This window comes from Bradyrhizobium sp. BR 10289 (assembly GCF_019455385.1).
In the GTDB taxonomy this organism is placed as follows: Bacteria; Pseudomonadota; Alphaproteobacteria; order Rhizobiales; family Xanthobacteraceae; genus Bradyrhizobium.
Genome location: NZ_JACOFR010000003.1, coordinates 1 through 56951, shown reverse-complemented (window position 1 = coordinate 56951; position 56951 = coordinate 1). Strand labels below are relative to the sequence as shown.

General features: G+C 65.1%; 53 protein-coding genes (1 of these 53 running past the window's edge). 44 read left to right on the top strand and 9 right to left on the bottom strand.

Features of this window, described 5'->3' with window-relative positions; all coding sequences use genetic code 11:
- The 3 genes in view from HYH08_RS06910 to HYH08_RS06900 are tightly spaced (at most 22 nt apart) and all read left to right on the top strand, a layout consistent with a single transcriptional unit that may run on beyond the window.
- Positions 1-392: the 3' portion of an aspartate/glutamate racemase family protein gene (locus HYH08_RS06910; protein WP_220009016.1), read on the top strand. The gene continues 265 nt to the left of window position 1, outside the view; only the last 392 of its 657 coding nucleotides appear in the window; its start codon lies off the left edge, out of view; the stop codon is at positions 390-392.
- Between the two features lie 22 nt (positions 393-414).
- Positions 415-1998, top strand: a complete 1584-nt coding sequence (locus HYH08_RS06905) for an ABC transporter substrate-binding protein (protein WP_220009013.1) — start codon at positions 415-417, stop codon at positions 1996-1998.
- The gene (locus HYH08_RS06900; RefSeq protein WP_220009012.1) at positions 1995-3368 is read left to right on the top strand and encodes an amidohydrolase family protein; all 1374 of its coding nucleotides are present in this window, start codon (positions 1995-1997) and stop codon (positions 3366-3368) included. The genes HYH08_RS06905 and HYH08_RS06900 overlap by 4 nt, the downstream gene beginning before the upstream one ends.
- Here the strand turns inward: HYH08_RS06900 and HYH08_RS06895 are convergent.
- On the bottom strand, positions 3358-4281 hold the full coding sequence (locus HYH08_RS06895) for a LysR substrate-binding domain-containing protein (RefSeq protein WP_220009010.1): 924 nt from the start codon (positions 4279-4281) through the stop codon (positions 3358-3360). The genes HYH08_RS06900 and HYH08_RS06895 overlap by 11 nt on opposite strands.
- A gap of 276 nt (positions 4282-4557) precedes the next feature.
- Here HYH08_RS06895 and HYH08_RS06890 point away from each other — a divergent pair, with 276 nt between their 5' ends.
- The 10 genes from HYH08_RS06890 (at position 4558) to HYH08_RS06845 (ending at position 14462) form a co-directional block, all read left to right on the top strand.
- Positions 4558-5589, top strand: coding sequence for an ABC transporter substrate-binding protein (locus HYH08_RS06890; protein WP_220009008.1), 1032 nt, complete (start codon positions 4558-4560; stop codon positions 5587-5589).
- A 25-nt stretch (positions 5590-5614) separates the two neighbouring features.
- A complete protein-coding gene (locus tag HYH08_RS06885) occupies positions 5615-6655 on the top strand; it encodes an ABC transporter ATP-binding protein (protein WP_220009007.1) in 1041 nt (346 codons plus the stop codon).
- A complete protein-coding gene (locus HYH08_RS06880; protein WP_220009006.1) occupies positions 6652-7527 on the top strand; it encodes an ABC transporter permease in 876 nt (291 codons plus the stop codon). The genes HYH08_RS06885 and HYH08_RS06880 overlap by 4 nt, the downstream gene beginning before the upstream one ends.
- Positions 7524-8330, top strand: coding sequence for an ABC transporter permease (locus tag HYH08_RS06875; protein WP_220009005.1), 807 nt, complete (start codon positions 7524-7526; stop codon positions 8328-8330). Before HYH08_RS06880 ends, HYH08_RS06875 begins: the two co-directional genes overlap by 4 nt.
- Before the next feature lie 8 nt (positions 8331-8338).
- Complete coding sequence (locus HYH08_RS06870) at positions 8339-9475, top strand: NAD(P)/FAD-dependent oxidoreductase (RefSeq protein ID WP_220009004.1); 1137 nt, start codon at positions 8339-8341, stop codon at positions 9473-9475.
- A 26-nt stretch (positions 9476-9501) separates the two neighbouring features.
- On the top strand, positions 9502-9798 hold the full coding sequence (locus tag HYH08_RS06865) for a (2Fe-2S)-binding protein (protein WP_220009003.1): 297 nt from the start codon (positions 9502-9504) through the stop codon (positions 9796-9798).
- Positions 9795-11213 (top strand): NAD(P)/FAD-dependent oxidoreductase, encoded by a 1419-nt coding sequence (locus tag HYH08_RS06860; RefSeq protein WP_220009002.1) that lies wholly within the window; start codon positions 9795-9797, stop codon positions 11211-11213. Before HYH08_RS06865 ends, HYH08_RS06860 begins: the two co-directional genes overlap by 4 nt.
- On the top strand, positions 11210-12331 hold the full coding sequence (locus HYH08_RS06855; protein ID WP_220009001.1) for an NAD(P)/FAD-dependent oxidoreductase: 1122 nt from the start codon (positions 11210-11212) through the stop codon (positions 12329-12331). The genes HYH08_RS06860 and HYH08_RS06855 overlap by 4 nt, the downstream gene beginning before the upstream one ends.
- Before the next feature lie 15 nt (positions 12332-12346).
- Complete coding sequence (locus HYH08_RS06850; RefSeq protein WP_220009000.1) at positions 12347-12694, top strand: RidA family protein; 348 nt, start codon at positions 12347-12349, stop codon at positions 12692-12694.
- 172 nt (positions 12695-12866) lie between these two features.
- Entirely contained in the window at positions 12867-14462 is a 1596-nt protein-coding gene (locus tag HYH08_RS06845; RefSeq protein WP_220008999.1) for an ABC-F family ATP-binding cassette domain-containing protein, read from the top strand.
- A 154-nt stretch (positions 14463-14616) separates the two neighbouring features.
- Here the strand turns inward: HYH08_RS06845 and HYH08_RS06840 are convergent, their stop codons facing one another.
- Complete coding sequence (locus tag HYH08_RS06840; RefSeq protein WP_220008998.1) at positions 14617-15945, bottom strand: dicarboxylate/amino acid:cation symporter; 1329 nt, start codon at positions 15943-15945, stop codon at positions 14617-14619.
- Between the two features lie 140 nt (positions 15946-16085).
- Between HYH08_RS06840 and HYH08_RS06835 the strand changes: the two genes are divergently transcribed.
- The 9 genes from HYH08_RS06835 to HYH08_RS06795 all read left to right on the top strand — a co-directional run bounded on the left by HYH08_RS06835 (position 16086) and on the right by HYH08_RS06795 (position 27374).
- Positions 16086-17405 (top strand): solute carrier family 23 protein, encoded by a 1320-nt coding sequence (locus HYH08_RS06835; RefSeq protein ID WP_220008997.1) that lies wholly within the window; start codon positions 16086-16088, stop codon positions 17403-17405.
- Between the two features lie 73 nt (positions 17406-17478).
- Positions 17479-18315 (top strand): SDR family oxidoreductase, encoded by an 837-nt coding sequence (locus HYH08_RS06830; RefSeq protein WP_220008996.1) that lies wholly within the window; start codon positions 17479-17481, stop codon positions 18313-18315.
- A 204-nt stretch (positions 18316-18519) separates the two neighbouring features.
- Positions 18520-19650 carry a helix-turn-helix transcriptional regulator gene (locus HYH08_RS06825; RefSeq protein WP_220008995.1) on the top strand — a complete coding sequence of 377 codons (1131 nt, stop codon included), beginning with the start codon at positions 18520-18522 and terminating at the stop codon, positions 19648-19650.
- A gap of 37 nt (positions 19651-19687) precedes the next feature.
- Complete coding sequence (locus tag HYH08_RS06820) at positions 19688-20509, top strand: NAD-dependent protein deacetylase (RefSeq protein WP_220008994.1); 822 nt, start codon at positions 19688-19690, stop codon at positions 20507-20509.
- A 141-nt stretch (positions 20510-20650) separates the two neighbouring features.
- Positions 20651-22735, top strand: coding sequence for a hydantoinase/oxoprolinase family protein (locus tag HYH08_RS06815; RefSeq protein ID WP_220008993.1), 2085 nt, complete (start codon positions 20651-20653; stop codon positions 22733-22735).
- A gap of 2 nt (positions 22736-22737) precedes the next feature.
- Positions 22738-24396 carry a hydantoinase B/oxoprolinase family protein gene (locus tag HYH08_RS06810; protein ID WP_220008992.1) on the top strand — a complete coding sequence of 553 codons (1659 nt, stop codon included), beginning with the start codon at positions 22738-22740 and terminating at the stop codon, positions 24394-24396.
- 36 nt (positions 24397-24432) lie between these two features.
- A complete protein-coding gene (locus HYH08_RS06805; protein ID WP_220008990.1) occupies positions 24433-25434 on the top strand; it encodes a TRAP transporter substrate-binding protein in 1002 nt (333 codons plus the stop codon).
- A gap of 10 nt (positions 25435-25444) precedes the next feature.
- A complete protein-coding gene (locus HYH08_RS06800) occupies positions 25445-26038 on the top strand; it encodes a TRAP transporter small permease subunit (RefSeq protein WP_220008989.1) in 594 nt (197 codons plus the stop codon).
- Between the two features lie 31 nt (positions 26039-26069).
- A complete protein-coding gene (locus HYH08_RS06795) occupies positions 26070-27374 on the top strand; it encodes a TRAP transporter large permease (protein ID WP_220008988.1) in 1305 nt (434 codons plus the stop codon).
- A 118-nt stretch (positions 27375-27492) separates the two neighbouring features.
- Here HYH08_RS06795 and HYH08_RS06790 read toward each other — a convergent pair whose 3' ends face one another.
- Positions 27493-28137, bottom strand: coding sequence for a glutathione binding-like protein (locus tag HYH08_RS06790; RefSeq protein WP_220008986.1), 645 nt, complete (start codon positions 28135-28137; stop codon positions 27493-27495).
- Positions 28138-28244: 107 nt separating this feature from the next.
- Between HYH08_RS06790 and HYH08_RS06785 the strand changes: the two genes are divergently transcribed.
- Positions 28245-28886, top strand: a complete 642-nt coding sequence (locus HYH08_RS06785; RefSeq protein ID WP_220008985.1) for a TetR/AcrR family transcriptional regulator — start codon at positions 28245-28247, stop codon at positions 28884-28886.
- Between the two features lie 2 nt (positions 28887-28888).
- Here the strand turns inward: HYH08_RS06785 and HYH08_RS06780 are convergent, their stop codons facing one another.
- Together HYH08_RS06780 and HYH08_RS06775 are read right to left on the bottom strand one after the other, a co-directional pair.
- The gene (locus HYH08_RS06780) at positions 28889-30856 is read right to left on the bottom strand and encodes a methyl-accepting chemotaxis protein (RefSeq protein WP_220008984.1); all 1968 of its coding nucleotides are present in this window, start codon (positions 30854-30856) and stop codon (positions 28889-28891) included.
- Positions 30857-30951: 95 nt separating this feature from the next.
- On the bottom strand, positions 30952-31917 hold the full coding sequence (locus HYH08_RS06775; RefSeq protein WP_220008983.1) for a 2-hydroxyacid dehydrogenase: 966 nt from the start codon (positions 31915-31917) through the stop codon (positions 30952-30954).
- A 144-nt stretch (positions 31918-32061) separates the two neighbouring features.
- On the opposite strand from HYH08_RS06775, the gene HYH08_RS06770 reads away from it, so the two are divergent.
- The 4 genes from HYH08_RS06770 to HYH08_RS06755 all read left to right on the top strand — a co-directional run bounded on the left by HYH08_RS06770 (position 32062) and on the right by HYH08_RS06755 (position 34811).
- Complete coding sequence (locus tag HYH08_RS06770; protein WP_220008982.1) at positions 32062-32430, top strand: YciI family protein; 369 nt, start codon at positions 32062-32064, stop codon at positions 32428-32430.
- On the top strand, positions 32427-33722 hold the full coding sequence (locus HYH08_RS06765; protein ID WP_220008981.1) for an RNA polymerase sigma factor: 1296 nt from the start codon (positions 32427-32429) through the stop codon (positions 33720-33722). The genes HYH08_RS06770 and HYH08_RS06765 overlap by 4 nt, the downstream gene beginning before the upstream one ends.
- Before the next feature lie 77 nt (positions 33723-33799).
- The gene (locus HYH08_RS06760) at positions 33800-34336 is read left to right on the top strand and encodes an SRPBCC family protein (RefSeq protein WP_220008980.1); all 537 of its coding nucleotides are present in this window, start codon (positions 33800-33802) and stop codon (positions 34334-34336) included.
- A 61-nt stretch (positions 34337-34397) separates the two neighbouring features.
- On the top strand, positions 34398-34811 hold the full coding sequence (locus HYH08_RS06755) for a VOC family protein (protein WP_220008979.1): 414 nt from the start codon (positions 34398-34400) through the stop codon (positions 34809-34811).
- Between the two features lie 344 nt (positions 34812-35155).
- On the opposite strand, the gene HYH08_RS06750 is transcribed toward HYH08_RS06755, so the two are convergent.
- The 3 genes from HYH08_RS06750 to HYH08_RS06740 form a co-directional block, all read right to left on the bottom strand.
- Positions 35156-35593, bottom strand: coding sequence for a hypothetical protein (locus tag HYH08_RS06750; protein ID WP_220008978.1), 438 nt, complete (start codon positions 35591-35593; stop codon positions 35156-35158).
- 70 nt (positions 35594-35663) lie between these two features.
- Positions 35664-36452, bottom strand: coding sequence for an SDR family NAD(P)-dependent oxidoreductase (locus HYH08_RS06745; protein ID WP_220008977.1), 789 nt, complete (start codon positions 36450-36452; stop codon positions 35664-35666).
- Positions 36453-36726: 274 nt separating this feature from the next.
- On the bottom strand, positions 36727-38391 hold the full coding sequence (locus HYH08_RS06740) for a methyl-accepting chemotaxis protein (protein ID WP_220008976.1): 1665 nt from the start codon (positions 38389-38391) through the stop codon (positions 36727-36729).
- 404 nt (positions 38392-38795) lie between these two features.
- Here HYH08_RS06740 and HYH08_RS06735 point away from each other — a divergent pair, with 404 nt between their 5' ends.
- From HYH08_RS06735 to HYH08_RS06655, 17 genes are all read left to right on the top strand, one after another.
- A complete protein-coding gene (locus HYH08_RS06735; RefSeq protein WP_220008975.1) occupies positions 38796-39200 on the top strand; it encodes a YciI family protein in 405 nt (134 codons plus the stop codon).
- A 41-nt stretch (positions 39201-39241) separates the two neighbouring features.
- On the top strand, positions 39242-39604 hold the full coding sequence (locus HYH08_RS06730) for a hypothetical protein (protein WP_220008974.1): 363 nt from the start codon (positions 39242-39244) through the stop codon (positions 39602-39604).
- Between the two features lie 89 nt (positions 39605-39693).
- Entirely contained in the window at positions 39694-40431 is a 738-nt protein-coding gene (locus HYH08_RS06725) for a TetR/AcrR family transcriptional regulator (RefSeq protein ID WP_220008973.1), read from the top strand.
- 121 nt (positions 40432-40552) lie between these two features.
- The gene (locus HYH08_RS06720; RefSeq protein WP_220008972.1) at positions 40553-41047 is read left to right on the top strand and encodes a DUF2852 domain-containing protein; all 495 of its coding nucleotides are present in this window, start codon (positions 40553-40555) and stop codon (positions 41045-41047) included.
- A gap of 233 nt (positions 41048-41280) precedes the next feature.
- Entirely contained in the window at positions 41281-42048 is a 768-nt protein-coding gene (locus tag HYH08_RS06715) for a serine acetyltransferase domain-containing protein (protein WP_220008971.1), read from the top strand.
- A gap of 28 nt (positions 42049-42076) precedes the next feature.
- Positions 42077-42787: an SDR family NAD(P)-dependent oxidoreductase gene (locus tag HYH08_RS06710; protein WP_220008970.1), complete on the top strand. Its 711-nt coding sequence runs from the start codon at positions 42077-42079 to the stop codon at positions 42785-42787.
- A 525-nt stretch (positions 42788-43312) separates the two neighbouring features.
- Positions 43313-44029: a protein TolQ gene (gene tolQ / locus HYH08_RS06705; RefSeq protein WP_220008969.1), complete on the top strand. Its 717-nt coding sequence runs from the start codon at positions 43313-43315 to the stop codon at positions 44027-44029.
- 46 nt (positions 44030-44075) lie between these two features.
- Positions 44076-44525 (top strand): protein TolR, encoded by a 450-nt coding sequence (tolR, locus tag HYH08_RS06700; protein WP_220008967.1) that lies wholly within the window; start codon positions 44076-44078, stop codon positions 44523-44525.
- A gap of 4 nt (positions 44526-44529) precedes the next feature.
- Positions 44530-45489 (top strand): cell envelope integrity protein TolA, encoded by a 960-nt coding sequence (tolA, locus tag HYH08_RS06695; protein ID WP_220008966.1) that lies wholly within the window; start codon positions 44530-44532, stop codon positions 45487-45489.
- Between the two features lie 89 nt (positions 45490-45578).
- A complete protein-coding gene (gene tolB, locus HYH08_RS06690; RefSeq protein WP_228747638.1) occupies positions 45579-46871 on the top strand; it encodes a Tol-Pal system beta propeller repeat protein TolB in 1293 nt (430 codons plus the stop codon).
- 244 nt (positions 46872-47115) lie between these two features.
- Positions 47116-49458 (top strand): putative bifunctional diguanylate cyclase/phosphodiesterase, encoded by a 2343-nt coding sequence (locus HYH08_RS06685; RefSeq protein WP_220008965.1) that lies wholly within the window; start codon positions 47116-47118, stop codon positions 49456-49458.
- A gap of 144 nt (positions 49459-49602) precedes the next feature.
- Positions 49603-50325, top strand: coding sequence for an N-acyl amino acid synthase FeeM domain-containing protein (locus tag HYH08_RS06680; RefSeq protein ID WP_220008964.1), 723 nt, complete (start codon positions 49603-49605; stop codon positions 50323-50325).
- 243 nt (positions 50326-50568) lie between these two features.
- The gene (gene pal / locus HYH08_RS06675) at positions 50569-51057 is read left to right on the top strand and encodes a peptidoglycan-associated lipoprotein Pal (RefSeq protein WP_220008963.1); all 489 of its coding nucleotides are present in this window, start codon (positions 50569-50571) and stop codon (positions 51055-51057) included.
- Between the two features lie 187 nt (positions 51058-51244).
- Complete coding sequence (gene ybgF / locus HYH08_RS06670; RefSeq protein WP_220008962.1) at positions 51245-52297, top strand: tol-pal system protein YbgF; 1053 nt, start codon at positions 51245-51247, stop codon at positions 52295-52297.
- Between the two features lie 208 nt (positions 52298-52505).
- Positions 52506-53576, top strand: a complete 1071-nt coding sequence (gene tilS / locus HYH08_RS06665) for a tRNA lysidine(34) synthetase TilS (RefSeq protein WP_220008961.1) — start codon at positions 52506-52508, stop codon at positions 53574-53576.
- Positions 53577-53830: 254 nt separating this feature from the next.
- Positions 53831-55756 (top strand): ATP-dependent zinc metalloprotease FtsH, encoded by a 1926-nt coding sequence (ftsH, locus tag HYH08_RS06660; protein WP_220008960.1) that lies wholly within the window; start codon positions 53831-53833, stop codon positions 55754-55756.
- A 13-nt stretch (positions 55757-55769) separates the two neighbouring features.
- On the top strand, positions 55770-56189 hold the full coding sequence (locus tag HYH08_RS06655; protein ID WP_220008959.1) for a DUF3052 domain-containing protein: 420 nt from the start codon (positions 55770-55772) through the stop codon (positions 56187-56189).
- Between the two features lie 358 nt (positions 56190-56547).
- Here the strand turns inward: HYH08_RS06655 and HYH08_RS06650 are convergent.
- Positions 56548-56951, bottom strand: a 404-nt coding sequence (locus HYH08_RS06650) for a transposase (RefSeq protein WP_220008958.1), incomplete at its 5' end; no start/stop codon positions are given.

The window sequence follows — 56951 nt, the reverse complement described above, 5'->3', positions numbered from 1 at the left end:
CGGCAGGCAGCCGCCCGGTGATGGGCATCGCCGAATGCGGCATCTTTCGCGCGATGATGCTGGGCGAACGTTTCGGCATCATCGCGCTGTCGCCGTCGAGCATCCGTCGCCAGCAGCGCATGGTGCGGGTGATGGGGGTCGACAGCCGCTATGCCGGAAGCTGGTCGGTCGGCGCGAGCGCGGCGGAGACGGCGGGCGCCGATATCCGTGGACGGCTGATCGAGGCCGGCCGCGCGCTGGTCACGCAATGCCGCACCGATGTCGTGGTGATGGGCTGCGCCGGCATGGCCTCGCACCGCGCGGCGATTGCGGATGCGATCGGCGTGCCCGTGGTCGAGCCGGCGCAGCAAGCGGTCGCCGCCGCGATCGGCGCAGTGTTGTTGAGTACGTAAGATCCTTCAGGAGCCTCCCGTAATGCCCATCTCCCGTCGCTCGCTGCTCAAGGCCGCCGCTGCTATGCCGGCGCTGTCGATGCCGGGCCTCGTACGCGCCGAATCCCAGTCCACGTTACGCTTCATCCCGGTCATCGATCTCGCCTTCGTCGATCCCATCTATTCGACCGCGCAGGTGTCGCGAAACCATGGCTTCATGGTCTACGACACGCTCTACGGCATGAGCTCCTCACTCCAGATCTCGCCGCAGATGCTGTCGGGCCACGCGATTTCCGGCGATGGGCTGCAATGGGACCTCACGCTTCGCGACGGCCTGTTCTGGCATGACGGCGAGCGCGTGCTGGCGCGCGATTGCGTCGCCAGCATCCGTCGCTGGGCCGCGCGCGACGGCTTTGGCGGCGAGTTGATGGAAGCGACGGCTGAGCTGTCGGCCGCCGACGACCGCACCATCCGCTTCCGTCTCAAGCGTCCATTCCCGCTGCTGCCGCAGGCGCTCGGCAAGGCCGCGATCAACGCCTGCTTCATGATGCCGGAGCGGCTGGCGAGCCAGGATCCGTTCAAGCCGCTGACCGAAGTCGTCGGCAGCGGCCCGTTCCGCTATCTCGCCGACGAGCGCGTGCAGGGTGCCCGCAACGCCTACGCCAAATTCGATCGCTATCAGCCGCGCACCGATGGCAAGCCGGATTGGACCGCGGGCCCGAAGATCGTGCACTACGATCGCGTGGTCTGGACGACCACGCCCGATGCCGGCACCGGCGTCGCCGCGCTCCAGACCGGCGAGCAGGATTGGCAGGAGACCACACCGCACGATCTATTGCCGATCATCAAGGCCGCGGGGGACATCGAGACCCGCATCCTCGATCCCAGAGGCTACGCCTGCATGCTGCGCCTCAATCATCTCCAGCCGCCGTTCGACAATCCGGCCGTGCGCCGTGCGCTGCTCGGCGCGATCGATCAGGCTGCTTTCATGACGGCGGTGGCCGGCACTGATCCGGCCTTCCAGGTCTCGCCGATCGGCTATTTCGCTCCGGGCACGCCGATGGCGAGCGACGTCGGTCTCGACGTGTTCCGCGGTCCCCGCAACTACGACAAGGTGAAGGCTGATCTCAAAGCCGCCGGCTACAATGGCGAGAAGATCGTGGTCCTGGTGCCCACCAACTCGCTGGCGCAGAAGCCGCTCGGCGAGATCGCGGTCGACTCGCTGCGGCGGGCCGGCATGAATGTCGAATATGCCGGGCTTGATTTCGCCGTCGTGCTGCAGCGCCAGCTCAAGAAGGATCCTCTTCCGCAGGGCGGCTGGAGCGCGGCCGTCGGCAATTGGCAGGGCATCGACTGGCTCAATCCGGCCGGCAACACCAATATCCGCGGCGAAGGCAAGGTCGCCGGCTGGTACACGAGCGAGAAGATGGGGCCGTTGCGCAGCCAGTGGCTGGCGGCCTCGGAGCTTGCCGAGCAGCAGCGCATCTGCCGCCAGATCCAGGCGGTCGCGTTCGACGAAATCCCCTATATTCCGATCGGCCTCTACAAGCAGCCGACCGCCTATCGCAAAGCCATCACCGGCATTCTCGACGGCACTGCCGTCTTCTGGAACGTACGCCCCGCATGAGCACCACGGCCATTTTCGGCAGCTATGTGCTGTCACGCAAGGACGGCGCGCAGGACGTGCTGCGCGACCATTGGGTTCTGGTCGAAGGCAAGAAGATCGCCGCGATCACCCGCGACAAGCCCAGCGCGGATCAGGTCTACGACCGGCCCGGCCGCTTCGTGCTGCCGGGCCTTCTGAACCTGCACAATCACTGCTTCTCGGAAGCGGTCGCGCGCAGCCACAGCGAGGATGGCAACGGCCGCAAGAACAACCAGAGCATCGTCTACACGGTGCTGCTGCCGCTGACCAAGCGCGGCGCCGAGATCCTGTCGGCGGAAGAGCGGCTCGCAGTGGCGCGGCTCGGCATCCTTCAGCTGCTCAAGGGCGGCGCCGCCACGGTGATGGAGCCGTTCCGCAACTCGATCCCCGAGATGTTCGATGCGGCGGAAGAGATGGGCATCCGCTTCTACGGCGCGCCCTATTTGTTCTCGACATCCGACGCCAAGGCCGGCGCCGACGGCATCGTCCGCTATTCCGGCGATGACGGCACCGCCGACATGGCGACATGGAATGCGCTCTATCAGCGCTGGAACAATCGCGGCGACGGCCGTATCAACCTCGCGATGAGCCCGCACGCCACCGACACCTGCGGCCCCGATCTGCTGAAAGCCTGCGCGACGCGGGCGCGCGAGCTTGGCGTGCCGATCACGACGCACATGGCGCAGAGCCGTGGTGAGGTCGAGACCATCGGCAAGCGCTATGGCGGCCGCACGCCGGCGGAATATCTCGACTGGCTCGGCCTGCTCGCGCCGGACCTGATGGCGGCGCATTGCATGTTCTCGAGCGACGACGATCTCAAGCTGATGGCCGCACGCGGCATGACCGTGCTGAATTGCCCGCGCGTGTTCGCGCGCGCCGGCATCACGGCCGCCTTCAGCCGGTTTGCGGAGCATGGCGTGCGCACCGTGGTCGGCACCGACGGCTACAACATGGACCTGCTCGGCGAGCTCAATGCGGCCTCGCTGATCTCGAAGGTCACCTCGGCCCGCGCCGATGTCGCGAACTCGCCCGAGCTGATCGAGGCAAACACGGCCGTTGCCGCCGACGTCATCAAGCGGCCGGACCTCGGCCGGATCGAGCCGGGAGCAACCGCCGACCTCACCGTCGTCGATCTCACCCATCCGCATCTGCAGCCGCTGTTCGATCCGCGCCGCGCGCTGATTGCCCTCGCCAACCGCGCCAACATCGACCAGGTCATGGTCGACGGCCGCATGCTGGTCGACGAGGGGCGCTATCTCGGCGCCGACGAGGCGGCGATCACCGCGGCGGGCACCGCTGCGATCGGCAAGATCTGGGACCTGCCGGAAGCGCAGGCCGCATTCAACGGGTGATCGCTGCCTCTGGCAGATCGTCGAACTCCGCCAGCGCCTTGCGCACGGTCTCGACGAAATCCAGTGCCATTGGTGACGCGCTGCGCTGCGCCGGAAACACCGCCGAGAATTCGAAGTCGATGCGCGGCAGGAAGCGGCGCACGACGACGCCGCGGGTGGAAAACTCCTGCGCGGTGAAGGGATCGCAGATTGCAACCCCCACTCCGGATGAGACCATGCCGCACATGATCTCCGACAGCGTGGTCTCGACCCTGAGCACGCGGCGGACATCGTGGCGATGGAAGACCTGGTCGACGAGATGCCGGCTCGACGATCCCGCCGAAAGCGAGATGAAGGTCTCGCCCTCGAAGTCGCGCGGCTCCAGCACCTCCTTGTCCGCGAGGCGATGACCGGTCGGCAGCACCGCGACGCGCGCCGGCGCCGGCAGCCTCTGGCTCGGCAGGCCGGAATGCGCGATCGGCACCTCGGCAAAGCCGACGTCGCATTGATTGTTCAGCACCCAGTCGACCACGATCGGCGAGATCACGCCGAAGAAGGCAAGGTTCAGGTTCGGTCGCTCCTTCAGGAAGTGACCGGTGAGCCGCGGCAGATAGCCGTTCGACAGTGCCGGCAGCGCTGCGATCCGCAGCGAGCCGGTGCGGCGGCTGCGGATTTCTTCCGCTGCTGCGGCGATGCGTTCGAGGCCGACGAAGGAGCGCTCCACTTCCGTATAGAGCGCCATCGCCGCGGCGGTCGGGACGAGGCCGGTGCCGCGCCGCTCGAACAGCTCCATCTTCAACAGCGCCTGGAGGTCGCGCAGCAAGCGGCTGACGGCCGGCTGCGTCACCTTCATCAGCGCCGCGGCCTCGGTCACGCTGCCCGTCAGCATCGTCGCGCGAAAGGCTTCCACCTGCCGCGAATTGATCCGGGCCATGCCAATTCCATTCATAACATTTAGGTATGCAGACCCTGCCATTATTCATTGGACGATGGAAGCTCGGGTTTGCGATCTTTTTCATCAGGACTGGAGACAGCCCGCTTTTTCGGCAGATTGGAGGGGTTCAAACCTCCAGATCGCGCCAAAACCCGCCGAACAGGGGCCGGAGCCCTGATCGCAAGCGGATTGGCGCGGAAGGAAATGCGGCGACGCGCTTCAGCCCGCGAGACTCGTCGGCACGTCACCTCATTCCGGTATTGGAGATCGGTCCATATGAAGACTCTTCGCCTCCTGACAGCGGTCAGCATCGCGGCGCTCGCCGCGGCCACGTCGGCCTCGGCCCAGCAGAAAACGCTCTATGTCGCCGGCTATGGCGGCTCGTTCGAGAAAACCATCCGCGACGAGGTGATCCCGGCCTTCGAGAAGGAGAACGGCGTCAAGGTTGAATACGTCGCCGGCAACTCGACCGACACGCTGGCCAAGCTTCAGGCGCAGAAGGGCAACCAGCAGATCGACGTCGCCATCGTCGACGACGGCCCGATGTACCAGGCGATCCAGCTCGGCTTCTGCGGCAAGCTCGACGGCCTTCCCACCGACCTCTACGACACCGCCCGCTTCAAGGACGATCGCGCCGTTGCGATCGGCATCGTCGCGACGGGCCTGATGTACAACACCAAGGTATTCGCCGAGAAAGGCTGGGCGCCGCCGACCTCGTGGAACGACCTGAAGGACACGAAATACGCAAAGCAGCTCGTGATCCCTCCGATCAACAACACCTATGGTCTCGAAGCGCTGGTGATGCTGTCGAAGATGAACGGCGGCGGCGAGAGCAACGTCGATTCCGGCTTCAAGATCTTCAAGGAACAGATCAATCCGAACGTGCTCGCCTATGAGCCGTCGCCGGGCAAGATGACCGAGCTGTTTCAGTCCGGCCAGGCCGTGATCGCGGTGTGGGGCACCGGCCGCGTGCAGAGCTTCGCCAACACCGGCTTCCCCGTGGACTTCGTCTATCCGAAGGAAGGCGCGGCAACGCTGCTGACCACCGCATGCCCGATCACGAAGCCGAATGCTTCGCCCCTGGCGTCGAGCTTCGTGAAGATGTTGCTTGATCCGAAGATCCAGCTCGTGATGCTCAAGGACTACGGCTATGGCCCGGTGCTGAAATCGCTGGTCATTCCGCCGGAGCTCGGCAAGATGGCTCCAATCGGTGAGCGCGCCGCAAAGCTCTACAATCCGGACTGGACCGTGATCAACGAGAAGCGCGAGGAATGGACCAAGCGCTGGAATCGCGAGGTCGAGCGTTGATCCGATCGTTCGCGGAGACAGCGTGATGGCCTATCTCGAGCTCGATCGAGTGGCAAAGCAGTTCGGCGCCCAGACCGTGGTCGATGACTTCAGCCTGTCGGTCGGGAAGGGAGAGTTCATCTCCTTCCTCGGCCCGTCCGGCTGCGGCAAGACCACGACGCTGCAGATGATCGCGGGCTTCCTTGATCCCACGCGCGGCGCGATCCGCCTCGAGGGCAAGGACCTGACCGCGATCCATCCGGCCAAGCGTGGCCTCGGCATCGTGTTCCAGAGCTACGCGCTGTTTCCGCACATGACCGCGGCGGAGAACGTCGCCTTTGGCCTCGAGATGCGTGGCGTGCCGCGCAGCGAACGGGCCGAGCGCGTCCGCGCCGCGCTTGCGATGGTGGGCCTCGCCGGTTACGAGGAACGCCATCCGCGCCGCATGTCCGGCGGCCAGCAGCAGCGCGTCGCTCTGGCGCGCGCGCTGGTGATCAAGCCGAGCGTGCTGCTGCTCGACGAGCCGCTGTCGAACCTCGACGCAAAACTGCGCGAGGAGATGCAGATCGAGCTGCGCCAGATCCAGCGCACCATCGGCACCACCACGATCCTGGTCACCCACGACCAGAACGAGGCGATGTCGCTGTCCGACCGCATCGTGGTGATGAGCCAGGGCAAGATCGAGCAGATCGGCACGCCGCAGGAGACGTATGAGAAGCCCGCTTCGGCCTTCGTCTCGCAATTTCTCGGCAAGACCAACGATTTTGCCGGCACGATCGACCGAACCGTCTCGCCGACGCTGCTTGTGGCGGGCTCCTGGCGCGCGCCGGCGCCGGCCGGGCTCGGCGGCCCCGTCACAGTCAGCATTCGCCCCGAAAGAATCGGCTTTGGTGACACCGGGCTCAGCGCAAAGATCATCACGCGCATCTTCCAGGGCAATCACTGGCTGTTCCAGTGCGATAGCGAATGCGGCCCGGCGATCGTGATCCGCCAGAATGACGGCCAGGCGCAGCCGGCCGAAGGCGACGCGGTTCGCCTCACTTGGCGTCCCGAGGATATGAGCGTCCGCGCGAGGGCCGACGCATGAGCGCGGCCGCCGAGGAACGCGGCGCGCGTGCACCCTGGGCGCTGACGGCGCCCGCGTTGATGCTGTTCGTCGGCGTGCTGCTGATTCCGCTCGCAATGACGGTCATGCTGTCGTTCCACGACTGGGGCCAGTACAAGGGCATCGAGCCGGTCTTCATCCTCAAGAACTGGCACGAGATCGCGAGCGATCCCTATTACGCCGAAATGTTCTGGCGCACGTTTCGCATCGCGATCCTGACTACGCTGCTCACCGCACTGTTAGGGGCGCCCGAAGCCTACATCCTCAACCGCATGAGCGGCCGCTGGAAGAGCTTTTTCCTGCTGGTCATCCTCGGGCCGCTGCTTATTTCCGTGGTGGCGCGCACGCTCGGCTGGGCGCTGCTGTTCGGCGGCAACAACGGCCTCGTCAACAAGCTGCTGATGTCGGTCGGCGCGATCCGCTCGCCCATCCCCTTCATGTTCACCGAAACCGGCATGGTGGTCGCGCTCGCGCATGTGATGATGCCGTTCATGGTGCTGTCGGTGTGGGCGGCGCTGCAGCGGCTCGATCCGCAGATCGAGAATGCCGCGATGTCGCTCGGCGCCGGCCCCATGACGATCATCCGCCGCATCATCATGCCGCAGATCATGCCGGGCGTGCTGTCGGGCGCGATCATCGTGTTCTCGCTCTCGGCGAGCGCCTTTGCGACGCCCGCGATCATCGGCGGCCGCCGGCTCAAGGTCGCGGCAACGCTCGCCTATGACGAGTTCCTCAACACGCTGAACTGGCCGCTGGGCGCGGCCGTCGCGACGCTGCTGCTGGTTGCGCTGGTACTGATCGTGGTCGGAAGCAACGCGCTGATCGAACGCCGCTACGCCGAGGTGTTCCGATGAGGCAGAACGGCCCGCTCGCGCTGATCTTCCACACCATCTTCGTGATCGTGATGGTGGCGCCGATTCTCGTCGTCTGCCTCGTTGCCTTTACGCCCGAGGGCTTCTTGTCGCTGCCGACCAATGGCTTCTCGCTGCGCTGGTTCAGGGCGATCGGCAATTACCCCGAGTTCATCCACGCCTTCTGGGTCAGCCTTGGATTGGGAGCGCTGTCCTCCTTCGTCGCGCTGCTGTTCGCAGTGCCCGCGGCACTGGCGATCGCTCGCTATCGCTTCCGTGGCCGCGATGCGCTGGCGGCGCTGTTCCTGTCGCCGCTGATGATCCCGCATGTCGTGCTCGGCATCGCGTTCCTGCGTTTCTTCACATCAGTCGGGCTCGGCGGCAGCTTCGCCGCGCTGATCATCGCCCATGTCGTCATCGTGTTTCCGTTCGCGCTGCGGCTGACGCTTGCGGCTGCGACCGGCATGGACCGAACGGTCGAGATGGCGGCAGTCTCGCTCGGTGCCGGCGGCTGGACGCTATTCCGCCGCGTGACACTGCCGCTGATCCTGCCTGGCGTCATCAGCGGCTGGGCGCTCGCCTTCATCCAGTCGTTCGACGATCTCACCATGACCGTCTTCCTTGCCGCACCCGGCACCGAGACATTGCCGGTGCGCATGTTCCTTTATATCCAGGACAACATCGATCCGCTGGTAACGTCGGTCTCGGCCTGCGTGATCGCAATCACCATGACCGCCCTCATTCTGCTCGACCGTTTCTACGGGCTCGACCGCGTGCTCGCCGGCAAGGGCGATACGGGACGATAGGAGAATCTATGCGAACGGATTACGACGTCGCCGTGGTCGGCGGCGGTTTGCTCGGCTCCGCCATTGCCTGGGGCCTCGGCCGCCTTGGCAAGAAGGTCGCGGTGCTCGACGAAGGCGATATCACCAAGCGCGCCTCGCGTGCGAACTTTGCGCTGGTCTGGGTGCAGAGCAAAGGGCTCGGCATGCCCGCTTATACGGTCTGGACCGTGCAGGCCTCGCAGGCGTGGGGCCGGCTTGCCTCCGAGCTGAAGCAGCAGACCGGGCTCGACGTCTCGCTCCAGCAAAACGGCGGTTTTCATCTCACGCTTGGTGAGGACGAGTTCGGCCAACGCACCGAGCTCGTCAAGCGCATGCACAATCAGGTCGGTGCGGCCGACTACAAGATGGAGATGCTCTCGGCCTCCGAGGTGAAGAAGTCGCTGCCGCTGATCGGGCCGGAGGTCTCCGGCGGCAGCTATTGTCCGCTCGACGGGCACGTCAATTCGCTGCGCACGTTCCGCGCCTTCCACACCGGCTTCAAGGCATTCGGCATCGACTATTTCCCTGAGCGGCCGGTCTCGGCGATCAGCAAGAGCGGCGGCGAGTTCCGCCTGACCACGCCGAAGGGCGAGCTGCGTGCCGCCAAGATCGTGCTCGCCGCCGGCAATGCCAACCAGACGCTGGCGCCGATGGTCGGCCTCACTGCGCCGATGGGCCCCACCCGCGGCCAGATCGTGGTGACCGAACGCACCATGCCGTTCCTGCCGCACCCGCTGACCACGCTCCGCCAGACCGACGAGGGCACGGTGATGATCGGCGACAGCAAGGAAGAGGACCTCGACGATCGCACGCTGAAGCATTCGATAAGCGCCGTGATGACCGACCGTGCACAGCGCATGTTCCCGCATCTGTCGCGGCTCAACGTCGTCAGGAGCTGGGCCGGCATCCGCGTCATGCCGCAGGACGGCTTTCCGATCTACGACCAGTCGGAGACGCATCCCGGCGCCTTCGTCGCCTGCTGCCATTCCGGCGTGACGCTGGCGTCCAACCACGCCTTCGAGATCGCGCGCATGGTGGCGCAAGGCGCGCTCGAGCCGGAGCTGGTCGGCGCATTCTCCGCCAGCCGGTTTGGCGGCGCGGGTGCGTCCAACAACAGCGGATATTAGAGAGTTTGAGGAGCCAAGAGGCATCCATGTTTAAACGATCCGAACAGGACAGACGTCCTCAGGTGCAGATCTTCGTCGACGGCGTCGCCGTCACGGCGCGCCAAGGCGACACCGTGTCTGCCGCGTTGCTGGCCTCCGGCCAGGATGCACGGCGCTTAACCGCCGTGAGCGGTGCGCCGCGCCTGCCTTACTGCATGATGGGCGTGTGCTTCGATTGCCTCGTGACCATCGACGGCATCGGCAATCGCCAGGGCTGCCTCGTGCCCGTCGCCGAGGGCATGCAGATCGAAATCCAGAAGGGCAAGCGGGAGATCGGAAAATGACTGTGGCTCCCGAGCGCGAAGACTATGACGTCGTGGTGATCGGTGCCGGCCCTGCCGGTCTTGCCACTGCCGCGACCTCGGCTGAAGCAGGTCTCGCGACGCTGCTGCTGGACGAGAACATCGGCCCCGGCGGCCAGGTATTCCGCGCCATCTCCTCGACGCCCGTCACCGATCGCACCCAGCTCGGCGCGGATTACTGGGTCGGTGCCGATCTCGTGCAATCGCTGCGCGCGAGCAGCGCCGAGGTGATCCATCGCGCCACCGTCTGGAGTCTCGACCGCAATCTCGACATCGCCGTCTCGGTCGGCGGCGCGTCCGCCTTCGTCAAGGCGAAGCGCGTGATCCTTGCCACTGGCGCGCTGGAGCGGCCGTTCCCAATTCCCGGCTGGACACTGCCGGGCGTGATGACCGCGGGCGCGGCGCAGACCATGCTGAAATCTTCGGCGCTGGTGCCGGACGGCCGCACCGTTATCGCGGGGCAGGGGCCGCTGCTCTGGCTGCTCGCCGCGCAGATCCTGCGTCTCGGCGGCCGCATCGACCGTATTCTCGACACCACCGAGCGCGGCAATTATTTCGCGGCGCTCCCGCACGCCTTCGCGTTCCTGACCTCGCCCTATTTCGCCAAGGGCCTGTCGATGATGCGCGAGGTGAAGGCGAAGGTTCAGGTCGTCTCCGGCGTCACCGAGCTCTCGGCATCCGGTGAAGGTCAGCTCGCGAGCGTCAGCTACGTTGCAGGCGGCAAGCGCGAGACAATCGCTACCGATCTGTTGCTGTTGCATCAGGGCGTCGTGCCCAACGTCAACCTTGCCATGTCCGCGGGTGTCGAGCATCGCTGGGACGATCTGCAGCTGTGCTGGTCGCCCGTGCTCGATGCGAGCGGCAATTCTTCCGTTCCCGGCATCGCGATCGCCGGTGACGGCGCGGGCATCGGCGGCGCGAACGCTGCGGTGGTCCGCGGCCGCATCGCCGCGCGCGCGGCGGTGGAGGCGCTGGCGCCCAAGGCCGCTGCGAAGCTCCCCGCGATGGCAACGCTCCGCGCGGACCTTGCCAAGGCCGAGCGTGGCCGCTTGTTCCTCGACACGCTGTTCCGCCCGGCGCCGCAATTTCGCATTCCATCGGGCGAGACTATCGTTTGCCGCTGCGAAGAGGTCACCGTCAAAGACGTTCTCGATTCCGTTGCAATCGGCGCGACCGGACCGAACCAGCTCAAGGCCTATCGCCGCACCGGTATGGGTCCGTGCCAGGGCCGGCTCTGCGGCCTCACCGTCACCGAGCTGATGGCGCAGGCGCGCGGCAAGACCCCGCAGGAGATCGGCTACTACCGGCTGCGCGCGCCGGTGAAGCCGATCACGCTGGCCGAGCTCGCCGCCGTTCCGAAGAGCGAGTCCGACGTCAAGGCCGTGGTACGCGGATGAGCAGGAATGTGGATGCGATCGTCATTGGCGGCGGCATCCACGGATGCTCGACGACGCTGCATCTGTGCCTTGCCGGCCTGAAGCCGGTGCTGATCGAGAAGGACTATGCCGGCCGGCACGCTTCCGGCGTCAATGCCGGCGGCGTGCGCCAGTTGGCGCGGCATATCCCCGAAATCCCGCTTTCGATCCGCTCGATGGGCATCTGGGAGAAGATTTCGGAGCTCGTCGACGACGATTGCAGTTTTGAAAGCTACGGCCAGGTCCTCGTCGCGGAGGACGAGGAGGAGCTTGCGGCCTGCCGCACGCGCGTCGCCGAGCTCAACGGGCTCGGTTTCACCCATGAGGAGCTGATCGACGCGGCCGAGCTGCAACGGCTCGTGCCTGCGGTCGCCGACACCTGTCCCGGCGGCGTGGTCTCGCGCCGCGACGGCGCCGCCAATCCGGCGCAGACGACGACGGCGTTCCGGCGCAAGGCTCAGCAGCTCGGCGCCACGGTGCGCGAAGGCGTCGCCGCCACCAACATCCGTTACATCAACGGCTTGTGGCACGCCGATGTCGGCAGCGAGAGTTTTGCCGCGCCGGTGCTTGTCAACGCCGCCGGCGCCTGGGCCGGCAGGATCGCGGCCGCGCTCGGCGAGCCGGTGCCGGTCGAGACCGTCGCGCCGATGCTGATGATCACCTCGCGCGTGCCGCACTTCATCGACCCCGTCGTGATCCTGCGCGGCCGAAAACTCTCCTTCAAGCAGTTCAAGAACGGCACCGTGCTGATCGGTGGCGGCCATCTCGCAACGCCTTATCAGGATCGCAACGAGACGGTGCTGGACTGGAAAAGCCTTGCGATCAGTGCGCGTACCGTCTTTGAGCTATTTCCGGTGATGCGCAGCGCCACCATCGTCCGCGCCTGGGCCGGCATCGAAGCCAAGATGAAGGACGACATTCCTGTGTTCGGTCCCAGCAGCCGCCACAAGGGTCTCTATCACCAGTTCGGCTTCTCGCTGCACGGTTTTCAGCTCGGACCCGGCGCCGGCGCGGTGATGGCCGAACTGATCGTCAACGGCGGCACCCAGACCCGGATCAGCGATCTCGGCATCGACCGCTTTCATCCCTCCACGCTCTAACATCACGAGGACATCATGAGCATCACCCGAAGCATCCGCACGCCGATTCAGCACCGCGCTGTCGAAGCCAACGGCTTCGTTTTCATCGGCGGCACCATCGCCGACGACACATCCGTGTCCATGGGCGAGCAGACCCGCAACATCCTCGGCAAGATCGCCGGCTATCTCAAGGAAGCCGGCACCGACAAGAGCCGCGTCGTCAGCGCCTCGATCTTCGTGACGGATCTCTCGAAGAAGAAAGACATGGACGCGGCCTGGACCGAGTTCTTCGGCGACAATCTCCCGACGCGCGCCACCGTCGGTGTCGCCGATCTCGGCGGCGGCGCGCTGATCGAGGTGGTCGTCACTGCGCTCAAGGGTTGATTGCGACGCGCGGGAAGGGACGTCGCGCTCCCCGCGCTGCCGTTCCTTCGCGCCGCGTCTTGATCTCGCCAAGTTGCGGGATTAGTAAGAGAGCATCACCAACCAGGATATTCGAAAGCCATGGATCTGACCCCGACCGCAACGCCCATCCGCCTTGCTCACGGGGAATTCCATGCCTGCTTCCATCATCCTGTCAAACCTGTCGCTGTCCACACCTGAGGACCGACCTCTTCTCTCCAATATTGATCTGACATTCGCGGCCGAGCGGACCGGCCTCGTCGGCCGCAACGGCGTCGGGAAAACCACGCTGCTGGCGTCGATTTGCCGGGAACATGTTCCCCAGGCGGGGCGCGTTCTGATCAACGGCACCATAGGCCTGCTGCGCCAGAACGTTCAGTTGCGCGCAGGTGCGACCGTGGCCGATCTGTTCGGCGTGCGGGAAGCGCTGAAGCTGCTTCGTCGCGCGGAACGGGGCGATGCCTCCGCCGAGGACATCGCCGTGATCGACTGGACTCTCGAAGCGCGGCTCGCGTCCGCACTGGCGCGCGTCGGGTTCGATCTTGCGCCTGATACGGAGCTGTCCTGCCTGTCCGGCGGCCAGACGACGCGAGTTCGCCTTGCCGCGCTGGTGTTCGCCGAGCCAGACTTCCTGTTGCTGGATGAGCCCACCAACAATCTCGACCAGGACGGACGTAAAGCCGTGGTCGATCTGCTGGCGGGCTGGCGCGGCGGCGCGGTCGTCGTCAGCCACGACCGTGATCTGCTCGAAACCATGGATGCCATCGTCGAGCTGACGTCGCTCGGGGCAAGGCGCTATGGCGGCAATTGGAGCGCTTATCGCACACAGAAGGCCGTCGAACTCGCCGCCGTCCGGCATGATCTCGCGCGTGCCGAGAAGCAACTGTCCGAGATCGATAGCAAGGCGCAGGAGGCGGCGGAACGGAAGGCGCGCAAGGACAGCGGTGGCCGGAAGAAGAGCGCCAAGGCCGACATGCCGCGCATCCTCGCCGGCGCACGCAGGGATCGCACCGAGGACAGCGGCGGAAAGACCGCGCAGATCGCCGCAAGGCGTCGCTCGGGGGCCATCGACGCGCTCGACACGGCGCGCCGGCGTCTCGAGATTCTTCAGCCGCTGTCCGTGAAATTGCCCTCGACCAACCTGCCGGCGGGGAGGGAGGTGGTCTGGCTCGACAGGGTCAGTGCCGGCTATTCTCCGGAGCGCGCGATCCTGCGCGATCTGTCCTTGGCGATCGTTGGGCCCGAGCGGGTTGCGATCGTCGGGCCGAACGGCTCCGGCAAGACGACCTTGCTGAAACTCATTGCGGGCGAGATGTGTCCCCTCGCAGGCAACGTGAGGGTCAGGCCCGACTTCGCGCTGTTCGATCAGAAAGTCAGCCTGCTCGATCCCGCGATCTCCATCCTGGATAATTTCAGGCGTCTCAATCCAAAGGCGGGCACGAATGAGTGCCATGCGGCGCTCGCACGTTTCATGTTTCGCGCCGACGCCGCCTTGCAGATCGTCGGGACCCTGAGCGGCGGGCAACTGCTTCGTGCCGGTCTTTCCTGCGTGTTTGGCGGGACAACGCCGCCATCCCTGCTGATCCTGGACGAGCCGACCAACCATCTCGACATCGAGTCCATCGAAGCGGTCGAGGCAGGGTTGACGGCCTATGACGGCGCGCTGCTCGTCGTCAGTCACGACGAAGCGTTCCTGAAGGCGGTCGGGATCGCGCGCAGGGTCGAGCTGACCGCCAGCTCGGCCCTCTAGGCTTGGCAGTCAGAAAACAAAAACCCGACGCCCTGCCCCCAGCGCGTCGGGTGGAATGAATGAATATCGATCGGTGATCCCAACGCCCTCGTTGTGACTCGCGCCGCACCAATTGACCACTCCGGGAAACTACCGCGTCGTGGCGGGCGCGGCGTTACGCGCCGCCGCCAGGCTCCAGCGCCTCGCCGATCTCCAGCGGATGCGCCATGGTCTCGTGCAGCGCCTCGCGGTCGAGCTCGCCTTCGGAGATGCTGATGACGACACAGGCGACGCCGTTACCGACCAGGTTGGTCAGCGCGCGGCACTCGCTCATGAATTTGTCGATGCCGACCAGGATCGCGATCGACTGGATCGGAATATCCGGCACGATCGAGAGCGTCGCGGCGAGCGTGATGAAGCCGGCGCCGGTGACGCCGGAGGCCCCCTTCGAGGTGATCATGGCGATGCCGAGAATGCCGAGCTCCTGCCAGATCGTCAGATGGGTGTTGGTCGCCTGCGCCAGGAACAGCGTCGCCAGCGTCATATAGATGTTGGTGCCGTCGAGGTTGAAGCTGTAGCCGGTCGGGACCACGAGGCCGACCACAGAGCGCGAGGCACCGAGATGCTCCATCTTCTGGATCATCTGCGGCAGCACCGTCTCCGAGGACGAAGTGCCGAGCACGATCAGGAGCTCGTCCTTGATGTAGGCGATGAAGCGGATGATCGAGAAGCCGGCAAGCCGCGCGATCGCGCCGAGCACGATCAGGACGAACAGGATGCTGGTCAGATAGAACGTGCCGATCAGGGCCGCGAGGTTGAGCAGCGAGCCGAGGCCGTAGGCGCCGACGGTGAATGCCATCGCGCCGAACGCGCCGATCGGGGCCACGCGCACGATGATGCGGATGATGCCGAAGAACATCTTTGCGGCTTTGTCGATCGCCTCTGCGATCGGCTCGCCGGCCTTGCCGAGAAAGGCGATGGCAAAGCCCGAGAGGATCGAGACCAGCAGCACCTGCAACAGGTCGCCGCGCGCGATCGCGCCGACATAGCTGTCGGGGATGATCGCCATCAGATGAGCGACGATGCCGTCTTCGTGGGCCTTGGTGACGTAGGTTGCGACCGATTTCGGATCGATCGTGGCGGGATCGATGTTGAATCCGTGTCCGGGCTGGAGAATTTCGCCGACCAGGAGGCCGATGGCGAGCGCCACGGTCGAGACCGTCTCGAAATAGATCAGCGACTTCAGCCCGACCCGGCCGACGCGCTTGAGGTCGCCCATCGAGGAGATGCCGTGCACCACGGTGCAGAAGATGACGGGCGCGATCATCATCTTGATCAGCGCGATGAAGCCGTCGCCGAGCGGCTTCAGGGCCTTGCCGAGATCGGGATAGACATAGCCGATCAGGACCCCAAGCACGATTGCGATCAGCACCTGGACATAGAGGATCTTGTACCAGGGTTGGTGCCGGCGATGGATCGCTGGCTGGATCGCAATCTGTGTCATATGATGAGCCCCGGAACGCATTGATTTCGCAAGATTTGAGTCTTGCATGACTCGCATCATGTGATGACTGCCGCGGAAGCGACAATCACATTTTTGTCGGATCGCACGACGATCAATCGCTGCACCGCAACGGGGGAAATATGACGACGACATCAGGCTCGAACGGGCAGGCCGAAGGCTATTTTCCGCGCTGGAAGCTCAAGACCTCGGGCGTGATCATGCCGGAGGAGCGGATGTCATGGGGCCACGCCATCATCTCCGGTCTCCAGCATTGCATCGCCATGTCGGGCTCCACCATCATCGCGCCGCTGCTGATGGGGTTCGATCCCAATGTTGCCGTCCTGTTCTCCGGCATTGGCACGCTGATCTTCTTCGTCATCGTCGCCGGGCGCGTACCGAGCTATCTCGGTTCGAGCTTCGCCTTCATCGCCGTCGTTCTCGCTGCCACCGGCTATGCCGGGCAGGGGCCGAATCCGAATCTCTCCGTCGCACTCGGCGGCATCGTCGGCGCCGGAGTGCTCTACGGCGTGATCGCGCTGATCGTGATGTGGTCCGGCACGCGCTGGGTCGAGCGCCTGATGCCGCCGGCGGTCACCGGCGCCGTGGTCGCCGCAATCGGCCTCAACCTCGCGCCCGTCGCGGTCAAGGCAGTGAGTGCCAATGCTTTCGATACAGGCATCGGGCTCGCAACTGTCTTGATCATCGGCGTGGTCGCCGTGGCAGCGCCAGGTCTGTGGCGCCGCCTGCCGATCATCTTCGGTGCGATCGGCGGATATCTCTTGTACCTGCTGTTTGCGAATGGCCTCGGCTTCGGCAAGCCGATCGATTTCGCACAGCTCTCCGCCGCGCCGTGGCTTGGCCTGCCGAACTTCACCACACCGACCTTCCAGGCCGACGCCATCTTCCTGATTGCACCTGTTGCCGTCATTCTCGTCGCCGAGAATCTCGGTCACATCAAGGCCGTCGGCGCCATGACCGGCCGCAGCCTCGATGCCTATCTCGGCCGCGCGTTGTTCGCCGACAGTCTCGCGACCATCGTGGCGGCCTGCGGCGGCGGCACCGGCGTCACCACCTATGCCGAGAACATCGGCGTGATGGCGGCGACCAAGGTCTATTCGACCTTGCTGTTTGCGTTTGCGGCGAGCGTGTCGGTGCTGCTCGGCTTCTCGCCGAAATTCGGCGCGCTGATCCTGTCGATCCCCGGTCCCGTCATCGGCGGCCTCTCGATCGTGCTGTTCGGATTGATCGCGGCGATGGCGGGCCGGATCTGGGTCGAGAACAAGGTCGACTTCGCCGATCCCGCAAACCTGATCACCGTCGCCGTGGCGCTGACCGCGGGCGCAGGCGATCTCACGTTGAAATTCGGCGCGTTCACGATCGGCGGGATCGGAACGGCCACCTTCGGCGCGATCATCCTCTATCAAATCCTGACGTCGCCGCTCGCCCGCCGCGGGGCGTGAAGCCCAGCGATGCAGCGATGGATGGAACAAAACAGCGGTTCCATCCATGATGAGGCGTCCCCGGAGAAAGTACATGCCACAGACCGATCGCTCGACCTCGTTTCCCTCTCGCCTCGCCGGCCGGTACGCACTGGTGACCGGTGCCTCGCAAGGCATAGGCCGCGCCGTCGCCGTCAGGCTCGCGCAGGAAGGTGCGACCGTCGCCATCAACTATGTCGATCAACCCGAGAAGGCCGAGGAGACGCTCGCGCTGACAAGGACGGGGTCGAGCGACCGTGGCCACGGCAAACTCGACCATGTCATCGTCAAGGCCGACGTCAGCAATGAGCAGGAGGTTACCGCGATGTTCGAGACGATCCTGGCGCGCTGGCAGCGCCTCGATTGTCTCGTCAACAATGCCGGCTTCCAGCGGGAGTCGCCAAGCGAGGCGCTCGATATCGACACCTACCGCCGCATCATCGACGTCAATCTCAACGGCGCCGTGCTCTGCGCGCAGAAGGCGCTGGCGCATTTCGTCGCGCGCGGCGGAGGCGGCAGCATCATCAATTGCTCCAGCGTCCACCAGATCATCCCGAAGCCCGGCTATCTCGCTTATTCGATCAGCAAGGGCGGCATCGTCAATCTGACGCGCACGCTGGCGCTGGAATTCGCCGGCCGCGGCATTCGCGTCAACTCGGTCGGCCCCGGCGCGATCGATACGCCGATCAACGCGGCCTGGACCGGCGATCCCGACAAGCGCGGGGTCGTCACCAGCCACATTCCATTGGGGCGCGTCGGGACGCCGGAAGAGATCGCCGCCGTGTTCGCCTTCCTCGCCTCTGATGATGCGAGCTACATCACCGGGCAGACCATCTATGCCTGCGGGGGCCTCACGCTATTCCCCGAGTTCCGCGAGAACTGGGCGAGCTAGTTCCGTAGGCGCAGCGATGTAATCCCGCAACAGTTCGAAAAAACCGGGCCGCGAATCCCGCTCCGCGCAGGCGAGCTCAACCATATGGTTGATGCCCACCCCCGCCGTCTCCCGCACGATGGCGCCGAGGCCCGCCAATGAACATGGCGTGCGGCTGAAGGCGCGAATGCCAGATTTGCTGTTCGAAATGTCCGAGAGCCGGCCGTGAGGTCTGAAGCCGCCCTGCTGTCAGAGCTGATCGGCCTCGTCTACGACGCCGCGCTCGATCCCGCCTTGTGGCCGCGCGCGCTGGAGCAGGCCTGCCTGTTCGTCGGCGGCTCCTCCGGCGTGCTGTTCTGGCACGATGCAGCCACGGAGAAAACCGCGGTGCTGCATCTGTTCAACGAGGCGCCGGACTACACGAAGCTCTATCTCGAGAAATACCTTCCCTTAAATCCGTGCTTTCCGGCGGCTACGTTCTGCGAGGCTGGTCTCGTCTATGCGTCGACCGATTTCATCCCCTTCGAGGAGATGGCAGAGACGCGCTTCTATGAAGAGTGGATGAAGCCACAAGGCATGGTCGACGCGCTGGGGGCGAATCTGGAGAAGGGGGCAACCAGTTCATCGATCGTCAGCGTGCGGATGCATGAGAAGGATGGCCTCGTCGATCCCGGCGCTCGCCGGCGGTTCGCGTTGACCGTGCCGCACTTCCAGCGCGCGGTCTCGATCGGACGGCTGTTCGACCAGAGCAAGACGGCGCAGGCGGTGTTGACCCAGACACTCGACAGCATTACGGCCGCCGTCTTTTTGGTCGCTCCCAATGGTCGCCTCGTCTTCACCAATGCGCCGGGACGCGCGATGCTCAACGACGGGGCGTTGCTCACCGAAAGGAATGGAGCGTTGATGGCCGGGGAGCCGAATGCGCAGCGCGCGTTGCGCGAAGCACTGATCGCCGCCGAGAACGGCGGCGCCACAGCCGACGGCGCTGGGCCAATTCCGCTCTCCACATCACAAGGCCGATGGTTCGCCGACGTGCTGCCGCTGACCTCGGGCGACCGTCAGCGTACCGGCGCTCTGCATTCAGCCGTCGCCGCGATCTTTGTCCGCAAGTCCTCACCGGCAAGTCCGCCGCCGCTGGAGGCGCTGGCGAAGCTCTACAAGCTCACCGCGAGCGAAATCCGCGTGATCGACGGCGTCATGAAGGTGAGCGGGGTGAAGGCTTTGGCCGACCTGCTCGGACTGACCCAGGCCACCGTCAAGACTCATCTCCATAACGTCTTCCGCAAGACCGGTACCGCGCGGCAGAGCGAACTCGTGAAGCTGATCGCGGGGTTCACGCCGTCCGAACGGCCCTGATCTGGCAAAACCGGCCGGCGCGAACTACATCTGCGCCATGACAAACCCTCCGGTGGCAAGCTCCCCGCTCCAGGATTTCATCGGCCGGCACGAAAGACTGTTCGTGCTGACCGGCGCCGGCTGCAGCACCAATTCGGGCATTCCCGATTACCGCGACAGTCACGGCAATTGGAAGCGGACCCAGCCGGTCAATTTCCAGGCCTTCATGTCGGAAGAGCACACGCGCCAGCGCTATTGGGCGCGCAGTCTGATCGGCTGGCGGCGGTTCGGCCAGGCACGGCCGAACGATGCGCATCGCGCGCTCGCCCGGCTCGAGGCGGGCGGACGCTGCGAGATGCTGCTGACCCAGAATGTCGACCGGCTGCATCAATCCGCCGGCCACCGGCAGGTGATCGATTTGCATGGCCGGCTCGATCTCGTCCGCTGCATGGGCTGCGGGGCGAAGACGCCGCGCAACGAATTCCAGCATGCGCTCGGCCGCGACAACGCGGACTGGCTCGCGCTCGATGCCGCGGATGCGCCCGACGGCGACGCCGATCTCGAGCACGCGGATTTCTCCTCGTTCAAGGTCCCGGCTTGCGAAGCCTGCGGCGGCATCCTCAAGCCCGACGTCGTGTTCTTCGGTGAGAATGTGCCGCGTGAAATCGTCGCCACCGCGCAGGACCATCTGGCGCAGGCCGATGCCATGCTGATCGTCGGCTCCTCGCTGATGGTCTATTCCGGATTCCGCTTCGTGCAGGCGGCCGCGAACCGGGGAATTCCGATCGCAGCAGTCAATCTCGGCCGCACCCGCGCCGACGATCTGCTGACGCTGAAGGTCGAGGAGCGCTGCGAAGCTGCGCTTGCATTCCTGCTCTGATCACGCAGGCGGCGAACACGCCTTGCCTATTGCATGGGTGCCAAGCAGAATAGCCGGGCGCAGCGCCGCGGGCATGCTCGATGGCACGGAAATTGCTGCGTTTTTGGACGAAATCCTGACGATCAGCCGGAGAATTTTGGAATGCTTGAAGGAGCCGAAGTGCGGCTTGCCGTCGATATCGGTGGCACGTTCACCGACATCGTGCTTGACGTGGGCGAGATGCGCAAAACGCGCAAGGTGCTGACCACGCCGCAGCGGCCCGAGCAGGCGGTGCTGGACGGAATGCGTCTCATTCTGACCGATGCGCGCGCCCATATCAGCGACATCGACGTCTTCATTCACGGCACCACGCTTGCGACCAATGCGATCATCGAGCGGCGCGGCGCCAAGACCGCGCTGATCGCGACTGACGGCTTTCGCGACGTGCTCGATATCGGCACCGAGAGCCGTTACGACCAGTATGATCTCAGCATCGACAAGCCGAAGCCGCTGGCGCCGCGCAGCCTTCGCTTCACCGTGCCCGAGCGCATCGACGCGCACGGCGCGGTCCGCCTCCCGCTGGACGAAGCGGCCGTGCGCGCACTCGCGCCGAGATTGCGTGAGCTGGGTGTCGAGAGCGTCGCGATCGCTTTCCTGCACTCCTACGCCAATCCCGACCACGAGCGCCGCGCGGCTGCGATTCTTGCCGAAGAAATGCCCGGCATCTCCGTGACCGTGTCATCGGCCGTGTGCCCGGAGATTCGCGAATATGAGCGCACCTCCACAGCGGTCGCCAATGCCTATGTGCAACCCCTGATCGACGGTTATCTCGCCCGCATGGCCGATGCCTTGCAGGTCGAGCAGTTCCGCGGCGCGATCTACCTGGTCACGTCGGGCGGCGGCGTCACCTCGATCGAGACGGCGCGGCGTTTTCCCGTCCGTCTCGTCGAATCCGGCCCTGCGGGCGGGGCGATCTTCTCGGCGCAGATCGCCGCGCGTCTCGGCGAGAGCAAGGTGCTGTCGTTCGACATGGGCGGCACCACGGCAAAGATCTGCCTGATCGAAAAATACCAGCCCGAGACCTCGCGCGTGTTTGAGGTCGATCGCGCGGCGCGCTTCCTGAAAGGCTCCGGCCTGCCGGTGCGCATTCCCGTGATCGAGATGGTCGAGATCGGCGCCGGCGGCGGCTCGATCGCCCATATCGACGCGATGAAGCGCGTCACGGTCGGCCCTGAAAGCGCTTCGTCGGAGCCGGGCCCCGCCTGCTACGGCCGTGGCGGCCAGCGTCCGGCCGTGACCGATGCGGACGTCGCGCTCGGCATGATCGATCCCGACGCCTTTGCGGGGGGCACGATCAAGCTCGACCCGGAACTGTCGAAGCAGGCGTTGCTGCGCAGCGTCGGCGAGCCGCTGGGCCTGTCGGCGGAAACCGCGGCCTATGCCGTGCACGAAGTCGTCTGCGAGAACATGGCGAGCGCGGCGCGCGTGCATGCGGTCGAGCGCGGCGAGATCGTCGGTCAGCACACGCTGATCGCCTTCGGCGGCGCCGCGCCGTTGCATGCGGCGCGTGTCGCGGAGAAGATCGGCGTCTCCAAGGTGATCGTGCCGTCGAATGCCGGCGTCGGCTCGGCGGTCGGCTTCCTGGCGGCGCCCATCGCCTACGAGCTGGTGCGCAGCCGCCACGTCCGCCTCGACGATTTCGACACCAAGGCCGTTTCCGATCTCCTGCAGGAGATGGTGACCGAGGCGCGCGCGCTGGTCGAGCCCGGCGCGGCCGGCGCACCGGTGCGCGAGCGCCGCGCGGCCTTCATGCGTTATGTCGGTCAGGGCCATGAGATCACCGTGGAGCTGCCGAACCGGCCGCTGACATCGGCCGATCTCGGCGGCCTGCGCCAGAAGTTCGAGGCGGATTATTCCGCGTTGTTCGAGCGCTCGATCCCGGGCGCGGCGATCGAGGTGCTGAGCTGGTCGGTGCTCGCGACGACGGAGCCGCGTAATCCATCCGTTGTCGCAGCCGTCACGCGCAAGCCCGCGGCCAAGGCCTCCGGCAGCCGGAAATTCTTCGACGGAAGGGCGGGCGAGGTGATCGAGATTCCGCTCTATCGCCGCGAGGACATGGCGCCGGGCGCGACCATCGCGGGTCCCGCCGTGATCGCGGAGGACGAGACCTCTACTTTCGTGTCGACCAGCTTCGACGCGCATATCGACGGTGCCGGCAGCATCGTCATGGAACGGAAGGCGGCCTGATCATGAGCAAGGCAAACGGCGCGAGCCTGATCGACCTCCAGATCATGTGGCACCGGCTGATCGCCGTGGTCGAGGAGCAGGCCCAGGTGCTGCTCCGCACCGCCTTCAGCCCGATCGTGCGCGAATGCGGCGATCTCTCGGCGGGCGTGTTCGACCTCAGGGGACGCATGCTGGCACAGGCGGTGACCGGCACGCCCGGTCACGTCAACTCGATGGCGGAATCGGTCAAGCACTTCATCGACCACTTCCCGCTCGAGACGATGAAGGAGGGCGATGCCTACATCACCAACGATCCCTGGATGGGGACGGGGCATCTCAACGACTTCGTCGTGACCACGCCCTGCTTCAAGGACGGCAAGATCGTCGCGCTGTTTTCCTGCACCAGCCATCTCATGGACATCGGCGGCATCGGCTTCGGCCCTGACGCCACCGACGTGTTCATGGAGGGGCTCTACATCCCCATGCTCAAGCTGATCGACCAGGGCGTCGTCAACGAGACGCTGATGGCGATGATCCGCACTAACACGCGGCTGCCGATCGACACCGAGGGCGACACCTATTCGCTCGCCGGCTGCAACGACGTCGGCTGCGAGCGCCTGGTCGAGATGATGACCGAGTTCGGCATCGATACGCTCGACGAGCTCGGCGACTACATCTGCGACCGCTCGCGCGAGGCGGTGCTCGCTGAGATCGCCAAGCTGCCGAAGGGCAGCTGGCGCAACACCATGGTGGTCGACGGCTACGACGCGCCGGTGACGCTGGCCGCGACGCTGACGATCTCGGACACCGGCATCCATGTCGATTTCGACGGCACGTCCGCGGCGTCGAAATTCGGCATCAACGTGCCCTTGTCCTACACCACGGCCTATACCGTGTTCGGCCTCGGCTGTGTCGTCGCCTCGCAGATCCCGAACAATGCCGGCTCGCTGTCGCCGTTGACGGTGTCGGCGCCGGCTGGCGCCATCCTCAACGCTCCGAAGCCGGCGCCGGTTGCCTCGCGCCACATCATCGGGCAGATGCTGCCCGACGTGGTGTTCGGCTGCCTGCGCCAGATCATTCCCGAGCGCGTGCCGGCCGAAGGCACCTCGTGCCTGTGGAATCTCAATGTGCGCGGCCAGACCCGCTCGGGCGTCGGCGGCAATTACGGATTCTCGATGGCGGTGACGTCCAACGGCGGCACCGGCGCGCGCTTCGGCAAGGACGGGTTGTCGGCGACGGCTTACCCGAGCGGCGTGCGCGGCACGCCGGTCGAGATCGCGGAAACGCAGACGCCGCTGATCTTCTGGCGCAAGGAGCTGCGTCCGGATTCCGGCGGAGCAGGGCGCACCCGAGGTGGCCTCGGCCAGATCATCGAGGTCGGCAGTGGCGTCGATGCTCCGTTCGACATCCTCGCCGCGTTCGATCGTATCGATCATCCGCCGCGCGGGCGCGATGGCGGCAAGAATGGCGAAGCCGGCTATGTCGGCCTGAAGTCCGGCAAGAAGCTGCGCGGAAAAGGCTTTCAGCAGGTGCCGCCGGACGATCGGCTGGTGGTGCACACGCCCGGCGGTGCCGGCATCGGCGCGCCGACCGAACGGGATCGAGCGGCCGTCAAGGACGATATCGAAAGCGGCCTCGTGTCCGCCGACAACGCGGTTGCAGTCTATGGGTATGCGCGCTGATGCGTCAGCGCGCCTGGTAACAAACGGAGGGGCTCGATGATCACGCGACGGAACTTCACCGCGGGCGCAGCAACGCTGCTCGCCGCCGGCCATATCTCGACCCGCGCGCGGGCCGCGAATGTCAGCTGGGACATGTCAACGGTCTGGCCCGACGGCAATTTCCACACCCAGAACGCGTTTGCCTTCGCCGATGAGGTGAAGAAGCAGAGCGGCGGCTCCGTCGCGATCACCGTGAAGGCGGGCGGCCAGCTCGGCTTCAAGGGCCCCGAGCATCTGCGCGCCGTGCGCGACGGCCTCGTGCCGCTCGCCGACGTGCTCAACATTCAGCAGGTCGGCGACGAGCCTTTCATGGGCGTCGAGAGCATCCCGTTCCTGTGCGGCTCGATGGATGAGCTCAAGGTGCTGCATAAATATGTGCGGCCCGAATACGAGAAGGTCGCCGCGCGCAACAACCAGAAGATCCTCTATATCGTGCCTTGGCCGACGCAATATCTGCACCTCAAAGTGAAGGTCGCCGACGTCGATGGCCTCAAGAACATCAAGATCCGCGTCCCCGACAAGAACGCGGTCGACATGCTGGCCGTGGTCGGCATGGCGCCGGTGATGATCCCCTGGGGCGAGACCATTCCGGCTTTGGCCTCGGGCGCGGTCTCCGGCGTCTCCACCTCGGCGGTCTCGGGTGTTGACGGCAAGTTCTGGGAATTCTTGAAGTACATCTATCCGACCAACCACGTCTGGTCGTCGCAGATGCTCACCGTCAATCTCGATTCCTGGAAGGCGCTGAGTGCCGATCAGCAGAAGCTCGTGACGGATATCGCGACAAAGATGGAGCCGGGCTTCTGGGCCAACTCGCTCAAGGCCGACGTCGACAGCCTCAACCGCCTCAAGGAAGGCGGCATGGAGGTGGTCCCGGTCTCGGACGCCATGATGACGGATATCCGCAGCAAGACCGCGCCGCAGCTGGATGCGTTCCTCAAGCGCGTGCCGGCCGCCGACAAGCCGGTGCGGGCCTATCTCGCCGAAATGAAACGCGGCTGAGGGGCGGGCGGTGACCAGCGTCTCGCCCGAGGCTGCGCAGAGCCTCAACGCAGCGGCGCCTGCGCCGCTGCGCATCCTGCTCGATGCCATCGATCGCCTCGGCCGGCTCGACGGCTGGATCGGCGGCGGCTGCCTGCTGACGCTGACGCTGTTGATGCTGTGCGAGGTCGCGACCCGCTTCCTCTCGAACTTTTTGTCCTTCTTTCCCCCGACGATCTCGATCGCCTGGGAATACTCATCCTATCTGATGGCGGCCTCGTTCACCTTCGGCGCCGCCATGACCTTGCGCGTCGGGGGCCACATCCGCGTCGTGTTGCTGCTGAAGAACGTGCCGGCGCCGTTTCAGCGCGCGATCGAGATTCTCTCGGCCGCGGCCGGCTTCGCTTTCATGGCATTCCTGACCTCGTCCATGGCGAAGTTCGCGTTCGGCGCCTACACGCGTGGCCAGGTCTCGACCTCGAGCGACACGCCGCTGTGGTTTCCGGAAGCCGTCGTCACCTTCGGCATGCTGCTGCTCACGCTCCAGTTCCTGGCGCGCGCGATCCAGGCGGCGCTCGGTCTGCCGCTGGAGGATCACCGCATGAAGGCCTCGCCCGTCGAATGACCGCCTTCCTCGCCATCGGATTCGAGATCGCATGACCATCGAAGTCGTCGCCCTGTTCGGCATTCTCTTCGCGCTGCTGGCGGGCGGTGTCTGGATCGGCCTCACGCTTGCGCTCACCGCGACGCTCTTGCTCGCGATGTTCCGCTCGATCCCGCTCGACAAACTGCTGCCGCAATACGCCTGGAACATCCTGACCACGCAGGAGCTGCTGGCGCTGCCGCTGTTCATCCTGATGGGCGAATTGCTGTTCCGCACGCGGCTGTCGCGCTCGCTGTTCCAGGGGCTCGCACCCTGGGCCGGCCTGCTGCCGGGCCGGCTGCTGCATGTCAACGTGATCGGCTGCACCATCTTCGCGGCGATCTCGGGCTCGTCGGCCGCGACCACGCAGGTGATCGGCCGCATGTCGCTCAACGAGCTGCTGCGCCGCGGCTATTCCCGCGACATCGCGGTCGGCTCGCTCGCCGGCGCCGGCACGCTCGGCTTCCTGATCCCGCCGTCCAACATCATGATCATCTACGGCGTGCTCGGCGACGTCTCGATCTTGAAGCTCTTCACGGCCGGCGTGCTGCCCGGCCTGCTGCTCGCCGCCACCTTCATGGGCTGGGTGATGCTGCACACGAGCCTCAAGCCTGCGATGGTGCCGGAGACGGAAGCCAAGCTTTCACAGGTGCCGTGGGGCGAGCGCTTTGCCGCGCTGAAGGATCTCGCACCCGCGCTGTTCCTGATCGCGTGCGTGCTCGGCTCGATGTATGGCGGGCTCGCAACGCCCTCGGAGGCCGCCGCCGTCGGCGTGCTCGGCGCCGGGCTGGTCGCCTGGGCGCAGGGCTCGATGTCGACGCAGGTGATGCGCGACGTCTTGATCGGTTCGGTCGTGACCTGCTCGATGATCGCGCTGATCGTGCTCGGGGCCTCGATCCTCGGCAATGCCGCGGCCTTCCTCGGCATCCCTCAGGCGATCGCAGCCTTCGTCAAGGGCCTCGGCCTGTCGCCCTTCATGCTGATCGTGGTGCTGATCATCTTTTATCTGATCCTCGGCTGCTTCCTCGACGGCTTCTCGATGATCGTGATGACGCTGCCGATCGTGCTGCCGATCGTGAAGGGCGCGGGGTTTGACGAGATCTGGTTCGGCATCTTCCTGGTTCTCGCGGTCGAGATGGCGCAGATCACCCCGCCGGTCGGCTTCAACCTGTTCGTGATCCAGGGGCTGACCGAGGACGGCCTCGGCTACATCGCCCGCGTCACGATGCCCTATCTCATCATCATGGTCGGCTTCGTGCTGCTGCTGACGCTGTGGCCCGGCATCGTCACGATATTGCCTCGGGTGCTGTACGGGTAGCCAGGCCGCCCACCATCGAGTGGCGTCATGGCCGGGCTTGTCCCGGCCATCCACGCGTTGTTTGATGGTGCGAACAACGTGGATGCCCGGGACGAGCCCGGGCATGACGACCTCTCGCTCAGGCCGCGGCCTTCTTCCGCGCCATCTCGGCCTTGTACAGCTCGAACTCTTCCGCGATCGCCTTGGCGACCGACGGCCGCTGGCGCAGGCGCTCGTAATAGACCTTCACGTTCGGCCATTTCGCAAGGTCGATCGGCGGCGTCGCCATGGTCCAGTTGATGACCGTGACGAGATAGGCGTCGGCGACGCTGAAATGGTCGAGCAGGAAGTCACGTCCCTTCAGATGATTGTCAAGATAGTCGAGCCGCGACAGGTTCTTCTCCAAGGCATAGGCCTTGGCCTCCTGCGGCGCCTTGCGGTCGAGCAGGGGAATGAACAGGGCCTTGTGCAGCTCGGTGCCGACGAAGCAGAGCCACTGGTGCAACCGCGTGCGATCGATGCCCTGCGCGGCGCCGAGACCGGATTGCGGGAAACGGTCGGCGACATATTGCAGGATCGCCGCGTTCTCGGTCAGCACCACGCCCTCGTCGGTGCGCAGCGTCGGCACGAGACCGATCGGGTTCACGGTGCGGAAATCGCTGCCGTCGCTCAGCACCGTCTTGGTCGGCGGATCGACTTCGAGATAATTCGCCTCGGCGCCGGCTTCATACAACGCGACGCGGGTCGCCATCGAACAGGCGAGCGGTGAGAAATAAAGATCCATCCTGGGCCTCCTTGGGCAATTCGTCTTGTGAATGTCGCTCAACCTGGCCAGATTGATTTTTGTACCATCTTGCATAATATGGGGTCGGTCAAGGATTAATTTGCGAAATGGTACAAAAATCGAAGCCGCCAGTTGCTGCCAGTGAGCCGAAACGCCGCGGCCGCCCTCGCGCCTATGAGCCCGACATCGCCCTGGGCAAGGCGCTCGATCTGTTCCGCACACAGGGCTTTGCGGCGACATCGCTCGACGATCTCAGCGAAGCCACCGGCATGAACCGGCCGAGCCTTTACGGCGCCTTCGGCGACAAGCGCGAGCTCTACATCAAGAGCTACCAACGCTATCGCGAGGAAGCGCGCGCCGCCATGGTCGAGATCTTCCGTCAGGAGATGCCGGTGCGCCAGCGGCTGGAGCGTATTTTCGCCTCCGCGCTGAACATCTACCTCTCCGGCGAGAGCCCGCGCGGCTGCTTCACGGTGGTGACGGCGGCGTCCGAGGCGGTCGGCGATCCCGAGATCCGCGCGATGGTGCTCGACGGTCTCACCGAGCTGGACAAGGCTTTTGCGAGCTGCTTTCGCCGGGCGAAGGAGAAGGGCGAGCTGCCGGCGAGTGCCGATCCCGCCGTGCTGGCGCAGCTTGCATCCGCAACCGTCCACTCCATCGCCATCCGCTCCCGCGCGCGCGTGTCGCGGAAAGATCTTGAGGCGATCGTGAAGGGCGCGATTGATCTGATGGTGGGCGCGAAGGGTTAGCGCTACGCCGCGCGGATCTGCGCGAGGAATCGATCCACCTCGTCCCGCAGCCGCTGCGACTGTTTCGACAGCTCGATCGCCGAGCCCAGCACTTCCTCGGCAGCCGTGCCCGTCGCGGCGATGCCGGCGGTGACGCCTTCGATGTTTTGCGAGACCTCGCCGGTGCGGGCGGCGGCCTGCTGGACGTTCTGTGCGATCTCCTGCGTCGCCGTGCCCTGCTGGCCGACGGCGGCGGCAATCGCCGCGGAGATCTCGTCCACCTGCTGGATCGTCGCGCAGATCGACTGGATGCCGTCGACGGCGCCCGATGTCTCGCCCTGAACGGCGGTGACCTGCGCGCCGATCTCTTCCGTCGCCTTCGCGGTCTGCGTCGCCAGCGCCTTCACTTCGGAGGCGACGACGGCAAAGCCGCGGCCGGCCTCGCCCGCGCGCGCAGCTTCGATCGTCGCGTTCAGCGCGAGCAAATTGGTCTGCCCCGCAATGCCGTTGATGAAGGAGACGACGTCACCGATTTTCTGTGCGGCATCCGCCAGGCTCTGCACCCGCGCATTCGACGCCCGTCCGTCGCTGGCGGCCTTGCCGACCACCTCGGTCGCATGCGCGAGCCGGCGGCTGATCTCGGTCATGGAGGAGGACAATTCTTCCGCGGCCGCTGCGACCGTCTGCACGTTCTCTGAGGCCAGCGCCGACGCGGAGGATACTGCGCGGGTCTGGCTGCGCGATTGCGCGACGATGTCGGACATCGAGCGCGCGGTGTGCTCCATCTCGACCGCAGCGGCCGACACGGTGGTGACGACATCGCGAATCGAGGCCTCGAAATTGTCGGCGAGCGCGGCGAAGGCACGCCGTTTTTCCGCTTCGGACTGCGCCTTGGCTTCGAGCTGCCCGGCCTGGAGCTTTGCAAAATTCACCGCGTTGTCGCGGAACACGGCGACCGCCTTCACCATGGCGCCGACCTCATCATTCGCCTTGCTGACGGGCACCGCGACGTCGAGATGCCCGTCCGCGAGCTCGCGCATGACATTCGTGATCGATAGGATCGGCCGCGAGATGCTGCGCGCGATGAGGTAGCCGACGATCCCCGCCAGCACGAGCCCGAGCGCGGCGATGGCAATGGCCAGCATCCAGGCGCGGTCGGCCGAGGCCTCGTAATCGGCATTGTCCATCACCAGCTCGACGGCGCCGATTGGCTTGCCGGAGAAGTCCTTGATCGGCCCGAGCAGGGCGGCGACCGGCGTGTTGTCGAGCCTGGCCTGCCGCACCGTGAAGTTGCCCTCGGTGGCGCGCCCATATTCGGCGGCGTCGAAGAAGCTCTTGCCCTTCAGCGTGCCGCCGAACAGTTTGAAGCCGGCACCGTCGGCGAGATGGAAGGCGACGTCGACATGGCGGTTGGTCTTGAAGTCGTCGAGGAAGGACTGGCCGAAGGTCAGGCCGAACTCCACCGAGCCGAGTTGCTTGCCGGCCTGCGTGATCGGCACCACGCCGCGGATACCGAGCCCCGCGACGCCGCCTTCGAGGCCGACCACGACCTTGCGATCCTGGTTGGCGACCAGGACCGTCTTGCGGAAGCTGGACAGGTCGTCGCCGAACTTTGCCGGCTGGTGCACGCGCAGGAACGAGGTCGCCGGCGCCACGTGGAACTGGAACTGCTCGACGCCGTACTCCGATTTGGTCGCGGCAAAGACCGGCCCGAACAGGCCGATGAGCGCGTTGCGGTCCTGCTTCGCCATCGCCTCCTGCGTTGCCGGCATCGCGGCGACGACCGCGCTCATCGCCGCGGCGCGTCGCGATTCCTCGGCGATGCGCGATTGCAGGGCGTCGTAATGGCTGCGCAGCTCGCGCTGGTCGGCACGGTCGATGATCCCGGCGATGATCCACATCGCGCCCAGCACGGCAAACAGCGCAGTCGCCGCCGCCGTCACCGCCAGCGCGACCGTAATCCGCATCCTGAGGCCAAGGCCCGCCCGCATGTTCGACTCGTTGTTTCAGCGTTGGTTAACAACGCCTATCAACTTCTCGCTAAGAGAGGGTGAACGAGGTGGCTGCGTACCTTCTTCGGGGGGGCCTAGTACCCTCTGACCCGATCCACCACGTTCTCCAGCGCGCCGCCGGCCTCGAACCGGGCGATCTGCTCGGCGACGTAGGCCGAGATCGCATCCGCGTCGGTGTCGGCGGCGTTGTGCGGGGTCAGCAGCACCTTGGGATGGGTCCAGAAGCGGCTGTCCTTCGGCTGCGGCTCCTGCACGAAGACATCGAGCGAGGCGGCGCCGAGCGTGCCGTCGTCGAGGCAGGCGAGAATATCGGCTTCGTTCTGCAGTCCGCCGCGGCCCGCATTGATCAGCACGGGCGCACCGAACTTGCCCGTGCGGTTGAGCTTGCTGAAAACGTCGCGGTTGAGAATGCCGTGCGTGTCGGGCGTCAGCGGCAGCAGGCTGACGAGGATGTCGGTCTTGCGCAGGAACGCATCCATCCCGGCGCTGCCGTGGAAGCATTCGACGCCTTCGATCGTGCGCGGGCTGCGGCTCCAGCCGACGACACGGAAGCCGAGCCGGCGCAGTACGTCGGCGGCGTCGGCACCGAGCGTACCCAGGCCCATCATGCCGACCGTGACCGCGCTTGCCGGCCACTGATATTTCGGCTCCCAGCGTTTCTCGCGCTGCGACGCCCGCAGGTACAGCTCCTGGCGGTGATGCATCAGCACATGCAGCACGACATATTCTGTCATGCGATTGGTGAGGTCGGGCACGGCGACGCGCACCAGCGGCACGTCGGGCAGGCTCTTGTCGGCCATCAGCGCGTCGACGCCGGCGCCGAGGTTGAAGATGGCACGCAGGTTCGGAAATGCCCTGAGATCGCCGGGCACCGGCTTCCATACCGCCGCATAATGCACCTCGGCCGGATCGAGCGCGGAGTTGGGGAGCAGCACCACGCGGCGGCCGCCGCAGACGGCCTCGAATCGGGCTTTCCATCGCTCAGGCAGCCAGTTCTGCTGCGTGCTGTTGATCAGGACGGCAAGGGTGCCCACGGTCATTCGAAGTGCCTCATAAGGTTCCGCTTTTGGTGGCCCTCCTTGGCACGATCTGCCGGATTTTTCTTGCAATTTTTTTCCGCAGCGCTGTCGGAGCGGGGCATAGTGGATCGTCTTCAAAACAAGCGTTCAGGGAAGGTGCTGCCCATGCTTTATGCGATCCTCTGCTATCACGACGAAGACTTCGTCGGCTCCTGGAGCAAGGACCAGGACGAAGCCGTGATGAAGAAGCTCGCCGTGGTGCAGGAGAAGCTCACCCAGCAGGGCCGGCTCGGGCCGGTGGCGCGGCTGCTGCCGACCACGGCGGCCGCGACGCTGCGCAAGGAAGACCCGCCGCTGGTGCTCGACGGCCCCTATGCCGAAACCAAGGAGCAGCTGCTCGGCTTCTACATCGTGGATTGCAAGAACCTCGACGACGCACTCGACGTTGCGCGCGACCTTGGCGCTGCCAATCCCGGCGGCGCTTACGAGGTGCGTCCCGTCGGCTTGTTCCGGCCCGGAGGGCTTTCGGCGTGAGCGACACCGATACCGCCTGGATCGAGACTGCGCTGACCTCGGCGCGGCCGCAGGCGGTCGGCGCGCTGCTGCGCTATTTCCGCGATCTCGACACCGCCGAGGAGGCCTTCCAGAACGCCTGCCTTCGCGCGCTCAAAACCTGGCCGCAGAACGGACCGCCGCGCGATCCCGCAGCCTGGCTGATCATGGTCGGCCGCAACGTTGCGATCGACGAGGTGCGCCGCACCCGCAAGCAGCAGCCACTTCCGGAGGACGACCATGCCATCTCCGATCTCGACGACGCCGAAGGCGCGCTTGCCGAGCGGCTCGATGGATCGCACTACCGCGACGACATTCTGCGGCTGATGTTCATCTGCTGCCATCCGCAACTGCCGGCGACGCAGCAGATCGCGCTTGCCTTGCGCATCGTCTCAGGTCTGACCGTCAAGCAGATCGCGCGCGCCTTCCTGGTGTCGGAAGCCGCGATGGAGCAGCGCATCACCAGAGCCAAGGCGAAGGTCGCCGAAGCGGGCACGCCGTTCGAGGCGCCCGGTGCGGTCGAGCGCTCGGAGCGGCTCGCCGGCGTTGCCGCGATGATCTACCTGATCTTCAACGAGGGCTATTCGGCGAGCGGCGACACCGCCGAGATCAGGAAGCCGCTGTGCGAGGAGGCGATCCGGCTGGCGCGGCTGCTGCTGCGGCTGTTCCAGAGCGAGCCCGAGATCATGGGCCTGACGGCGCTGATCCTGCTGCAGCATGCCCGTAGCGCCGCACGCTTTGCCGCGGACGGCTCGCTCATTCTGCTCGACGACCAGGATCGCTCGCTGTGGAACCGCACCATGATCGCGGAGGGCCTTGCGCTGATCGACAAGGCGATGCGCCACCGCCGCAGCGGCCCCTATCAGATCCAGGCCGCGATTGCGGCGCTGCATGCGCGCGCCGCGACGCCCGAGGAGACCGACTGGGCCCAGATCGACCTGCTCTACGGCGCGTTGGAGCTGGTGCAGCCGTCGCCGGTGGTGACGCTCAACCGTGCGGTTGCGGTCTCCAAGGTGCGCGGGCCACAGGCCGCGCTCGATCTGATCGAGCCGCTTGCACCGAAGCTTGCCAACTACTTTCATTTCTATGGCGTGCGCGGCGCCTTCCTGATGCAGCTCGGTCGCAACGACGAAGCCCGCGTTGCCTTCGACCGCGCCATCGCGCTCGCCAACACCTCGGCCGAGGCCGCCCACATCCGCATGCATCTGGATCGCCTGATCCGGGACAGCCAGCCGAAAGGCGGCGGCCAGAGGCAAAGCGCGAAGGCTAAGTGACGGCTAAAAAATTGTTCCGTCGCTTGTCGGCTCCGGCCCGCGCCGTTCGTCTTGATCCCGTATCCAGGGAGCGGTTCATGCTGAAAGCCATTGCCATCATCGCCATCGTGATCGCGGTCGGGATTGCGGGCATCCTCGTCTTCGCTTTGACAAAGCCCGACACCTTCCGTGTCGAACGTTCGCTCGCCGTGAAGGCGCCGGCCGCCGCGATCTATCCGCAGGTCGCCGATTTCCGCTTCTGGACCGGATGGTCGCCCTATGAGAACCGCGATCCCGCCATGAAGCGCAGCTACGGCGGAACCGCGTCGGGCAAGGGCGCGACCTATGCCTGGGACGGCAACAACAATGTCGGCGCCGGCCACATGGAGATCCTCGAGGCGAATGCCTCGTCGCAGCTGCGCATCAAGCTCGATTTCGAGCGGCCGTTCGAAGGCCACAACACCGCCGAGTTCACCTTTGTGCCGCAAGGCGATGCCACACTGGTCACATGGGCGATGTATGGTCCGGCGCCGTTCATGTCCAAGGTGATGCAGGTCTTCGTCAACATGGACACCATGATCGGCAAGGATTTCGAGGCCGGCCTCGTCAGCCTGAAGAAGCTCACCGAGAAGTAACGCCTCGGCGGCGCCGGAAAACGAAAGAGGAATCCAGGAAGCGAACCAAAGGAGAGAAGCGATGCTCAATCCCTATCTGTTCTATCAGGACAATTGCGAAGCGGCGTTCAACTATTACGCCAAGGCTCTCGGGGGCAAGATCGACGCGATGATGCGGTCATCGGACGCACCGCCGGAGGTGCCCGCCACGCCCGGCCGCGAGAAGATGATCATGCACGCGCGGATGTCGCTGCCCGACGGCAGCGTGCTGATGGCCTCCGACGCGCCGGCCGAGCATTTCAACAAGCCGCAGGGCTTTGCGGTCTCGATCACGGTCGCGGACCCCGCGGACGGCGAGCGCAAGTTCAACGCGCTTGCTGACGGCGGCACCGTCACCATGCCCTTCAGCAAGACCTTCTGGGCCAAGGGCTTTGGCATGTGCACCGACAAGTTCGGCATTCCCTGGATGGTGAACTGTCCGGCGGAGGGAATGTGACAAGCGCGATTGCCTGATGTGCGTGTCCCGCTTTCCCGTTGATGCGGGACACGCATCGTCACATTGCGGCCGGATCGGCCGGTTGCTGTCCCGTCCGATCGCATCGCACAACAACTGGCGCAAGATTAGGCTGTGAACCGCGAGTCAAAATCGCTAATGACTCTTTCACAAATACGACACATCGGGATGGACGTCACTTGGAAGGGGAGCGGCCGATGGCGACGGCGCTGCAGATCAATTTTGCTCTCTGGGGCATGCTTATTTGCGCAAGCGTGAAGCTCGCGCCGCTGGTCCAATCCCTGTTCTAGCAGACCGGGCCGAGATGGCCCGCGGCCGCCGCAGCCTCATCGGCAGCGCGGATAGATCGCGGCGAGGTCGCGCCCCTTCAGCACCAGCAGCCGCGAGGTGAGACCGCCGCGACGGCTGATCCAGTCGCGCACCGGGCCGGGATAGGCCGCCAGCACCGCTTCGGAGGCTTCCGGCTCGGCATAGAAACGACCGCGCCGGTCGATCGAGCGCGCGGCATGGAAGCCGAGCACGGCACGCTTGGTGACGCAGATGCGCTCGCCCGGCACGATGCTCAGCACCAGCGTGCACGCCGACAGGCAGGGGCCGTCGATCACCACGCGCTCGCCGCTCTCGCGCACCTTCTCGAACAGATCGAGGAACGGCCCGACCTGTCCGCCCGGCGACTGAATGATGCGGATCTCGGCCGCAGCGGGTTCGGCGGCGAGCAGTCCGGATGCGAGCATCAGGATTTTGAGGACGGTGATGCGTCGCATGAGACTCTCCACGAATTCGATTCCGTGGGCACCGCGCTTCGCGCCTTTGCCCACCCTACAAATCCCGTGCCTAGCCGTTCCGCCGTTGCCCGCGCAACGTCGGCAGGCCGATGCCGGCCGCATCGAAGCCGCCATCGACGGCCAAAATTTGGCCGGTGATGTAGCTCGCACTGCCTGAGCACAGGAAATAGATGGCCTCCGCGAGTTCCTCTTCCAGGCCGTAGCGGTTGAGCGGAATGGCGTCGTGATAGTCGGCGCGGATCTCCTTGGTGTGCACCTGCTTGGCCATCGCGGTGTCGACCGGCCCGGGCGCGACCGCGTTGACGCGGATGTTGAGCGAGGCGAGCTCGACCGCGAGCTGTTTCGTCAGGTGCGCAAGGCCCGCTTTGCTGGTGCCGTAGGCCGAGCGCAGCGTCGAGGCGCGCACCGCCGAGATCGAGGTGATGTTGACGATGGCGCCGCCATCGGCCTCGCGCATCAGGGGCACCGCGGCCTTGGTGCAGAGGAACGGGCCGGTGAGGTTGACCTCGAGCACGCGGCGCCAGTCGGCGTCCGAGGTCTCCATCAGCGGCGCGAACACGGCGATGCCGGCATTGTTGACCAGCGCATCGAGCCGGCCGAAGCGCTGCTCGATGGTTTTCATGGCAGCAGCGATCGCGGCCGCGTCCGAGACGTCGCAGGTAAGCGCCAGCGTCGCCTCGCTTGGGCCGAGCCCGGCCACCGTGCGGCCGAGCAGCTCGCCCTCGATGTCGAGCAGCGCCACACGCCAGCCATCGGCCAGAAACTTCTTGGCGGTCGCAAGCCCGATGCCGCGCGCGGCTCCGGTGACAAGGGCGACTTTGTGCGGGGAGGCGGGCATGGGCGACGGGTCCTTGACTCGAAAAGGGGCGTGCATGGGCACGCGCTTCTTTTACTGCGCTTTAGCCCGGAGGAGGAAGGGCCCGACGAGTGCTAATGGAGCGGAGCCCACACGCATCCAAACCGTCACCCTGAGGCGGCCGCTTCTTCAGCGGCCCTCGAAGGGCGACGGCCCGGCTCCATCGGGGGCCAATTCATCCTTCGAGGCTCACACTGCTTTGCAGTGTGAGCACCTCAGGATGACGGGGATGGAGAAGAGGGGATAGACGGGAAACCTACGACAGCTCCGCCGACGCGCGCTGCATGTTGGCGGACATGTCGGCCGTCACCGCGCTCTGCTCCTCGACCGCGGCGGCGGTGGAGGCGATGAACTCGTTGACGCCCGCGATCGCGACCTTGATCGCGGTCAGCGAGCTTGCGACGTCGCCGGAGATAATGTTCAGCGCGTCGATCTCTGACGTGATCGTGTCGGTGGCCTGCTTGGCCTGGTTGGCGAGGTTCTTCACCTCGGAAGCTACCACGGCGAAGCCGCGGCCGGCTTCGCCGGCGCGCGCGGATTCGATGGTGGCGTTCAGCGCCAGAAGATTGATCTGGCTGGTGATGCCGGCGATCATCTCGACGATTCCGCTCATGGCCTGCGCGGCCGCGTTCAGCTTCTGCGCCTGGCCGTCGGCGGCGTCGACCCTGGAGGTCGCGACCTTCGAATTCTCGCGCGACTTCGCCATGGTCTCCGAGATTTCGCGGATCGAGGCGCTCATCTGCTCGATGCCGGCGGCAACCGCCTCGATCAGTCCGCGCGCATTGTCCGCCTTCTTGCGGCCGATCGCCTGCGCGGTGATGTCGGTAGCGTATTTCACCACCTTGTAGGGCTTGCCGTTGAGATCGAAGATCGGGTTGTAGGACGCCTGGATCCAGATCTCGCGGCCGCCCTTTGCGATGCGCTTGTACTCGGCTGCCTGATATTCGCCGCGCCCGAGCGCGTCCCAGAACTGGCGGTAGGCCGCCGAGTTCTTCTCGCTCGGCTCGACGAACATGGAATGATGCTGGCCCTTGATCTCGGCCAGCGAATAGCCCATCGCCCTGAGGAAGTTCTCGTTGGCGGTCCGGATCGTGCCGTCCATGTTGAATTCGATCACCGCCTGCGATTTCTGAATCGCGGCGAGCTGGCCGTCATTGTCGGCCGCCTTCATCTTCTGCGCGGTGACGTCGGTTGCAAATTTCACCACCTTGAACGGCCGGCCCATCTCATCGAGGATCGGGTTGTATGTGGCGAGAATCCAGATCTCCTTGCCGCCCTTGCCGTAACGCTTGTATTCAGCCGCCTCGAACTGGCCGCGGTTGAGCCGCGCCCAGAAATCGGCATAGGCCGTGCCGGCACGATCTTCCGCCGTCACGAACATGCTGTGATGCTTGCCCTTGATCTCGTCGAGCGAGTAGCCCACCGTGTTGAGGAAGTTCTCGTTGGCGGTGATGATTGTGCCGTCCATGTTGAACTCGATCACGGCCTGCGCGCGGCTGATCGCGGCGAGCTTGCCTGCTTCCTCCAGGCTCCTCATCTTGTATTCGGTGATGTCGGTGGCGAACTTGATGAAGGAGACCACCTTGCCGTTCTCGTCGAGCAGCGGGGCGTAGGAGGCGTGGACCCAGAGCTCCTTGCCGTTCTTGCCGTAGCGCCTGTATTGGGTGGTCTGGAATTCACCGCGATTCAAGCTGGCCCAGAAGTCGCGATAGCGCGCGCTCTCGCGCTCGGCCGGGCTGACGAAGATGCTGTGGTGCTTGCCCTTGATCTCGGCGAGCGTGTAGCCGCTCATCTTGAGAAGGTTCTCGTTGGCGTCGAGGATGGTGCCGTCGAGACCGAACTCGATCACCGCCTGCGAGCGGTCGAGCGCCTCGACTTCTGCGACCGCATGCCGGACCTTCTTGCTTTGGAAATTGAACACGTAAGCCCCGCAATGTTCCGGAGGTGAATCGGTCGAATTTCAATACTCTTTGCACTCGGTCGAAAAGTCGCATGAGCGTCTTGACCGACTGTAAATCTCTGCAAAGTCCCGCGCCACGTCCGTGGTTGCACGGGCACGGGCCATGGCTTTCAAGGTGCAAGCGTTTTCGGTTCATATGCACGGAGGCGTTCGCAGTCGGGCCGTATTTGTACGGGTGCTGATGTGCATTATTTTTCGCGTGTTCGCAGTTGCACACGCGGGTCTCCTGCAAAACGACCTCTGAGATAATTCTCAGCCCGCTGTCGGTTCTGTAGAGCCGCATTCGTCTTGCAAGGGATCGCCATAGTCCCCTGCCTGCCCTTCGCGGCACATTCCGGAATGACGGCGAAGAATGAGGAAGACCCATGCGTTTCATGATGCTGATGATCCCGCTCGGCTACGAGACGGCACCGCCGGACGTCCAACTCGATCCCGAACGCGTTGCTGCGATGATGCGCTACAACGAGGCGCTGAAGGATGCCGGCATCCTGATCACTCTCGACGGCCTGCACCCGCCCTCGATGGGCGCGCGCGTCTCGTTTGTATCAGGCACGCCCGTCGTCACCGACGGCCCGTTCGCCGAATCCAAGGAAGTTCTGGGCGGCTACTGGATGATCGAGGTGGATTCGCGCGCGGAAGCAATCGCCTGGGCGAAAAAGTGTCCGGCCTCCGCCAACGAGATCATCGAGATCCGGCAGGTGCAGGAACTGTCCGACTTTCCGCCTGACGTGCAAGCGGCCGCCGCCGGCTTCAGCGACCTCAAGAAGTAGCCACAACAGCCGACGTCCAACGATCAACAAGGAGAGACCCGATGAGCACCGACACCTATCTCGCCATTTTCCTCGGCAGCAAGGACAGCCCGAAATGGGCCGCGTGGAACGCGATGCCCGAGGCCGAGCGCAAGAAGAAGGAGCAGGAGGGCATCGCGGCCTGGAAGGGCTGGGTCGAGACGCACCAAGGCGCGATCCAGGCCATGGGCGGCCCCCTCGGCAAGACCAAGCGGGTCGACGGCAGGGGCATTGCCGACATCGCCAACGAGATGGGCGCCTTCACCGTCGTCCGCGCCGCTTCCCATGACGCGGCCGCGAAGATGTTCGAGAACCATCCGCATTTTGCGATCTTCCCCGGCGAGCGCGTCGAGATCATGCCGGTGCTGCCGATCCCGGGCGGCTAGACTTCGGTCTGGCTGCGGGACATAGGGGATTAATCAAATCCCGCCTGCGCTAGTGACCTTCACGTCCGGCTCATGTAAAAGCCGTTCACATGAGCTGGCGCAAGGAGCAGCGCCGCGCCGAGCGCGGCTATCACCACGGCAATCTGAAGGAAGCGCTTCTGCAGGCCGCCCTCGGGCTGATCGCCGAGAAGGGCGCGGCCGGCTTCACCTTCGCCGATGCCGCGCGCATGGCCGGCGTCAGCGCCGCCGCACCTTACCGGCACTTTCGCGATCGCGACGAATTGCTGTCCTCGATCGCCCAGCGCGGATTCGAGCAGTTCGAATCTCGCCTGACCGCAGCCTGGGACGACGGGCGCCCCGATACCGTCACCGCGTTCGAGCGCGTCGGACGGGCCTATCTCGCTTTCGCCCGGGAGGAGCCGGCGTTCTACAACGCGATGTTCGAATCCGGCCTGCCGGTCGATGCCAATCCGGCGCTGCAGGCTGCAAGCGAGCGCGCTTTCAACGTCATTCGCGCCGCAGCCGAGCGGCTTGCGGCGCTCGCTCCACCCGGCACGCCGCGTCCTCCGGCGATGATGATGGCCCTGCACATCTGGTCGATGGCGCACGGCGTCGCCTCGCTGTTCTCCCGCGGCGATGCCGCGCGGCGAAAGCTGCCGATGTCGCCGGACGAGCTGCTCGAGGCCGAGGTGCTGATCTATCTGCGCGGTCTCGGCTTCCCGACCGACCGCCGTCCGGCGAAAAGCGCCGAGCCGCCGCCGGTCCCGCCGGAGGCATCCTCCGGTTCGGGTGTCCCGCCGGGCGGACCCTGGGGCAAGCCGAAATAAAGTTGCGCAAATAATCCTGCCGGCCTGTCGGGCGGCCAGCTTGACAAAATCGCGGGATGGTCTAGCTATGTAAATGTTATTTACATTCACAACGGCGCTGATGCCGTGATGGAGATGGGAAATGGCCTACACCGCTGACGTCAATCGCTGGCGCGGCCCCTCGGACCAGCAGCAACAGTACGAGCGGCCCCACATGCTCGATACGCCCTGGCATCCGGGCTGGATTGCCGTGACCATTCTCGGCTTCATCATCTGGTGGCCGATCGGTTTAGCCCTTCTCTTTTTCACACTCGGGAGCAGAAGAATGTCGTGCTGGAGCAACTCTGATCGCTGGCAGAACAAGATGGAGCGGATGCAGTACAAGATGGATCGCATGCGCGACCGCATGGAGCGCCGCGGCTTCGGCGGCTTTGGCTTCGGCACGCCGTCCTCCGGCAACCGCGCCTTCGACGAGTATCGCTCCGAGACGCTGCGCCGGCTCGAGGAAGAGCAGGTCGAGTTCAAGAACTTCCTCGACCGCCTGCGTCATGCCAAGGACAAGGAAGAGTTCGACCAGTTCATGGCGCAGCACAAGACGCGCCCGACCCCGCCGCAGAACGACCAGCCGCAGGGTTGATCTGAAGCTTCGACCTCTCAAAGCCCTCAGGCGCATGCCCCCAAAGTCCTGATGGCCCCGAGCCGCCCGCCCGCGCACCCGCAGGCGGGCGGTTTGGTTTTGGGGAGTTATCGGCCCAAGGCTTCGTCATGTGCCGGTTTGTTTCGGGGCACCTGCTTCCTCCGGCGTGACTGGCACCCTGATCCGGACCGCCTATATTCGCCTTCACAGGCGCGGGCGGACCGGAGGCGACAATGGCGGAAGCTGCGAGCACGGCGAGCGACAGCCTCTGGCAGACGATCCGCGGCGAAGCGCAGCGTGCCGCCGATGCCGATCCGGTGTTCGGCAAGGCCGTTGCGAGCGCCATTCTCGCGCATGACGATTTGGCCGCTGCGCTGGCCGATCTGATCGGGCGCAGGCTCGGCAGCGGCGCCACCGGGCGGGCGCGCTTCACGTCCTACTCCCGCGACGCCTTTCGCGCCGAGCCGGAGCTGGTCGAAGCCGCCGCGTGCGACTTGCAGGCGATCGCACGCCGCGATCCCGCCATCGCCGATCTGCTGCCGCCATTGCTGCACTACAAGGGTTACGCCACACTGCAAGCCTGGCGCGTCTCGAACTGGCTCTGGCGCCGCGACCATCGCGATGCCGCGCTGCTGTTTCAGAACGAGGCGTCGAACGCTTTGCAGGTCAGCATTCATCCGGCAGCACGTATCGGCTCCTCGGTCTATCTCGACCACGCCACCGGCATCGTGATCGGAGCCAATGTGGTGATCGGCGACGACGTCACCATCCTCCAGAACGTCAGCATCGGCCGTCGCGATGAGCTGCCGGCGCGCTCGCCGCGCATCGGCCGGGGCGTCTTCATCGGCAGCGGAGCAACCATCCTCGGCGACATCAGCGTCGGCGATTTTGCCAAGGTCGGCGCCGATACGGTCGTGACCTCAGACATTCCCGGCGGCTGCACCGCGGTCGGCAATCCCGCGCGTCTGACCAATTGCCCTGAACCTGCGTCAGTGGCCTAACCTTCCATCAATCTATCGGAGAGCTGCAATGAAGACGGCAATCGTGATCGGCGTCGGCCCGGACCGCGGCCTCGGCGCCCGGCTCTGCAAGCGCTTCGCGGCCGATGGGCTGAAGGTGATCGTCGCTGGCCGGACGCCGTCCGCGTTGCAGGCGGTTGCAGATGACATCGCCAGGGCCGGCGGCGTGGCCGTGCCCTTCGTCGCCGACGCGACGAAGGAAAGCGACATCGCTGCATTGTTCGATGCCGCCGGCGAACATCTCGACCTCGCCATCTACAACGCCGGCAACAACACGCCGGGAAAAATCATCGAGATGGAGGCCGACTATTTCGAGCAGGCCTGGCGCGTGGTCTGCTTCGGCGGCTTCTTGTTCGGCCGCGAGGCGGTGCGCCGCATGGTACCGAAGAAGGCGGGCACGCTGCTCTTCACCGGCGCCAGCGCCTCGCTGCGCGGACGCTCCGGCTACGGCGCCTTCAATTCTTCAAAGGCCGGCCTGCGCACGCTGGCACAGGCCATGGCCAAGGAATACGCACCCAACGGCATCCATGTCGGCCATGTCGTGGTCGACGGTGCGATTGCCGGCGACAAGATTTTCTCGCGGTTTCCGGATGCTGCGGGACGCGAGGACAGCCTGATCGACATCGAAGGCATCGTCGATGGCTTCGCCTTTCTCTACCGTCAGCCCGAGCGCGCCTGGTCGTTCGAGCTGGATGTGCGGACGTCCAAGGAGAAGTGGTGAGGGGACGGCGTGGCGATCTCTCCCCGTCGTCCTGAGGCGCTCGCCCTGCAACGCAGGGCGAGCCTCGAAGGGCGCCGGCCCGGCTGGATCGTGGCCGTTCATCCATCCCGATGGGGCGCTTCGCCCCCATCATCCGCTCCTCACGATCACGGGCGGGCAGGGAACTGGCCGGTCAGCGCCCTTGCTCGATTGAACCTCCATGACAGTGCTTGCCGTGGCAAAAGGCCATCCCCCTGCGCTGGCAACCTTTTCCGCAGCCAAATCCGGCCCTGGTAACCCCGCATTAACCATCGGCGGGCTCTGGTAATCATGGACAATCGCGCCCGAAGCTGCCGTCGAGGCCCATAGTTTTGACATCTTGGCAGGGAATGCAGGCGGCCGGCTTTGGACGAGCCCTGCACCCCAGAAAGACAAGGCTTTGAGCGGGCTTGCCGGCTGCGCCGGTTCTGGCGCGGCTATTGGGGAACCGGCAGCCATGGGCTGGCCGGGACATGAGATGATGATCGCCTTGAGAGGATACTGCTTATGAATCCGGCCGACATGGCTCAGTCAGCCCTCCCGGTTGCCGCTTCCGCGGACGTGTCGCTGATCGCGCTGTTCTGGCAGGCTCACTGGATCGTGAAAGCGGTGATGCTAGGGCTTCTCGCCTGCTCGGTCTGGGTCTGGGCGATCGCCATCGACAAGATCTTCCTGTTTGCCCGTACCCGCCGCTCGATGGATCGTTTCGAGCAGGCGTTCTGGTCCGGCGAGTCGATCGAGGAGCTCTATCGCACCCTCTCGGCCAAGCCGACGCATTCGATGGCGGCCTGTTTCGTTGCGGCGATGCGCGAGTGGAAGCGTTCGTTCGAGAGCCACGCGCGCTCGGTCGCCGGCCTCCAGATGCGTATCGACAAGGTCATGAACGTCTCGATCGCCCGCGAGGTTGAGCGGCTGGAGCGCCGCCTGCTGGTGCTCGCCACCGTCGGCTCCGCCGGGCCCTTCGTCGGCCTGTTCGGCACGGTCTGGGGCATCATGTCGAGCTTCCAGTCGATCGCGGCCTCGAAAAATACCTCCCTGGCGGTGGTCGCCCCGGGCATCGCGGAGGCGCTGTTTGCCACCGCGGTCGGCCTTATCGCCGCCATTCCTGCCACTATTTTCTACAATAAGTTCACTTCCGAGGTGAACCGGCAGGCCCAGCGGCTCGAAGGCTTCGCTGATGAATTTTCAGCCATCCTGTCCCGTCAGATCGACGAGCGGGGCTGACGGGCGGCATGTATAGTGTTGTGAAGGGCAATTTGGGCACTCGATCATGGCGATGAACGTAGCCAGTTCGTCCGGCGGCGGCGGACGCCGCGGCCGGCGCAAGCCCGTCGTGGCCGAGATCAACGTCACGCCGATGGTCGACGTGATGCTGGTGCTGCTCATCATCTTCATGGTGTCGGCGCCAATGCTGACGGTCGGCGTGCCGCTCGACCTGCCGCAGACCCAGGCCAAGAGCCTCGAGAACAACGACCAGAAGCCGATCCAGATGTCGGTGGACATCAAGGGCAAGGTGTTCATCAACGATTCCGAGATCGCGATCAACGAGCTGGTGCCGAAGCTGAAGGCGATCACGGACGCCCGCGGCGGGCTCGAGGAGCGCATCTATCTGCGCGCCGACAAGAAGGCGGATTACGGCACCGTGGCCAAGGTCATGGGCCTGTTGTCCGGCGCGGGCTTCAAGAAGCTGGCGCTCGTGACCGAGGCGGATCAGGGATAGACCGGTGAAGGTGAACGTCGACAAGACACTCGTTGCGTCGATTGCCCTCCACGTCCTCGTGCTGGGATGGGGCCTGCTCACCTTCAGCAGCAAGGCTTACATTGCGCCGGAGGAATCGCTCCCGGTCGACATCATCTCCTCCGATCAGCTCGCCAAGATGATGTCGGGGCAGAAGACCGGCGACAAGAAAGAGCCGAAGCCCAAGGTCGAGAAGATCGCGGAAGCCAAGCCCGAGGAAGATGCGGTCGGCAAGGTCACCGAGAAGAAAGAGCTGATCAAGACCAACTCGCAGCCCGACCCGCCGCCGAAGCCTGTCGAGAAGCCGGTCGAGAAAAAGCCCGAGCCGCCCAAGCCAGTTGCCGAAGCAAAGCCGAAGGAAGAGCCGAAGCCGCAGGAAAAGAAGCCTGATCCGGCCAAGGAAGATCCGCTCGCCGAACTCATGAAGAAGCAGGAGACCAAGAAGCCGCCGCCCAAGCCGGTGGAGCAGAAGGTCGCGGCCGTGCAGCCGCAGCAGCAGCCCAAGCCGAAGGAGCGCAGCTTCGATCCGGCGCAGATCCAGCGTGATCTCGACAAGCGCGCCGCGACCCGGCACGAGCAGACCGGCTCGGCGCTGAACGCGTCGGCTTCGCTGGGGTCGACCACCGGAACGTCCGCCAATAACGTCGCGACCTGGCAAGGTGCATTCCAGGGCGCGGTCAAGCGCTGCTTCACGCCCACCTATAACGGGCAGGACGCCAATTTGTATGAAGCCGACATCGACATTCCCATGAAGATCGACGGCTCGCTCGCGTCCGAGCCGGTCATCGTCGCGGTGCGAGGGCCGTCGCGGTCGATCGCCCAGGCCGTGGCGGAAAGCGCCAAGCGCGCCATCGTCCAGTGTCAGGTCTATTCATTCCTGCCGAAACAGCAATACGACAACTGGAAGCTCATTCCGATGACTTTCGGTCTGAAAGACATGTTGTGACATCCGAACAAAAGAATTTTGCGATGAATGACGTTCGATCGATGAACCGCCGCCGCTTCCTGACCCTCACCGGATCGACGCTCGCTGTGATGGGGAGCGCACCCAGCTTTGCTCAGGGCCGTATTCGTATCGATCCCACCGAGTTTCGGCCGATTCCGATCGCGATCTCCAACTTCGTGCCGGGCTCGCCCGCCGACGGCGATGTCGCCAATGGCGTCACCCAGGTCATCACCAACAATCTGAAGCGCTCGGGCCTGTTCGCCCCGATCGATCAGGCCGCCTTCATCGAGCGCATCAGCAACATCGACGTCGCTCCGCAATTCGAGAGCTGGAAGACCCTCAATGCGCAGGCCCTTGTCACCGGCCGCATGACGCGGCAGCAGGACGGACGGCTGAAAGCGGAATTCCGTCTCTGGGACGTCGTCACCGGCCAGCAGCTTGCGGGTCAGCAATATTTCACTTCGCCGGAATATTGGCGCCGCATCGCCCATATCATCTCCGACCAGATCTACACCCAGATGACCGGCGAAAAGGGCTATTTCGACAGCCGCGTCGTGTTCGTCGACGAGACCGGGCCAAAGGAGCGCCGCGTCAAGCGGCTCGCGATGATGGACCAGGACGGCGCCAATGTGCGCTACCTGACCCGCGGCTCCGACCTTGTGCTGACGCCGCGCTTCTCGCCGAACTCGCAAGAGATCACCTACATGGAGTTCGGGCAGGGCGATCCGAAGGTCTATCTCTTCAACATCGAGACCGGCCAGCGCGAGATCGTCGGCAACTTCCCCGGCATGACGTTTGCGCCAAGGTTCTCGCCGGACGGCCAGCGCGTCATCATGAGCCTGCAGCAGGGCGGCAATTCCAACCTGTTCGTGATGGATCTGCGCTCGCGCTCGACTACACGCCTCACCGACACGCCGGCGATCGACACCTCGCCGTCCTACTCGCCGGACGGCACCCGCATCTGCTTCGAGTCCGATCGCGGCGGCCGGTCGCAGATCTATGTGATGGCCGCCGGCGGCGGTCAGGCGCAGCGCATCTCGTTTTCCAAGGATGACAACAACGCCACCTATTCCACGCCGGTGTGGTCGCCGCGCGGGGACTACATCGCCTTCACCCGGCAGGGTGGTGGGCAGTTCTCGATCGGCGTCATGAAGCCGGATGGCTCCGGCGAGCGTCTGCTCACGTCAGGCTTTCACAATGAAGGTCCGACATTCTCGCCGAACGGCCGCGTGCTGATGTTCTTCCGCGATCCCGGCGGTAATGCCGGGCCGTCGCTGTTCTCCGTCGACATCTCCGGCCGCAATGAATTGAAAGTGCCGACGCCGGGCTTTGCCTCCGACCCGGCATGGTCGCCGCTCTTGTCCGCGACCGCGGGCCAATAGCGCGATCGGGGGTTTCACAACGCGCGATCTTTTCGAAAAACGCGCAGATTTTTTCAGGGCCGGTGAGGAAAGCAAGGTTTCCTTCACCTTGTGCCCGGCAACGCTTGCCTAGTTCGTTGATATTTCAGAAGAAACGGGTTCGCTATTGCCGAAAAACAACCCGACTTTAACGATGTTCCCTCAGAAAGACTTCATCTGGTCTGGGTAAAACTACGCGCCAAACAGGACGCGCGTACAAACACAAATGCAGTTCGCAAGCCAGAGCGGAAATTCCGATCAGAAGGTCTCGCCGTCGATTTACGCGGCCCTGATCGATTCGCTTTTCCAGCATCCGGGACCGCTCTTTGCCGGAGCGCTGCTGGTCTCCCTCGCGGCGGGCATGACCGCCTTCAAGACGGGCTCGAACGCGCTGTGGATTTGCTTCGCATGTTTGACCGTCGTCGGCCTCGGGCGAGGGGTAGACTCCCACTGGTACATGCGCCGCAAGTCGGTGCTGACGGCGGCGGAAGCATCCAATTGGGAGGCCCGCTATCAGATCGGTGCGCTGCTTTACGCACTCGCGCTGGGCTCCTGGTGCACCCTCGCGCTGGCGACCACTGGCGATGCGGTGGTCCACATGATCTCTCTCACCGTCACCACCGGATATATCTCCGCAGGGGTCGGTCGCACCTACGGGCGGCCATGGATCTATCATTTCCAGATCCTGCTCGCGTGCGGACCGACCTCGATCGCGTTGGCGATGCAGGGCACGCCCTATTACATGGGGCTGTCAGTTGTTTGCGCCGTGTTTTTCGCAGCGCTCCGCAATCTCTCGACCAATCTCCAGCGTATTTTCGTGCAGGCGCTGGTCGCGGGTGAGCGCGAGGCGGCCCTGGCCGGGCAGTTCGACGCGGCGCTGAACAATATGCCTCACGGCCTGTGCATGTTCCGTGCCGACGGAAAGCTCGCCGTGATGAACCGCCGCTTTGCCGAACTGATGGAGCTGTCGGAACACTTCGTGGCACAGGGGGCGACGGCCGCCGATATCGTCGCGGCGAGCGCCGCTGTCGGGTCGATCTCGGCGGAAGCCGGTCAGCTGATCCTCGCCGAGATCGAACACGCCCATCCGAAGGAGATCGTCACCACCGATCCGAATCCGGCGCGCCGCCGCACGCTGGCCTGGACGTTCCAGCCGATGACCGCCGGCGGCACCGTGCTGCTGCTGGAAGACATCACCGAACGCACCAACGCCGAGGCGCGCATCAGCCATCTCGCCCGCTACGACGAACTCACGGCGCTGCCCAACCGGGTCTCCTTCCGCGACGAGATCGAGCGGCTGCTGGCGGACGCGCACCATACCGGACGGCTCTCCGCGCTGCTGTTCGTCGACCTCGACCAGTTCAAGCAGGTCAACGACACGCTCGGTCATCCCTGCGGCGACCAGCTGCTCTGCGCGGTCGCCAACCGCCTGCGCGAGATGCTGCGCCCCGAGGATTTTGTCGCCCGCTTCGGCGGCGACGAGTTCGTCGTGTTCCAGCAGAACATCGGCGCGCCCGAGGATGCCGCGAGCCTCGCCCGCCGCATCGTCGAACGCCTGAGCGAGCGCTACCGGATCGACAATCACCTCGTCGAGATCGGCGCCAGCGTCGGCATCGCCCTGACCTCGCCCGACGGCGTCAGCGCCGACACGCTGCTCAAGAACGCCGACATGGCCCTGTACCGCGCCAAGGCCGATGGCCGCGGCACCTTCTGCTTCTTCCGCGACGAGATGGCGGCCACGGTCGAGGCCCGCCGCATCCTCGAGCTTGACCTGCGCAAGGCGCTCGCCAACGAGGAGTTCGAGCTGTTCTACCAGCCGCTGGTCAACCTCAAGTCCGGCAAGATCACCACCTGCGAGGCGCTGCTGCGCTGGAATCATCCGGTGCGCGGCACGGTCTCGCCGGTCGACATCATTCCGGTCGCCGAGGACATGGGGCTGATCGTCGATCTCGGCCGCTGGATCCTGCGCCGCGCCTGCATGGAATGCATGAAGTGGCCGGAGGGCGTCAGCGTCGCCGTCAACTTCTCGCCGCAGCAATTCCACCAGCGCGACGTGCTGAGCGAAATCCGCTACGCGCTGGAGGTCTCTGGGCTTCCGGCGTATCGCCTCGAGATCGAGATCACCGAATCCTCGCTGCTGCGCAACACCCAGCTGACCCACGATATCCTGTCGCAGCTGCATGCGCTCGGCGTGCGCATCTCGCTCGACGATTTCGGCACCGGCTATTCCAGCCTCAGCTATCTGCACAATTTCCCGATGCAGAAGGTCAAGATCGACCGCTCCTTCCTCGAAGGCATCGACACCGATCGGCCGCTGACGCTGCTGCGCGGCGTCGCGCGGCTGTCCGCCGACCTCGGCATGGCCGTCGTGGTCGAGGGCATCGAGACCAACGAGCAGCTCGAGCTGATCAGCGCTGAAGGTACGGTCACCGAAGGGCAGGGCTATCTGTTCAGCCGTCCGGTCCCTGCGGTGCGGATGCGCCAGCTCCTCAACGCCTCGCATGGGCGTCGGGGCGAAGAGACGCTCCATATCGTCGGCGTCCGCTCCATCGCTGGACCTCGTTTCTAGAAATTCCAATTATTACAATGTGTTGCGGGCCTTGCGGGGACCACGCGATTAACCCTAACGAGTCGATTGCTTTGCTTTTGCGTTAAGATCCCGTTAAGGAATCATAGCACGCGAAAGTTGTTTGGAAGTCGTTAGGAGTACCGCATGAAGTCCGCATCCGCGCCCATGACGGCCCCTTCGGGCCGGACCTGGGACCCGATGGATCGGGTGGACTATCGTCTGGCGGTCACTCCCGAGGAGCGGGAAGAGATTTTCCGGCTCCGCTACCGGGCCTATTTGCGCGAAGGCGCAATCGAACCATCCGCCGACGAACAGGTCTCGGATCATTTCGATGACGCGCCCAACACCTGGATCTTCGGGGTCTATATTGACGGCGAGCTGTACAGTTCGATCCGCATCAGTGTCGTGACACCGGAGTGGCGAACCTCGCCATCCGTTCATCTGTTCGGCGACGTCCTGCTTCCGATGCTCGACAAGGGGATGGTCTTCATCGATTCGACCCGGTTCGTGGCCGATCCCCGCTATGCCGGTCGCTGTCCGGAATTGCCCTATGTGACCGTGCGGCTCGGTTCGACGGCCGGCGTGCACTTCAACGCCGACTATGGTCTGGCTCTGATCCGGCCCGAGCATCAGGCGTTTTACCGGCGGGTGTTCCTTCAGGAAGTATGGGGCGAGCCGAGGTTGCATCCGGGTCTGTCGAAGCCGGTTGGTCTATTGGCCACGCATCTTCCGACCGTGCGCGAGAAGGTGCTGGCGCGTTATCCATTCCTGCGCTCGAGTGCCTTCGAACGGCGGATGCTGTTTGGATCCGGCCAGCGCAAGATGGCGCGGGCTCCGGTCCTGGTCTCGGCTTCGACCCAGCCCTGAAGCCGCTTTCCGCTACGCACCGGCCCAAAATTCCGTCAGAATCCGGTTCCTCTGCCGGTTAACGCGGCTTGCCTTCACCCTCGCGCCACATTTACAACCCATTAACCATGATGGGTGCTTTTCGCGGGTTGGGGGCATTTGACCGGCTGAGGCAAGGTTCCGTCAAGGTTGACGGAACGTTCGCTTAACCAACCCCCTGTAGACCGGACAGCAGTGGACGAACGTGAGCGTGGAGGCTCCGGAATGATGAATCCTATGCGTATCCTCCAGGGATTGAAGCTGGCCGCGGTGGTCGCCATCGCACTGTCGATGGGCGCCTGCGCCAAGCAGAACGCAGCCCTGGATGCCAACGGGAGCGCGGCGACGCCGGGCAGCCAGCAGGATTTCGTGGTGAACGTGGGCGACCGCGTGTTCTTCGAGAGCGACCAGACCGATCTGACCCCGCAGGCGATCGTGACCCTGGAGAAGCAGGCGCAGTGGCTGCAGAACTATCCGCGCTACTCCTTCACCATCGAAGGTCACGCCGACGAGCGCGGCACCCGCGAATACAACATCGCGCTCGGCGCGCGGCGCGCCCAGTCGGTGCGCTCCTTCCTCGCCTCGCGCGGGATCGATCCGAACCGTATGCGCACGATCTCCTACGGCAAGGAGCGCCCGGTGGCCGTGTGTAACGATATCTCCTGCTGGTCGCAGAACCGTCGTGCTGTGACCGTGCTGAACGCGAGCTCCTGAGTTCAGTCAGGCGCCGTTCATCTTTGCAAACCGACACTGCCGGCGCCCTCTCGGGCGCCGGTTTCGTTTCAGCGATCTGTGACAGAAACCCCGTGGTGCCAGTCACATTTTTGGCGTAGTGCCTTTCAATGTGTGGCGCGTCGAAGGTTCCCGTCGCAGACCATTTCGCTTTCGTCGTCAGGGCAAGATGTCATCCAGATCCAAGGTTTTGAACGGCACCGTGGCGATCGCCGCGCTGCTCTCTTTGTGCGCGCCGGTGTTCGCCCAGACGGATGATGATCCCGAGATGCGGATCGAGCGGCTGGAGAACCAGCTGCGCCAGCTCACCGGCCAGAACGAGGAGCTGCAATACCGCAACCGGCAGCTCGAAGAGCGTCTGCGGGCGCTCGAGGGCGGTGCGCAGGCCGCGCCGGGGCAGGCTCCCAATGTCGCTGCGATGCCGCCGGCCCAGGTCGCACCGACCCAGATTGCGCCGGGTTATCGCCAGCAGCAGGCGGTGCAGCCGAATTACGAGCAGCCGCAGATCGCCGCGCCCGCGCCGATCATTCAGGACCAGCCGGCGCCCGGTGCGCCCGGCACGCGTCGCCGCGGCGATGCCTTCGACCCCAGCCAGAATCCCAGCGCGCCCGGCGCGCCGCGCGCTCTCGGCGGCGGGCAGCAGCCGATGCCGGCGGGCGGTGGCCAGATCGGCGCGCCCGGCGGGCGCAATGCCGGCGAGCCGCTCGATCTCGCCAACACCAGCCCGCGCTACCAGCAGGGCGTGCCGCCGGCCGCCCAGCCCGGCTATCCGCCGGCGCAGCAGGGCTATCCGCCCGCAGCCGGCGGCGGTGCCGGCCTCACCACGCTGCCACCCTCGGCGACGCCGCGCGACGAGTTCGACCTCGGCATCGGCTACATGCAGCGCAAGGACTACGCCCTGGCCGAGCAGACCATGAAGAATTTTGCGCAGAAATATCCGAGCGATCCGCTGCTCGGCGATGCCCAATACTGGCTCGGCGAAAGCTACTACCAGCGCCAGCAATATCGCGACTCGGCGGAGGCCTTCCTCGCGGTCACTACGAAATACGACAAATCGGCCAAGGCGCCGGACGCGCTGCTGCGGCTTGGCCAGTCGCTCGCCGCGCTGAAGGAGAAGGAGGCCGCCTGCGCCGCCTTCGGCGAGGTCGGCCGCAAATATCCGCGTGCCTCGGCCGGTGTCAAAGCCGCGGTCGATCGCGAGCAGAAGCGGGTGAAGTGTTGAGGCGTTGGAGCTGGCGGGCCGATCGTGGTTCACCTCTCCCCAGCGGGGAGAGGTCGGATTGCTGTGGCGCGCAATCGCGCGCCTGAGCAATCCGGGTGAGGGGGTGCCGCGACAAGTGAGTCTGTGACCCCTCACCCGGATTGCATCTACGATGCAATCCGACCTCTCCCTTCGGGAGAGGTGAGCCACAGCGGACGATTGCAACGTCATGCCAGACGACGACGACCATTCACCGATCTCGGCCCGCCAAGCGAAGCAGCTTTTCGCCGGGCTGAAAGCCGAGCCCGCTTTAGTGCTCGCCGTCTCCGGAGGGCCCGACTCGGTCGCGCTGATGTGGCTCGCGGCGCGCTGGCGGCGCGGCCTTGCGCGCGGCCCGCATCTCACCGTCGTCACCGTCGATCACGGCTTGCGTCCGGACGCCGCCCGCGAGGCGCGTGAGGTCAAGCGGCTTGCGACCGAGCTTGGCTTGCTACACCGGACCCTGCGCTGGCGTGGTGCAAAGCCGAAGACCGGATTGCCGGCGGCCGCGCGCGAGGCCCGCTATCGCCTGCTCGCAGAGGCCGCACGCAAGGCCGGTGCGAGCCACGTGCTGACCGCGCACACCCGCGACGACCAGGCAGAGACGCTGCTGATGCGCCTGCTCCGCGGCAGTGGCCTCGCCGGCCTGTCTGCGATGGCGCGCCTCACGATGCGCGACGGCATCGTGCTGGCGCGTCCGCTGCTCGATGTCCCGAAGGCGCAGCTGATCGCGACCCTGAAGCGGGCCAAAATTGCCTTCGCCGACGATCCCACCAACCGCGACACCGCCTTCACGAGGCCGCGACTGCGCGCGCTGCTGCCGCAACTCGCCGCCGAGGGCGGCGACGCCCGCACTCTGGCGCGGCTCGCGGCACGCCTCTCGCGCGCCAATGCGGCGGTCGAGGTTCTGGTCGACGGCGCCGAGCGCTTCCTTCAACTGAGGGATCGCGGCGATGCGCCGCAGGACGGCATCCGCAGCTTCGAGGCGGAAGCCTTCGCTCTCCTGCCGGAGGAGGTCCGGTTGCGGCTGCTGCTGCGGGCCGTCAACGCCCTCGGTCATGAAGGGCCGGCGGAACTCGGCAAGGTCGAGGCCTTGCTGGCCGCGCTGGACCAGGCCGTCCATCAGGCCATGGCTGGTCCCCGTGCCACGGCAAATGGCCGTGCGATCCTGAAGCAGACCCTCGCGGGAGCCTTGATCAGCCTGGCCGGGGGGCGTATCTCCATCGTGCCTGCGCCGGCCCGGCGGTCCAAAGCTGGATAAGGGCGGATCATGACACCGTCCGTTTCGGCGTGTCTGCGTCAGGACACCTTAACCAGGCAGGAAAAACCCCGCTTCGGACGCCATTATTTCAGCGGGAATCGCTCTAAGATGGGATAAATAGTCCCATCTCGTTCCCTTGGCAGCGACCGGGGCGGCACCTAAATTGTATGCGTCTAACGATGAGGATTCCTTGGGGATTTCCTCGTATGCCCAAGGATTAGGGCCGCGATCCGCGCGACCACGAAGGAAGATCGATGAACGCCAATCTGCGCAATTTCGCCCTCTGGGTTATCATTGTCTTGCTGCTGTTGGCGTTGTTCACGCTCTTCCAGAATCCGGGCCAGCGCAGCTCCTCGACGGACATCGCCTTCTCCCAGCTCCTGAGCGAAGTTGACCGCGGCAATGTCCGCGACGTCGTGATCCAGGGGCCGGACATCCACGGCACCTTCACCAACGGCTCCAGCTTCCAGACCTATGCGCCGAACGACCCGACGCTGGTGAAGCGCCTGTACGACAGCAAGGTCCAGATCACCGCGAAGCCGCCCGGCGACAACGTGCCGTGGTTCGTCTCGCTGCTGGTCTCCTGGCTGCCCTTCATCGCGCTGATCGGCGTCTGGATCTTCCTGTCGAGGCAAATGCAGGGCGGCGCCGGCAAGGCGATGGGCTTCGGCAAGTCGCGCGCGAAGATGCTGACGGAGGCCCATGGCCGCGTCACCTTCGAGGACGTCGCGGGCGTGGACGAGGCCAAGCAGGACCTGCAGGAGATCGTCGAATTCCTTCGCGACCCCGGCAAATTCCAGCGCCTCGGCGGGCGCATTCCGCGCGGCGTGCTGCTGGTCGGCCCTCCCGGCACCGGTAAGACCCTGATCGCGCGTGCGGTCGCGGGCGAAGCCAACGTGCCGTTCTTCACCATTTCGGGTTCGGACTTCGTCGAAATGTTCGTCGGCGTCGGCGCCAGCCGTGTCCGCGACATGTTCGAGCAGGCCAAGAAGAATGCGCCCTGCATCATCTTCATCGACGAAATCGACGCGGTCGGTCGTCACCGGGGCGCCGGTCTCGGCGGCGGCAATGACGAGCGCGAGCAGACGCTGAACCAGCTGCTGGTCGAGATGGACGGGTTCGAGGCGAACGAGGGCGTGATCCTGATCGCCGCCACCAACCGTCCCGATGTGCTCGATCCCGCGCTGCTGCGTCCGGGCCGTTTCGACCGTCAGGTCGTGGTGCCCAATCCCGACGTCGTCGGCCGCGAGCAGATCCTCAAGGTTCACGTTCGCAAGGTGCCGCTGGCGCCGGATATCAACCTCAAGACCATCGCACGCGGCACCCCGGGTTTCTCCGGCGCCGACCTGATGAATCTCGTCAACGAAGCCGCCCTGACCGCCGCGCGCCGCAACAAGCGCATGGTGACCCAGGCCGAGTTCGAAGAGGCCAAGGACAAGGTGATGATGGGTGCCGAGCGCAAGTCGCTCGTCATGACCGAGGAAGAGAAGCTGCTGACGGCCTATCACGAGGGCGGCCACGCCATCGTCGGCCTCAACGTGCCCGCGACCGACCCGATCCACAAGGCGACCATTATCCCGCGCGGCCGCGCGCTGGGCATGGTGATGCAGCTGCCCGAGCGCGACAAGCTGTCGATGTCGCTGGAGCAGATGACCTCGCGCCTCGCCATCATGATGGGCGGCCGCGTCGCCGAAGAGCTGATCTTCGGTCGCGAGAAGGTCACCTCGGGCGCCGCCTCCGACATCGAGCAGGCCACGCGCCTCGCCCGGATGATGGTGACGCGCTGGGGCCTGTCGGAAGAGCTCGGCACCGTCTCCTACGGCGAGAACCAGGACGAGGTCTTCCTCGGCATGTCGGTCTCGCGCACGCAGAACGCGTCTGAAGCGACCGTGCAGAAGATCGACTCCGAGATCCGCCGTCTGGTCGAGGAAGGCTACCAGGAAGCAACCCGCATCCTCACCGAGAAGCGCGCCGACCTCGAAGCGCTGGCCAAGGGTCTGCTGGAGTTCGAAACGCTGTCCGGTGACGAGATCGTCGACCTGCTCAAGGGCAAAAAGCCGAACCGTGAGTCCGTGCTCGAGCCGACCACGCCGCGCGCCTCCGCCGTGCCTCCGGCCGGCAAGTCGCCGCGGCCGCGTCCCGATGCGGATCCCGGCCTGGAGCCGCAGCCGCAGGCGTAACGCTTCGCCCGCCATGGCCGGCTATTCCGGCAAACCGTTAGTGCAAAAGCTCGGCATCAAGCCGGGCTTTTGTATTTTTGTGGACGGTCTTTCCGTCGCCTATGGCGACATTGTCGGCAAATTGCCCGACGACGTCAGGATCGCAAAGACCGCCAAGGCCCCGCTCGACATGGTGCATGTCTTCGCGACCGAAGCGAAGGGCCTTGCAGCCAGGCTCCGCAGCTACCGCAAGGCGATCGCTCCCGACGGCATGATCTGGGCGTCGTGGCCGAAAAAGGCCTCAGGTGTCGCGACCGACGTGACAGAGGCCCTGGTCCGCGAAACCGCGCTCGCGAGCGGCCTCGTCGACATCAAGATCTGCGCCGTCAACGACGTCTGGTCTGGCCTGAAGCTGGTGATTCCGGTGAAGGACCGGGTGAAGCTGGCAAGATAGCAGCCCCATCCTCCGTCGCTGCGCTTGAAACTCAGATCTCGCGTCCCGGACGCGCTGCAACGTGAAACGTCGCGGCGCAGAGCCGGGACCCATATGTGGACGGCCCCCGTGGCACAAGAGCTTTGTGAGGTTTGATCGGATCGCTTGCATCCATATGTCCGGCCTGTTGATGCAGCATGTGGGCCGCGGGCCAAGATGGTTTTCGCGATACGAGTTCCAATCAGAAGCGCGGCCTTGTCAGGCCACTGGGTCCCACGGATTTTCTCGCATCGTCGCTCGATCGATCGCACCATCTCCTCTGCTCTTGCAGCTCCGGTTCGGCCGGTGGGAGAACCCGCCGGACGGCCGAATCTCTTAGCTACGCGGTTGCCCCCAGGACATCGGTTCGAGGGTCAAGCCGCGCGCTGTCATAGTCTTCTCCCGTCGTCATCAGCTTCCAGGCGATGCGTGCGGTCTTGTTGGCCAACGCCACGGCTGCCTGCTTTGGCGTCTTGCGCTTGAGCAGATCGAGCAGCCAGCGCGACCCACGACGGTGTTTCCCGGTCGCTTGCTTGACGACCGCGGTCGCCCCGACCACAAGAAGTTGACGTAATCTCTCATCGCCGGCTCGGGTTATCTTGCCGAGCCTGGTCTTTCCCGCGGTGGAATGGTCTTTGGGCGTCAGGCCGAGCCAGGCTGCGAACAATCGGCCCGAACGGAAAGCATGCGGATCAGGGGCCTTCATCACCAGCGCGGCCGCCGTAACTGGTCCGATCCCAGGGA

Bases quoted from the DNA above. Each gene is read 5' to 3' on its own strand.
- HYH08_RS06865 (WP_220009003.1), top strand. From the start codon at position 9,502: ATGTTTAAACGATCCGAACAGGACAGACGTCCTCAGGTGCAGATCTTC.
- HYH08_RS06795 (WP_220008988.1), top strand. From the start codon at position 26,070: ATGACCATCGAAGTCGTCGCCCTGTTCGGCATTCTCTTCGCGCTGCTG.
- HYH08_RS06890 (WP_220009008.1), top strand. From the start codon at position 4,558: ATGAAGACTCTTCGCCTCCTGACAGCGGTCAGCATCGCGGCGCTCGCC.
- HYH08_RS06900 (WP_220009012.1), top strand. From the start codon at position 1,995: ATGAGCACCACGGCCATTTTCGGCAGCTATGTGCTGTCACGCAAGGAC.
- HYH08_RS06710 (WP_220008970.1), top strand. From the start codon at position 42,077: ATGAAGACGGCAATCGTGATCGGCGTCGGCCCGGACCGCGGCCTCGGC.
- HYH08_RS06715 (WP_220008971.1), top strand. From the start codon at position 41,281: ATGGCGGAAGCTGCGAGCACGGCGAGCGACAGCCTCTGGCAGACGATC.
- HYH08_RS06775 (WP_220008983.1), bottom strand. From the start codon at position 31,917: ATGACCGTGGGCACCCTTGCCGTCCTGATCAACAGCACGCAGCAGAAC.
- HYH08_RS06680 (WP_220008964.1), top strand. From the start codon at position 49,603: ATGAAGTCCGCATCCGCGCCCATGACGGCCCCTTCGGGCCGGACCTGG.
- ybgF (WP_220008962.1), top strand. From the start codon at position 51,245: ATGTCATCCAGATCCAAGGTTTTGAACGGCACCGTGGCGATCGCCGCG.
- HYH08_RS06850 (WP_220009000.1), top strand. From the start codon at position 12,347: ATGAGCATCACCCGAAGCATCCGCACGCCGATTCAGCACCGCGCTGTC.
- ftsH (WP_220008960.1), top strand. From the start codon at position 53,831: ATGAACGCCAATCTGCGCAATTTCGCCCTCTGGGTTATCATTGTCTTG.
- HYH08_RS06895 (WP_220009010.1), bottom strand. From the start codon at position 4,281: ATGGCCCGGATCAATTCGCGGCAGGTGGAAGCCTTTCGCGCGACGATG.
- pal (WP_220008963.1), top strand. From the start codon at position 50,569: ATGATGAATCCTATGCGTATCCTCCAGGGATTGAAGCTGGCCGCGGTG.
- HYH08_RS06845 (WP_220008999.1), top strand. From the start codon at position 12,867: ATGCCTGCTTCCATCATCCTGTCAAACCTGTCGCTGTCCACACCTGAG.
- HYH08_RS06810 (WP_220008992.1), top strand. From the start codon at position 22,738: ATGAGCAAGGCAAACGGCGCGAGCCTGATCGACCTCCAGATCATGTGG.
- HYH08_RS06730 (WP_220008974.1), top strand. From the start codon at position 39,242: ATGAGCACCGACACCTATCTCGCCATTTTCCTCGGCAGCAAGGACAGC.
- HYH08_RS06790 (WP_220008986.1), bottom strand. From the start codon at position 28,137: ATGGATCTTTATTTCTCACCGCTCGCCTGTTCGATGGCGACCCGCGTC.
- HYH08_RS06855 (WP_220009001.1), top strand. From the start codon at position 11,210: ATGAGCAGGAATGTGGATGCGATCGTCATTGGCGGCGGCATCCACGGA.
- tolB (WP_228747638.1), top strand. From the start codon at position 45,579: ATGGGGAGCGCACCCAGCTTTGCTCAGGGCCGTATTCGTATCGATCCC.
- HYH08_RS06815 (WP_220008993.1), top strand. From the start codon at position 20,651: ATGCTTGAAGGAGCCGAAGTGCGGCTTGCCGTCGATATCGGTGGCACG.
- HYH08_RS06805 (WP_220008990.1), top strand. From the start codon at position 24,433: ATGATCACGCGACGGAACTTCACCGCGGGCGCAGCAACGCTGCTCGCC.
- tilS (WP_220008961.1), top strand. From the start codon at position 52,506: ATGCCAGACGACGACGACCATTCACCGATCTCGGCCCGCCAAGCGAAG.
- HYH08_RS06880 (WP_220009006.1), top strand. From the start codon at position 6,652: ATGAGCGCGGCCGCCGAGGAACGCGGCGCGCGTGCACCCTGGGCGCTG.
- tolQ (WP_220008969.1), top strand. From the start codon at position 43,313: ATGAATCCGGCCGACATGGCTCAGTCAGCCCTCCCGGTTGCCGCTTCC.
- HYH08_RS06750 (WP_220008978.1), bottom strand. From the start codon at position 35,593: ATGCGACGCATCACCGTCCTCAAAATCCTGATGCTCGCATCCGGACTG.
- HYH08_RS06745 (WP_220008977.1), bottom strand. From the start codon at position 36,452: ATGCCCGCCTCCCCGCACAAAGTCGCCCTTGTCACCGGAGCCGCGCGC.
- HYH08_RS06655 (WP_220008959.1), top strand. From the start codon at position 55,770: ATGGCCGGCTATTCCGGCAAACCGTTAGTGCAAAAGCTCGGCATCAAG.
- HYH08_RS06725 (WP_220008973.1), top strand. From the start codon at position 39,694: ATGAGCTGGCGCAAGGAGCAGCGCCGCGCCGAGCGCGGCTATCACCAC.
- HYH08_RS06835 (WP_220008997.1), top strand. From the start codon at position 16,086: ATGACGACGACATCAGGCTCGAACGGGCAGGCCGAAGGCTATTTTCCG.
- tolR (WP_220008967.1), top strand. From the start codon at position 44,076: ATGGCGATGAACGTAGCCAGTTCGTCCGGCGGCGGCGGACGCCGCGGC.
- HYH08_RS06905 (WP_220009013.1), top strand. From the start codon at position 415: ATGCCCATCTCCCGTCGCTCGCTGCTCAAGGCCGCCGCTGCTATGCCG.
- HYH08_RS06720 (WP_220008972.1), top strand. From the start codon at position 40,553: ATGGCCTACACCGCTGACGTCAATCGCTGGCGCGGCCCCTCGGACCAG.
- HYH08_RS06755 (WP_220008979.1), top strand. From the start codon at position 34,398: ATGCTCAATCCCTATCTGTTCTATCAGGACAATTGCGAAGCGGCGTTC.
- HYH08_RS06785 (WP_220008985.1), top strand. From the start codon at position 28,245: ATGGTACAAAAATCGAAGCCGCCAGTTGCTGCCAGTGAGCCGAAACGC.
- HYH08_RS06770 (WP_220008982.1), top strand. From the start codon at position 32,062: ATGCTTTATGCGATCCTCTGCTATCACGACGAAGACTTCGTCGGCTCC.
- HYH08_RS06875 (WP_220009005.1), top strand. From the start codon at position 7,524: ATGAGGCAGAACGGCCCGCTCGCGCTGATCTTCCACACCATCTTCGTG.
- HYH08_RS06685 (WP_220008965.1), top strand. From the start codon at position 47,116: ATGCAGTTCGCAAGCCAGAGCGGAAATTCCGATCAGAAGGTCTCGCCG.
- HYH08_RS06860 (WP_220009002.1), top strand. From the start codon at position 9,795: ATGACTGTGGCTCCCGAGCGCGAAGACTATGACGTCGTGGTGATCGGT.
- HYH08_RS06840 (WP_220008998.1), bottom strand. From the start codon at position 15,945: ATGACACAGATTGCGATCCAGCCAGCGATCCATCGCCGGCACCAACCC.
- HYH08_RS06870 (WP_220009004.1), top strand. From the start codon at position 8,339: ATGCGAACGGATTACGACGTCGCCGTGGTCGGCGGCGGTTTGCTCGGC.
- HYH08_RS06760 (WP_220008980.1), top strand. From the start codon at position 33,800: ATGCTGAAAGCCATTGCCATCATCGCCATCGTGATCGCGGTCGGGATT.
- HYH08_RS06830 (WP_220008996.1), top strand. From the start codon at position 17,479: ATGCCACAGACCGATCGCTCGACCTCGTTTCCCTCTCGCCTCGCCGGC.
- HYH08_RS06820 (WP_220008994.1), top strand. From the start codon at position 19,688: ATGACAAACCCTCCGGTGGCAAGCTCCCCGCTCCAGGATTTCATCGGC.
- HYH08_RS06780 (WP_220008984.1), bottom strand. From the start codon at position 30,856: ATGCGGGCGGGCCTTGGCCTCAGGATGCGGATTACGGTCGCGCTGGCG.
- HYH08_RS06885 (WP_220009007.1), top strand. From the start codon at position 5,615: ATGGCCTATCTCGAGCTCGATCGAGTGGCAAAGCAGTTCGGCGCCCAG.
- HYH08_RS06735 (WP_220008975.1), top strand. From the start codon at position 38,796: ATGCGTTTCATGATGCTGATGATCCCGCTCGGCTACGAGACGGCACCG.